The following is a 53,562-nucleotide window of genomic DNA, read 5'->3' as shown; positions in this document are numbered from 1 at the left end:
CCATCCGCGCGACGAGATCGGCGATGGTCGATCGGTCTACATCGAGTTCATCGCCTAACTGACGCTGGTTCACGCCCGGCGTGCGCTGAAGAATTTCGAGCGCCGCGTACTGCACGCTCGTGATCTCGGTCGATACCTCGCTCTGCCACACCGCCAGATGCCGCTGCTGCGCGCGGCGCACGAGACTGCCGGTGAATTTGGCGAGCGGGTCGGGTTGATCGTTTTTTGCGGCCACGGGTCAGTCTTCGGATCAGTCGTTGGATTGCGATTTCAAAATAGGCCGCAGGAACGCATTCAGTTCATCGAAGGCATCGAGCGGCAGCACATGCGCCACGTATTGATCGGGACGCACGACCACCAGCGCGCCCCGTTCGCGGTCGATACCGCGCGCATCGAAGATATCAGTCGATGCGTCGCTCGTAAATGCCTTCTCGTAGTCGATCAGACCGTAGCGTCCCTTGCGCGGCAACAGCGCGCGATGCAATTCCTCCAGCTTCACTTCGCGATGCGGCGTCTGCAAGACTGCACGCAGATCGATCACGCTGTCGGCATCGGCATATTGTGGCGTGACAGCGCGCGCAAGCGATTCGACATGTGTACACAGCGCGTCGAACGCTGTGCCGCTTGCGTCCGAGAACGCGTAGAGACGCCAGCGGCCATCAGCGCGTGCGGCGTGACCGAGATGCATCGGTTTGGCATCCGCGATACGCACGACGGGCGATGAATGAAAACGCGCGCCGATCGTGAAGCCGCTCGCAAGCGATTGATGCGTCGTCTCGCCCGTCAACGTCGTGCCGGGACGATAACGCGTCGCCACGCCTGCGGTGTATCGGCCGGCACGAACGAAGTACGCCTGAAGCTCGGCCGGATCGACACCGCCCGCTTCCGGATGCGCCGGATCTTTAGGTGGCGCAGCCATCATCGCGGACCATTCCTTGTCGAAGTCGATCAGCTCTTGCGCGACCGGCTGACGTTCATCGGAATACGTGCGCAAGAGGCTCGCATCGCTGCGGCCTTCGAGCACCGCGCCGAGTTTCCAGCCGAGATTGAAGCCGTCCTGCATCGATACGTTCATGCCCTGGCCCGCCTTCGCGCTGTGCGTATGACACGCATCGCCGGCGATAAACACACGCGGATCGCGCGACTCGCCATCGTCGAAACGCTCGGTCAGACGCTGGCCGACTTCATACACCGAGAACCACGCGACCTCTTTCACATCGAGCGTATAGGGGTGCAAAATCCGTTGCGCCGTTTCGATGATGCGCTCCACCTTGGTCTGCTTGATCGTGTCGCGATTCTCCGGCGTCACTTCGCCGAGATCGACGTAAAAGCGCACGAGATAACCGCCTTCGCGCGGAATCAGCAGCAGGTTGCCCTTGCTCGCCGATTGAATCGCGGCCTTGAGGCGAATGTCGGGAAAGTCGGTGACGGCGAGCGCATCCATCACGCCCCACGCGTGATTCGCGGCATCGCCCTTGAGCGTCTGTCCGATGGCCGTGCGCACCACGCTTCGCGCGCCATCGCAACCGACGACATAACGCGCGCGAACCTTCACATGCTCGCCGCTTTCACTTCGACGCAACGTGACATGAACTGGATAGTCATCCGAATCATTGCGCATGATCTCGACGACTTCCAGCCCATAATCCGGCTCCAACCGATTCGCAGAACGACGCATCAGATCGAGCAGATATTCCTGCACGCGCGCCTGATTGACGATCACATGCGGAAACTCCGACAAACCTTCTTCGGTATCCTGAACACGTCCGGTACGACGAATTGCGCCGCGATCATTTGCGTCCGGCCGCCAGAAGACGGTCTCGTTGACCCAATACGCTTCGCGCAGCAGACGCTCGCTCAGTCCGAACGCATTGAACATTTCAACCGTGCGGCACGCGACGCCATCCGCTTGTCCCATCAGCAACGGCCCCGCGCGACGTTCCACGATACGCGTGGTAATCGACGGAAACTGCGACAACTGCGCCGCGAGCACCAGCCCCGCTGGTCCGCTGCCAACGATCAGCACATCGACTTCTTCCGGCATCTCGATGCGCGGCGCGCCTTTAGCGGCGGGTTCGATCATCGGATCGTCCGTGCGGAAACCGTTGAGATGAAATTGCATGATGTCGTCCTCCATGTAGTCTCGAATCACCTTGGATCGAAATATACTCCGTACACCAACTATATCCAAGGAAAACTCGCTTTCCTGCGGTTTACCCCGATGACATACGCGTGTGATGGTCGCGGTTTATCATCGACACGACCCACGCTGGCGCACGCTTCGCACTGTCTTGATGCGTGCGCGGCAAGACCGCTTCCGAAACACGTCGTCTCGCGCGATGGTCCTGAAGTTGCTTGCATCGGCCCGCATTGACGATGAGACGAACGACAACCCAAGGGCTTTCCAACATGGCAAAGATCTCCGCAGGGGTAGGTCCGAAACTTCCTCAGGTCGTGATTCTGTTCGGCGCGACCGGCGACCTTTCACGTCGCAAGCTATTGCCCGGACTCTGTCATCTGTCCAATGCGGGATTTATTCCGGGGTGCAAAATCATCGCGGTCGCGCTGGACGATATCGATGTGGACGAGTTTCGTCGGCAAGCGAAAGCCTCGCTCGATGAGTTTTCGACTCGCAAGATTTCGCAGGAAGAATGGGACACGTTCGCGGGAAACTTGAGTTACGTTCCGCTGACGGCCGGCGCCGAAGCGCTCAAAGCCGAAGTGCGCCTTGCCGAGCAAAGTTTCGATGGTGAATGCCAGCGTCTGCATTATTTGAGCGTGCCGCCGAATGCTGCGCTCTCCGCCGTCGCCATGCTTAACGACGCCGATCTGGTCGAGCGTTCGCGCATTATTATGGAGAAGCCGTTCGGCACGAATCTGGCGACGGCCGTGTCGCTGAACAAGCGGCTGCATGAGGTGTTCGAGGAATCGCAGATTTTCCGTATCGATCACTTTCTGGGCAAGGAACCGGCGCAGAACATTCTCGCGTTCCGCTTTGCCAATGGCTTGTTCGAACCGATTTGGAATCGCAATTTCATCGATCATATTCAGATCGATGTGCCGGAGACGTTGGGTCTCGGCAAGCGCGCAGGCTTCTACGAGCAAACCGGCGCGTTCCGCGATATGGTCGTGACTCACCTTTTCCAAATCCTCGCGTTCGTGGCGATGGAACCGCCTACATCGCTCGAACCATCGCCGATCAGCGAGGAAAAGAACAAGGTCTTCCGCTGCATGCAGCCGATCGAACCATCGGATGTCGTGCGCGGGCAATACACGGGTTATCGGCAGGAAGAAGGCGTGAGTCCGGAGTCGGACGCGGAGACGTTTATCGCGCTGAAATGCTCGATCGACAACTGGCGATGGGCGGGCGTGCCCTTCTATCTGCGCACCGGAAAGCGCATGGCCGAAGGACAACGCATCATTTCGATCGCGTTTCGCGAGCCGCCGAAGAGCATGTTTCCGGCTGGATCGGGCGTTGGATCGCAAGGTCCGGATCATCTGACTTTCGATCTCGCCGATGCGTCGAAAATGTCGTTGTCGTTCTATGGCAAGCGTCCCGGTCCGGGCATGCGGCTCGACAAGCTCAGCCTGCAATTCGCCATGCGCGATACCGGTTTGATCGGTGACGTGCTCGAAGCCTACGAACGCCTGATTCTCGATGCAATGCGCGGTGACCGCACGCTGTTCACGACGGCGGAAGGCATCGAAAGATTGTGGGAAGTTTCGACGGCGCTGATCGAATCGCCGCCGCCGGTACGGCTGTACGCGCCCGGATCGTGGGGACCGAACGCGATTCATCAGCTCGTCGCGCCGCACGCGTGGCGCTTGCCGTTCGAGCGCACGTGGCGCGATCCGAACGCCTCAGGAAGTTAATCAGGCAGTTAGTTTTTACAAAAAAAGGCCGTTGTCGATAAGGACAACGGCCTTTCTTACAAGCAAGCTCAAGAAAAACTATTGCGCAGCAGGCGACTTCACGCTCGGCGTGGCCAGCGTATTGTTGCTCGTCGGAGGCGCCGCATTAAGCGTCGCATTGCTGTTCACGCCGCTCGGCAGGCCGGAATTCGGCGCGCGCGTGCCCATGTCCGAGTTCGTCGTGCCCGGCGTGCCATAGCCGCCCGACATGTTGCCGCCGTTGTTCACCTGATTTGCAGGGCTGGCCGTGCTGCCCGACGATCCACCGCCACCATTCGCGCCACCGGCCGATTGCGCATAGACGCCGCCCGACATCGCGAGTGCGGCGACGGCCGCGATCAACGTGCTGGTTGCCTTGTTCATGATGCGTGCCTCCTTGATCGGAATGAAAATAGGTCCACAGACTCCACCGTCTGCTGGTGTCAAGGAGCGCAATCATCGTGCCGCGTACGAAGTCTGTGCATAACGAAAAAAAGCCCTCTTACGAGGGCTTTTCTATGTACTACGGCTTTCCGACAATCGTTACGATGTCTTGAGCAATGAGCTTAAGCACCAAAATTCTTCGATGCAAAATCCCAGTTCACGATGTTCCAGTAAGCCTCGATAAACTTCGGACGCGCATTGCGATAGTCGATGTAATACGCGTGCTCCCACACGTCGATGGTGACGAGCGCCTTAGCATCCGTCGTCAGCGGCGTGGCGGCGTTGCTGGTCGAGACGATATCGACGCTGCCGTCGGTCTTCTTGACGAGCCACGTCCAGCCCGAGCCGAACGTGCCGGTTGCGACCTTCGCGAATTCTTCCTTGAACTTGTCGTACGAACCGTACTTGGCGTTGATGGCATCAGCCAGCGCGCCGGTCGGAGCGCCGCCGCCGTTCGGCGACAGGCTGTTCCAGAAGAACGTGTGATTCCAGACTTGCGCCGAGTTATTGAAGATGCCGCCCGACGACTTCTTGACGATTTCTTCCAGCGACGCGTTTTCGAATTCCGTGCCCGGAATCAGCTTGTTCAGATTCGTCACATAGGTCTGGTGATGCTTGCCATAGTGATACTCGAGCGTTTCTTCCGACATGTGCGGAGCGAGCGCGTTCTTGTCGAACGGCAGCGGCGGGAGCGTATGTTCCATGATGCGAGCTTCCTTTCTATGTGGTTTGTGGGGGATGTTCTGTGTGACGCTGGTTGCAGCAAGTAGAGCAATGGATTGTAGGTGAGTTGGGATAACCCCGCAAACCGCATGCCTTTTATGAGTAAGATCGCTTTCGAAGCGCCACGGACGGCGTAAATAGTGCTCGCGACGTGTGAATGTGGCGCGTCAAATCTACGTTCAGAAGTCTTCGGGCAGGCGCGGCTGGACATCGGCCAACAAGACATCCGCGGAGCCTTCTGCGAGATGGACGGTGAGCGGGCGCTTCGGTTTCAGCGCGCCCGGCGCACGCAATGCGCGGCCCGTTTGGGTATCGATCAATGCGGCATAGCCGCGTTCCAGCGTGCGCTGCGGACTGAGCACCTGCAAGCGTGCCGCCAGTTCCGATACGCACGCTTTCTCCCGCTCCGCGCGACGTTCACGCGCATTCGCCACGCGCTGCGACAAGCGCATCAAATGCTCGCGATGCGCTTCCAGATTCGGCCGCTTGCGTTCCCACCGATACTGCACCAACGCGAATTGCGCACGCGCATCGCGTACGGGACGCGCGCCCGCTGCCGCCAGCCGGCTCGCCAATTGACGCAGATGCACCCGCTGCCGCGCCAGACGCTCAGCGGGACTGACCAGCCGACGCGCAAGCCAGTCGAGTTGCTGCGCGCGTCGCTCCATCATGCGACCGAAACCGCGCGTCAGCGTCGCATGCCGATGATCCAGCTCGCGCAGCAGCAGCACGCGCTGCGGGCTGACGAGTTCGGCGGCGGCGGTCGGCGTCGGCGCGCGTACATCGGCGGCGGAATCGGCAATGGTGAAATCCGTCTCGTGACCGACGCCGCTGACAACGGGCAACTCACTCGCGGCAATCGCACGCGCGAGCACTTCTTCGTTGAACGCCCACAAATCTTCGATCGATCCACCGCCGCGACACACGATCAGCACATCGACTTCACGGCGCGCGTTGGCGGCTTCGACCATCGCCGCGAGCTTGGTGCTCACGCCCGCGCCCTGCACCGGCGCGGAATACACGACGACAGGCACATGCGGCGCGCGGCGCGCGAGCGTGGCCAGCACACCGCGCAAAGCGGCCGCCTGCAACGACGTCACAATCCCGATCCCACGCGGATGCGAAGGCAACGCACGCTTGCGCTCAGCCGCAAACAAGCCTTCGCTTTCGAGCTGCGCCTTTAGCCGCAGAAACGCTTCGTACAGACGCCCCTGCCCCGTGCGCCGCACCGCTTCAACATTGAGTTGAAGCTCGCCGCGCGGCTCGTACATCGTCACCAGCGCGCGTACTTCGATCTTGTCGCCTTCGCGCGGCGTGAACTCGGCGTACTGCGCGCGGCCTCGGAACATCACGCAGCGCATCTGCGCATTGGCATCCTTGATCGAGAAATACCAGTGGCCGCTCGCCGCCCGCGTAAAGTTCGACACCTCGCCCGATACCCACACGAGCGGAAACGAGCGCTCCAGCATCGTGTTGATCGCACGATTGAGGACGGAAACGGGAATGACGGCATCGCCGCCTTGCGACTGCAAGGAATCGGGAGTCATAGGCGAAATCGAATGAAAGATGCGGCGCACTATACGTCAAACCATCGTCAGACTGACGATATGACGTATGGACAAAATCCGCCGAACGAGGTACGCAAGTGTAGCAAGTGTCCACACAGAAAGACTTACCGAAAACGCTTCTCAACACGCCTGAAAGCCGCGACACACCGTAGCAAGCCATTGATTTAAATAGATTAAATTTGTCTGATTAGGATTTTCTGCGGAGTAACGCTTTCCTGACGCGGCATTGCGCTTTCCGGACGACAACTTGTTCACAGAGTTATCCACAGATTGCGGAATCAGGCGAACGGCCGATAAAGACGCTCGCAGCCCGACACGCCGACTGGCGCGCACGCCGCTCGCGCGATAGAGTGCCGGGTTCAACGCTCACCTGAATCGAAGGAGCTGCCGTTGCGCGCCATGCCGTTTCTACGAATTAAGACCGTCACGAAGGCGGTCCATGTCTGATCTCAAAGCGCCGATCGAAACCTTCTTCGCGCGCGAATGGCGTGCGCGCGGCCCGATTGCGTGGGCGCTCACGCCGCTCGCCTGCGTGTTCGCCGCGATCACCGCGACGCGCCGCTCGTTCTATCAACTGGGCTGGTTCAAACAGGTCGATGTCGGTGTGCCCGTCGTTGTGGTCGGCAATGTGACCGTCGGCGGGACCGGCAAGACGCCGACCGTGATCGCGCTGGTCGAAGCGCTGCGCGCAGCGGGCTTTCAGCCGGGCGTCGTGTCGCGCGGTTACGGCGCGAAAATCAAGCAGCCGACCAGCGTCACGCCGGCCAGCGCGGCATCGCAAGTCGGCGACGAGCCTTTGCTGATCGCGCGCCGCACGCATGCGCCGGTGTTCGTCTGCCCGAATCGCGTGGCGGCGGCGCAGGCGCTGTTGAAAGCCAATCCGAATGTCGATGTGCTCGTCTCCGACGACGGCCTTCAGCACTATCGGATGGCGCGCGCCTTCGAACTCGTCGTATTCGATGACCGTCTGGGCGGCAACGGCTTCCTGCTGCCCGCCGGTCCGCTGCGTGAACCGATGTCGCGCCACCGCGATGCCACGCTCATCAACAGCCCGTACGACAAAACGCTGCCGCCGTGGCCCGACACCTTCGCGCTCGAACTCGAATCCGGCGACGCCTGGCTGCTTGACGATCCTTCCGTGCGCCGTCCGCTCTCGCAATTTGCGAACGAAAAAGTGGTCGCGGCGGCGGGCATCGGATCGCCGGAGCGCTTCTTCGCGACGCTGCGCTCAGCGGGCATCACGCCCACGACGCGCGCGTTTCCGGACCACTATTCGTATCGCACGAATCCGTTCGAATCCGTGCAGGCCGACGCCATCCTTGTGACGGAAAAGGATGCAGTAAAATTCGAGGCCTGGCGCGACGCACGCATCTGGGTCGTTCCTGTGCAAGCCGTGCTTCGGCCCCGCCTTATCGCTTTGGTTGTGGAGAAACTTCGTGGACGCACGCCTGCTTGAAATCCTCGTCTGCCCGATCTGCAAGGGCCCGCTCACCTATGACCGCGCGGCGCAGGAACTCATCTGCAACGCGGACAAACTCGCGTATCCCATTCGCGACGGCATTCCCGTGATGCTCGTCGATGAAGCGCGTCAGACGGTGGAAGGCACGCCCGTCGAACCGCTCAAGCCCGTTGACGACAACTGATCTTCAGGCTTAGTTACAGGCTTATCGAGTCATGTCCGTACCGTTCATCGCCATCATTCCGGCGCGTCTCGCGTCTACGCGTCTGCCGAACAAACCGCTCGCGGATATCGGCGGCAAGCCGATGGTCGTGCGCGTCGCCGAACGTGCGCGCGAGTCGGGCGCATCGCAGGTGCTGATCGCGACCGACTCCGGCCTCGTGGTCGATGCCGCGCGCGATCACGGCATCGAAGTGATGTTGACGCGGCCCGATCATCCGACCGGCACGGATCGTCTCGCCGAAGTCGTCACGCGGCTCGGCTGCGCGGACGATGCGATCATCGTCAACGTTCAGGGCGACGAGCCTTTGATCGATCCGCAACTCGTACGCGATGTCGCCGCGCATCTCGCCGCGCATCCCGCATGCGCGATCGCGACCGCCGCGCATCCCATCCACGATCCCGCCGACGTGTTCAATCCGAACGTCGTGAAGGTCGTGCTCGATGCCAGGAGCGTCGCGCTGTATTTCTCGCGCGCGCCGATTCCGTGGACGCGCGATGCCTGGCAAGCGCATTGGCCTGACGTTTCCGCGCTGTCGAATCTGCCGGCCGTGCCGGAAAACGTGCTGCGACATATTGGCCTATACGCATATCGCGCCAAGTTTTTGCGAACGTTTCCAAGTCTCGCGCAGGCGCCGATCGAATCGGCCGAAGCGCTGGAGCAATTGCGCGCGCTGTGGCATGGCGAACGCATTGCGGTGCGCGTCACGCAAGACGCCCCGCCGCCCGGTGTCGATACACCGACCGACCTCGAACGCGTTCGCGCGCTGTTCCCTGCCTCGAACTGAAAGCTGCGCACAACCCGTGTAAACCCGCCAAAGCGTTGATTGGCGGGCTTCGCGACGTTTTCTATCCGCGTTATTACGGCTGAAACTGTCATTCTCCGTGGCATAATCAAGCGATTGCGCGAGCCGTCCGGTCAGCGCCACGCTCAATATTGCGCCGCTGTCCGTGGGTGTCGCGCCGTCTCCGTTACGGCCGCGTCTCTCCCCCGTTGACGCCGCCCGAGCCAGCTCACCGGATCACCCATCAGCCTCGCGGCACGATTTCTAGACGATTCGGAGAGTTCATCATGCGTTTGATCCTGTTGGGCGCACCCGGTGCGGGCAAGGGCACCCAGGCAAACTTCATCAAGGAAAAATTCGGCATTCCGCAGATTTCCACCGGCGACATGCTGCGCGCGGCGGTCAAGGCGGGTTCGCCGCTGGGCGTCGAAGCCAAGGGCTATATGGATGCCGGCGATCTCGTGCCGGATTCGCTCATCATCAATCTGGTGAAAGAGCGCCTGCTCGCGGACGACTGCAAGAACGGCTATCTGTTCGACGGTTTCCCGCGCACCATTCCGCAAGCTGAAGCCATGAAGAACGCCGGCGTGGCGATCGACTACGTGCTGGAGATCGACGTGCCGTTCGACGAGATCATCACGCGTATGAGCGGTCGTCGCGTGCACGCGGCATCGGGCCGGACGTATCACGTCAAGTTCAATCCGCCGAAAGTGGAAGGCAAGGACGATGTCACCGGCGAACCGCTGATCCAGCGCGACGACGACAAGGAAGAAACCGTCAAGAAGCGTCTGGACGTGTATGAATCGCAGACCAAGCCGCTGATCGCCTACTACAACGATTGGGCGAAGAGCGGTGCATCGAATGGATTGGAAGCGCCGCAGTATCGCAAGATTTCGGGCCTCGGCGCGGTCGATGAAATTCGCACGCGCGTGTTCGACGCGTTGAAGTAAGCGTCTTCGTTTGCGCTTCTCAGAAAACCCGCTCCATGTGAGCGGGTTTTTTTATGCCGCGTCGCTTCGATGCGCTTCGATACAATCGTTCGACTACATAAAAGGAGACACGCAGATGGATATGCAAGGCAATGTGTTCGTGATTACCGGCGGCGCGTCGGGACTCGGTGCATCGACGGCTAAGTTGATTGCGCAGCACGGCGGCAAAGTTGTGCTCGCGGATATGAACGAAGCGGCGGGCGTCGAACTCGCGCGCGAATTGTCCGGCGAGTTCGTCAAGTGCGACGTGAGTCAGGAAGCCGATGGACAACGCGTGATCGATACAGCGCTCAAGCTCGGCACGCTACGTGGACTCGTGAACTGCGCAGGCATCGCGCCCGCATCGAAAACCGTGGGACGCGATGGGCCGCATCCGCTCGATCTGTTTTCGAAAGTCGTTTCAGTGAACCTGATCGGCACGTTCAACATGATCCGGCTCGCGGCAAACGCGATGTCGAAGAACGAAGCGAATGCAGCGGGTGAACGTGGCGTGATCGTGAACACGGCGTCAGTTGCAGCGTTCGACGGACAAATCGGTCAGGCGGCGTACGCGGCATCGAAAAGCGGCGTCGCGGGTATGACCTTGCCGATTGCGCGTGATCTGAGCCGAAGCGGCATCCGCGTGATGACGATTGCACCGGGTCTGTTCGAAACGCCGATGCTGCTCGGCATGCCTAAAGACGTGCAAGACGCGCTCGGCGCGATGGTCCCCTTCCCTCCGCGCCTCGGCAAACCCGACGAGTACGCGATGCTCGTCAAACACATCTTCGAGAACACGATGCTGAATGGCGAAGTGATCCGCCTCGACGGCGCGATCCGCATGCAGCCCAAGTAGTTTTTAGTCGCCGTGCTGTGTGCGCTGACGCAGCTCATGCAGTTCGGTTTCGACGACCGTCGCGTCTTCCGCGTCGGGACGGTCTTCGAGATAGCGCGCGAGGTCTTCGAGCGCAGGCCGGAGATAATCGAGCCGCGCATAAGCAAAGCCACGATCCCGCACTTCTTCGATACTTCCCGGAAGCACGATCACGAGCCGCTGCTGCACGGCGAGCAAACGTTGCCAGCGCTCCGTCTGCAAATAGATGCCCTTCAGATTGCGCAGCATCCGCGCGATGATCTCGCGGCGCGTGGCAGGCTGAAGCAACACGCGCAACGCACTGCTGATCGATTCCCCGACGCGCTGCACATAAGGTTCGAGCATCTCGACCATCTGCGCTTCGGAGAGCGTCTGACCGTTGGTCGGATCGAGCATCAGGTCCTGACCGGGCACAGCGACGCGCAGCAGAAAATGCCCCGGAAACGACACGCCGCGCACCGGCAAGCCGAGTTGCTCCGCCATCTCCAGATAAACGACCGCAAGCGTGATCGGAATGCCGCGACGACGGCGCAGCACCACGTTCAGATGGCTGTTATCGGGATCGTAGTAATCGTTGAGATTGCTGGAGAAGCCCAGTTCGCGGAAGAAATAGCGATTGAGCGCATCGACTTTTTGCTTGATGTCGGCATCGTCGGGCATGCGGCGGCGCGCGCGGACGACGAGTTCGTCGATCTCCGCGAGCGTGGCCTGCAAGTCGAGATCCGGATACGCATCCTGCGCAATCGACAACGCCGCCTCCGTCAGCGGAAGACTTTCGTCATCGGCCATCAGCGAGGAGAAGTAATCGAGGATGCGCGTCGTTGTCATCAAAGCGTGCGTCTCTTGAAGTAGGCGTATTTGAAGCCCATGGCGGACAGCATACCGAAATACAGCGCAGCGAACACGACGAGGCTCGCGCCCATCAATGCGATACGCATGAGCGGCGTGGCGCGCATGCCGATCCAGTCGAAGTTGATCGCCACCCAATGCATCACGCCAGCAAGAACCAGGCACGCGCCGATCAACTGCACGAGAAAGCGCAGCCAGCCCGCAGACGGCGTGTAGATCTTGCGGCGGCGCAGGCCGATGTAGAGCAGCGTCGCGTTCGTAATTGCGCCGAAGCTGATCGAGAGCGTAAGACCGGCGTGAGCAAAAATCGGCACGAAGATGTAGTTGCTCAACTGTGTCATGAACAGCACGAAGATAGCGATCTTCACCGGCGTCTTGATGTCCTGCTTCGCATAGAAGCCCGGCGCGAGAATCTTGATCACGATCAAACCGACCAGTCCGATGCCATATGCGCCCAACGCGCGGCCGACCATCACGACCGAGTGACTATCGAACTTGCCGTAGTGGAACAGCGTGGCCGTGAGCGGTTCGGCGAAAAAGAACAGCGCGACGGCGCTCGGTGCGGCCAGAAGGAACGTGAGACGCAGGCCCCAATCGAGCAGTGACGCGTATTCGTCGTTGTTTGCATCGACGTGGGCTTTCGAGAGACTCGGAAGCAGGATGGTGCCGAGCGCCGCGCCGAGCAGCGCGGTCGGAAACTCCATCAGCCGATCGGCATAGTTGATCCACGATACCGCGCCCGGCCCGATATTCGACGCAATGTTCGTGTTGATGATCAGACTCAACTGCTGCACCGATACGGCAAACGTCGCAGGCAACATCTTCCACAACACGCGCTTGACGCCCGGATGCGCAAGCGCCTTCATGAAGCTCAGACCGATGCGCGGCACCATGTCGATCTTCTTCAGCCCCGGCAACTGCACCAGCAATTGCAGCACGCCGCCCGCGATTACCGCATAAGCGAGCGCGTACACCGGCACCTTCAGATGCGGCGCGACGAACACCGCCGCCGTGATGAACGCGACATTGAGCAGCACCGGCGCGAACGCGGGCAACGAGAACTGCTTGTACGTGTTGAGCACGCCGGACGCGAGCGTGGTCATCGAAATAAGCAGGATGTACGGGAACATGATCCGCGTCATCTCGACCGCGAGCGTATAGCCGATGCCCTCGTGCTTCAGCCCCGATGCCACCGCGAACACCACCCAGCTCGCTCCCGCCATGCCGACCAGCGACAGCACGACGAGCGCCCAGGTGAGCACGGTGGACATGGCATCGACGAGCGCCTTGGTCGGATCATGGCCTTGACTGTTCTTGAACTCGGCGAGGACCGGCACGAAGGCTTGCGCGAACGCGCCTTCCGCCGATAGCCGCCGCAGCATATTGGGGATACGGAACGCGACGTAGAACGCGTCGGTATAGAGACTGGCGCCGAAGGCTCGGGCGATCAGCGTTTCGCGGATCAGGCCGGTCACGCGCGACAGCAGCGTGAAGCCGCTGACCGTCAGGAGGGCTCGGAATAGATTCATGGGGCGCTTATTATACGGGCCGGGCGTGGCGCGCTCAGGTTACAGATCGTGTCGCTGGCGGCGTTTTGCGTACGTTTGACCGATTTCGTTTGTCTCGGCTCGGTGGCGTCTTGTTTCGCAAGCCGAATCCATCCTTGTCATATCTCGTATTTGATTGCTATAATCGCCGGTTCCGAAGCTCCGCTTTAGGCACTTCAAGGCTGCTTCGCGCCTTTTCCGGCTCGGACCCGCGTGTAATCTGGCGGTCCGGAACCCGATCGGCGTAGTTTTAAAGGTTCTCGGGCAATCGTTCCCGGGATTTCAGATTCAGGCAGTTCGTCCGAAAACGCCCCGCTCCGGGCTTTTCCACGGTCGCTTTTAGTGCGGCCAAGACGGCGAGCGCCGAACAAGTAACAGCAGAAACAGGACAAGGAACCGTCATGGCAAATACCGCACAAGCACGCAAGCGCGCCCGTCAGGCCGCTAAGGCAAACTCGCACAACTCGGCGCTGCGCTCGAAGTTCCGCACGGCCATCAAGGCAGTTCGCAAGGCTATCGAAGCCGGCGATCAAGCCAAGGCTGCCGAAGTGTACAAGGCGTCCGTCAAGACGATGGACATCATCTCGGACAAGAAGATCGTCCACAAGAACAAGGCAGCTCGTCATAAGAGCCGCCTGGCTGCAGCCATCAAGGGCCTGCAAGCCCCCGCTGCCCAGTAATTCCGGCTCGCTTCCGGCGAGCGCTTCCTCGTGAAGCGTGCGCCGGGGCAGCTTCCTGTTTCCGCTGCGCAGTAATGAAAAAGCCCGCTGTTTTTACATCAGCGGGCTTTTTTGCGTCCTGGCTTTTTGCTTACTCTTTCTCGGGAGCAGGTGCTTCTGCCGGAGCGGGTGCGGGTGCGGGTGCAGATGCAGGCGCGTGCGCCTGATCCGCGCCGTGATGCAGCGTCAGTTCGCACGCCTCGGTCACCAGCAGATCGTTGTCCTTGGCGAAGTTCAGCACGAAGTCGAAGGCCATCGGTTCAATGTCGCGCAGGCGCGAATCCAGAATGACGACCTTGATGTCACCGATCATCGTCGGGCGGACGTAGATGGAATATTGCAGGCGGGCGTTCGGCCCTCGCGCCTTCGGCCCGAACCCCGACATCACACCGCACAGGCGCTCCGACCAGTCGCTCGGCCGAAACTTTCTCCCGTTCTTGGTGATGCCTTGTATGAAGTACTCGGTTGGGGTTGTTTCAGCCATGTATAGCATTACCTTTTGACAGCCGATGATGCACACCGGCAAAAACGACGCTCGACGTTCGACATTCGGAGACGGCGTCCCGGCGACGCGGGCGCGTGCACGGAGCTACCTGACGACCGCTTGCGCGCCTTCGCCGAACGTACGCTTGAAACCGTGCTGAATGTTGCAGAGTTGTTGAAACGAGCGAGCAGGATTATACCGCAGCCCCCTCTTTTCCGCACTGCACACAAAACGCGGTAACGCCCGCGAAGGCTTGCTGCAAGCCTTACAGCGAGGTATCGGAGCTTTCTGCCAGCCCCGTGCCAGCCTCGTCAAAGATCGCGAAATACTTTATGCTCGAATGCGATACCACTCCTTACGGCGGCATCGCCCGGCTCGTTCGATGTGACGAATGCATCGAAGTATGCTGGTCGGAAGCCGCCGCTTGCGTTTCATGACCGCCAAAAAAATTCGCCACTATCTTCAGTTCAAGGATTTCTCCCTCGACGACTATGAGTACGTGCTCGAACGCGCGCGCATTCTGAAGCGCAAGTTCAAAAACTACGAGACCTATCACCCGCTGCACGACCGCACGCTCGCGATGATCTTCGAGAAGAACTCGACGCGTACGCGGCTTTCGTTCGAAGCCGGCATCTTCCAGTTGGGCGGCCACGCGGTGTTCATGAACACGCGCGATACGCAACTCGGGCGCGGCGAGCCGATCGAGGATTCGGCGCAGGTGATTTCGCGCATGGTCGATATCATCATGATCCGTACGTTCGGTCAGGACATCATCGAGCGATTCGCGGAAAGCTCGCGCGTGCCGGTGATCAACGGTCTGACGAACGAATATCACCCGTGTCAGGTGCTGGCGGATATTTTCACGTTCTACGAGCATCGCGGACCGATTTCGGGCAAGACCGTCGCGTGGGTCGGTGACGCGAACAATATGCTCTACACGTGGATCGAAGCGGCGCAGATTCTTGGGTTCAAGCTGCGTTTGTCTACGCCGGAAGGCTACAAGCTCGATCCCGCGCTGGTCGCGGAAGCCAGCAAGCCGTTCTTCGAGGAATTCGACGATCCGAACGAAGCCTGCGCCGGCGCGGATCTGGTCACCACGGACGTGTGGACCAGCATGGGCTACGAAGCGGAAAACGAAGTGCGCATGAAGGCGTTCGCCGACTATTGCGTCGATGCCGAGATGATGGCGCGCGCCAATGCCGACGCGCTATTCATGCACTGCCTGCCCGCGCATCGCGGAGAAGAAGTGAGTGCGGATGTGATCGACGGCCCGCAAAGCGTGGTGTGGGATGAGGCGGAAAACCGTCTGCATGTGCAGAAGGCGTTGATGGAATATCTGCTGCTGGGCAAGCTGAACCACTGAGTTTTACAGGCAGACGGGTTCCATTTCGAGGTCTACGCCGAAGCGTTCGAGCACATCGCGCTTGATGGCTTCGGCGAGTTCGAGCACTTGCGCGCCCGTCGCGCCGCCGCGATTCACCAGCACCAGCGCCTGACGCTCGTGCACCGCCGCGCCGCCGATGCCGCGCCCTTTCCAGCCGCATCGGTCGATCAGCCAGCCGGCGGCTAGCTTTACTTGGCCATCGGCCTGCGCATAAGAGACGATGTCCGGTTCGCGCTGCTTGAGCGCATCGAACGCGGCTGCGTCGATAACGGGATTCTTGAAGAAACTGCCCGCGTTGCCGAGCTTCGTCCAGTCGGGCAGCTTGGCGCGACGCACCGCGACGACGGCATCGAAAATGGCCTGGGCGTCGCGCTTCGTGGAGTTTTCGAGTGCGCGGGCCACGTCGGCGTAATCGGCGCGCGGGGTCCATTGCTTCGGCAGCCGGAACACGACCGACGTAATCATGAAGCGCCCGCGTCCATCGCGCTTGAAAAAGCTATCGCGATAGCCAAATGCGCAGGCCTCACGATCAAACTCCGCGCGCGTCCCCGTCGCCAGCTCCACCGCATGCAGCCGCTCGAAGCGCTCGCCCATCTCCAGTCCGTACGCGCCGATATTCTGGATCGGCGCAGCGCCGACGGTGCCCGGAATCAGCGCGAGGTTTTCGAGTCCCGGCATGCCTTGTGCGAGCGTCCAGGAAACGAACTCGTGCCAGTTTTCGCCCGCGCCGGCTTCGACGAGCCACGCATCGCCGTCTTCGCCGATCACGCGCTTGCCCGCGATATCGACGATCAGCGCCACGCCGTCGAAATCGCGCGTCAGCACGATATTGCTGCCGCCGCCGAGCACGAGTTGCAACATTCCGGCGATACGTTCGTCACGCGCCAGCGCACACGCCGCCTCCACGCTGTCGATGCGCATGGCATAACGCGCGCGGGCATCGAAACCGAAGGTGTTGTGGCGAAGCAGGGAATAATCCGCGAGAAGCATTAGATTGGGGAAATTCGAAGCGCGTCGGTAGAATGACGCAGGTCAATGATTATAGCGAGTGAGCGTGCAGGTTTAGACGCGCGCCGCCTCAACGAAAAGCTAAGGAGTGAAGCGATGCCATCGTTCGACGTCGTCAGCGAAGCAAATATGATCGAAGTGAAGAACGCCATCGAGCAATCCAATAAGGAAATCTCGACGCGCTTCGACTTCAAGGGTTCGGATTCACGCGTCGAGCAGAAGGAGCGCGAACTCACGCTCTACGCCGACGACGATTTCAAGCTCGGCCAGGTGAAAGACGTGCTGCTGAACAAACTGGCCAAGCGCGGCGTCGATGTGCGTTTTCTGGATTACGGCAAGCAGGAAAAGATCGGCGGCGACAAGATCAAGCAGGTCGTGACGGTCAAGAAAGGCGTGTCGGGTGATTTGGCGAAGAAGATCGTCAAGTTGGTGAAGGACAGCAAGATCAAGGTCCAGGCCAGCATTCAGGGCGATGCAGTCCGCGTGCAAGGCACCAAGCGCGACGATTTGCAAAGCACCATCGCGTTGCTGAAGAAGGATGTGACGGACACGCCGCTCGACTTCAACAATTTCCGCGACTGAGTTTGTTTGTCGAAAAAAAGCCGTTCCGACTCACATCGGAACGGCTTTTTTACTTACTCGGCAGCCGCCTTTTTCTTCTCGCCGATCCGGCTTTCCTTCCCCGCCAGCAACTTCGAAATATTCGCGCGATGCCGCCAGATCAGCAGCAGACTCATCGCCAGCACGGCGAGTGAGATGCGGCTCGGACCGAACAGAAACACATCGAAAAACGGCGCAAAGACGGCCGCAACCAGCGCCGCCAGCGACGAAAAGCGAAAGAAGAACGCGATGATGATCCACGTCAGCAGCGTCGCCAGCCCGAGCGCGGGATGGATCGCGAGCAGCACGCCCGCGGCGGTCGCCACGCCCTTGCCGCCCTGAAACTTGAAGAAGATCGGGAACAGATGGCCGAGGAATACGGCGATCGCCGAAAGCGCGACGGCTGTCGTGTAGGCCGTTCCGTCCAATCCGAAGCTCGCGCCATAGTTCACGACGATCCACACCGGCAGCCAGCCTTTGAACGCATCGCCAATCAGCGTAAGGATCGCGGCTTTCTTGTTGCCGGTGCGCAGCACGTTGGTCGCGCCGGGATTGCCGGAGCCGTACGAGCGCGGATCGGCGAGGCCCATTGCGTGGCTGACGACGACGGCGAATGAAATCGAGCCGATCAGATAAGACACGACCGCTATCAGGAAAATCATGATGTCTCTTGTTTGGACTAAAAGAATGCGGAGTGCATTCTAATCGACGCTCGCGCACTGAACGGGCTTCGCCTTCAGCAACTCCGTCAGAACCTTCGGCGCAATGCTGATGAGATAGCCGCGCTTGCCGCCGTTCAGATAGATCGTGTCGAGTTCGAGGATGCTCGATTCGACGAACACCGGCATCGCCTTTTTCGTGCCGAACGGCGACGTGCCGCCGACCAGAAAGCCCGAATGCCGGTTCGCCACTTCCGGCTTGCACGGCTCGATGCGTTTCGCGCCCGTCTGCCGCGCCAGATTTTTCGTCGATACCGTGCGGTCGCCGTGCATCAGCACGATCAGCGGTTTCGCGTGCTCGTCTTCCATCACCAGCGTCTTGACGACGCTATGCTCGTCCACGCCAAGCTGCCTCGCGGATTCTTCCGTGCCGCCATGTTCGACGTAATCGTAGGGATGTTCGCCGAAATCGACCTTATTGCGCCGCAGAAATTGCGTCGCGGGCGTCTCGGAGATGTGCTTGTTTTTGGACATGGCCGAATTCTATCCCCGCGGATGATGCTCCCGATGCAGCTTCTGCAATCGCTCACGCGCGACGTGCGTGTAGATCTGCGTCGTGGAAATATCCGAGTGGCCGAGCAGCATTTGCACGACGCGCAGGTCCGCGCCGTGATTGAGCAGATGCGTCGCGAACGCGTGGCGTAGGGTGTGCGGCGACAGCGGCACATGCACGCCACCATTGAACGCGTGGCGTTTGATGATGTTCCAAAACTGCTGACGCGTCATGCCATCGCCGCGCGCGGTGACGAACAGCGCATCGGCGGCGCGCTCGCCGAGCAAGGCGGGCCGCGCGTCTTTCAGATAGCGCATGAGCCAGTCGTGCGCCGCTTCGCCGAACGGCACGAGACGCTCTTTCGAGCCTTTGCCCATCACGCGCACGACGCCTTCGTTCAGACCGACTTCCACCGTTTTCAGCGTGACAAGCTCGGTCACGCGCAGGCCGCTCGCATACATCAGTTCGATCATCGTGCGGTCGCGCAGACCGAGCGGCGTGTCGATATCCGGCGCGTGCAAAATCGCTTCGACTTGCGATTCGTTGAGCGTCTTCGGAAAGCGCGGCGCTTGTTTCGCGGAACGCATCTTCAAAGTCGGATCGGACGATGTTCGATGCTCGCGCAACGCCCACGCGTAATAGCGCCGAAACACCGAAAGCCGCCGATTCGCCGACGTCGCCTTGTCGCTGCTGCGCGCGGCGGAATACGCGGTGAGATCGACTTCCGTGGCCGCATCGATGGACGTGCCGTTGCGCTTGCCGAGCCATTCCGCGAAGAGCTTCAAATCGCGCCGATACGCATCGAGCGAATTTTTGGCGAGACCGTGTTCAAGCCACAGCGAGTCGCAGAAAAGGTCGATCGAATCCGAGCTTGCGGTGAAGCCCGGCGTTGGCAATGCTTCAGTCGTTGCGCTCGTCATGCGATCGATACACCTTCATGCGCCAGCAGCCAGCGCTTCACGTCACGGAAAAAGCCATCGCCGGGATGATGCGCGAATCCGCCGATCCCGCCCGATGCCACTACCCGGTGGCACGGTATCACGATCGGCCACGGATTGGAGCCGCACGCCTGCCCGACCGCGCGCGGCACGCTGCCGATTTCGCGCGCAAGCTGGCCGTACGTCCAGACTTCGCCCTGCGCGATTCCGCTGATGCCGCGCCATACGCGGTTCTGATGCTCGGTGCCTTTGGCCGCGAGCGGCAGGTCGAAGCGCATCGACGGTGAGGCGAAGTAGCGGCGGATTTGCGCGGCGGCTTCTGCGGCCAGTTCGCTTTGCGGCTCAATCGAACGTGTGTCGCCGGGCAGATAGACGATCTCGCGCACCGAACGCGCGTCCACGCGAATGCCAACTTTGCCGAATGGCGCATCGATCACGGCGTCGAAGGGTGTGTCAGTTTTCATGCGTGTTTTCCTGCTGCTGCAGAGCCCAGCGAACATGCTCGCGCACGATCTCCGATGAATCGTTTTCGCGTGCTCTCAGGGCGTTCACGAACGGCGCGCGTGCTTCGTTGTTCAAAGCGCGCAACGCGTTGCCCATCGCCACGGCGATATTGCGCAGCCATCGCTCATGGCCGATACGACGGATCGCGCTGCCCTGCATGCGCGTATCGAACTCCTCCGCGCTCCACGCAAACAACTCGATCAGCGACGCGCGATCCAGCCCGTGACGGACATCGAAATCGGCGACGGGCGCGGCCTGCGCGAACTTGTTCCACGGACAGATCAGCTGGCAATCGTCGCATCCATACACGCGATTGCCGATCAGCGGACGCATCTCCTCGGGAATGCTGCCGTGCAATTCGATCGTCAGATACGAAATGCAGCGCCGCGCATCCACGCGATACGGCTCGACGATCGCGCCCGTCGGACAGGCGTCGATACACCGCGTACATTGCCCGCAATGCGCGCCTTCGGTCGATGGATCGGGATCGGCGGGAAGCGGGATATCGACGAAAATTTCGCCCAGGAAGAACAGCGAACCGGCATCGCGATCGAGCAGCAAGGTGTGCTTGCCGCGCCAGCCGGTGCCTCCTTTCTGCGCGAGCGCGACTTCGAGAACCGGCGCGGAATCCGTGAATACGCGATACCCAAACGCTCCGATTGCATCTTCGATTCGCTCGGCCAATTGCTGAAGCCGATTGCGCATGACCTTGTGATAATCGCGGCCACGCGCGTAGATGGAGACCACCGCTTCCGAAGGCATCGACTGCCGCGTCCACTCGATTGCGCGCCAGTCGTTCTTCTGACCATCCGCTGTCGCGACACTTTCATCGCCCTTCTTTTGCAGCGTTTCTGCGGGCAAATAGGCCATACGAACGGTAATCACGCGTAGCGTGCCGGCCACAAGCTCGGCGGGTCTTGCGCGTTTCGTCCCATGTTTGGCCATATAATCCATTTCGCCGTGATAGCCTGCATCAAGCCATTCGGCCAGGCCCTTCTCGGCATCCGACAAGTCGGTATCGCTGATCCCGACCGCGCCGAAACCCAACTCGCGCCCCCATGTCTTGATTCGCTGCGCGAGTTCCGTCAGCGCCTTTTCATCGTGATTCAAGGCGCGTTTTGCATCGACAGACTCAGCGGCGGCGTCGCTGGACGCAGTCGTGAATTCAACGGAGTGTTCCGGCAATCGGTTCATCACGACATTTTACGAGCAATGCCCGAAAGCCCCGAACGTACGACGCCTGACCTTCCGCCCGCGCGCCTCGAACGCCGCTTCGAATTGCGCGACGAAGCCGCCACGCTCGCCTTCGGAGAACGCTTCGCGCGCGCACTCGACGCCACGCGCATGGCTTCACAAGCGGCTTCGTCTGAACGATTCACCGGATTGCAGGTCCAGTTGATCGGCGACCTGGGCGCCGGCAAAACCACGCTGGTTCGTGCGACACTGCGCGCGCTCGGCCATGCGGGACGCGTGAAAAGCCCGACCTATACGCTCGTCGAGCCGTACTCGCTTGAGACGCAAAGCGGTCCGCTCGACGTCTATCACTTCGATCTCTATCGCTTCGCCGATCCGGCCGAATGGGCCGATGCCGGCTTTCGCGAATATTTCGATGCAGGCGCGTTATGCCTCGTCGAATGGCCGCAGCAGGCCGGTGGTCTGCTCGGCGTGCCGGACCTTGTGTTCGAACTCGCCCTGCCCGACGAGGCAGGCTCGAACGGTGAAGAAGGCCGCGTGCTCACCGCGCGGGCATTCAGCGAAACAGGAAAGACATGTCTCGAAAGATGTTGATCAAGCCATTTCATTCGATCGAATCGAGCGCCTGCGCGCCGCACAACTGGCGTCGTCGCCAGGTGCTGCGCGCAGGCGCTTCGACGCTCGTGCTCGCGCTCGTCGCACCGAAGCTCGCGCATGCGAGTTCGGTGCTCGGCGTGCGCGTGTGGCCCGCGCGCGACTACACGCGCGTGACGATCGAATCCGACCAGCCGCTGCAGAACGCCAATCAACTGCTTCAGGGACCGGACCGGCTGGTGGTCGATCTCTCGGGCATCGATCTGGATCAGGCGCTGCGCGACCTCGTCTCCAAGATCACGCCGAACGATCCGCAGATTCAGGCGGTGCGTATCGGGCAATATCAGCCGCATGTGGTGCGGATGGTGTTCGATCTGAAGGGATCGGTGAAGCCGCAGGTGTTCACGCTCGGGCCGATCGGCAGTTATAAATATCGGCTGGTGTTCGATCTTTATCCGGCCGTCGCGCCCGATCCGCTGATGGAACTGCTCGCACAGAGCGAGCGCAAGCAGGAAGCGCTGGATCGCTCGAATCCGAATCCGTCCGCGCCGCCGCCCGCAACCTTGTCCGGACCGACGCCCGCGCCGCATGCGGCATCGCCTGACAATCCGGACGATTTCTTCCAGAAGTATGCGCAGAACGATTCCACTGCGCCGAGTGCGTCTGTTCCGCCTGTGATCCCGAAGCCGACGGTCAAGCCGCGCGTGCCCGTTGCGCCGCCTGTCATCGCGCAGAAGGACGACGACGATCAATACACCTTCGCTCAACCCAAACAAGGCACCGGCACCACGCGTTTGCTTACGGTCGCGATCGATCCCGGTCATGGCGGCGAAGATCCCGGCGCGATTGGCGGTGCGGGGACGTATGAGAAGCACATCGCGCTGGATATCGCGAAGAAGCTGCGCGCGAAGATCGACGCCCAGCCCAATATGCGCGCGATGATGACGCGCGACGCCGACTTCTTCGTGCCGCTCAATGTGCGCGTGCAGAAGGCGCAGCGCGTCGGCGCGGACCTGTTCGTATCGATTCACGCGGATGCTTTCACCACGCCGGATGCGCGCGGATCGTCGGTTTTCGCGCTGTCGGAGCATGGCGCATCGAGCGCGGCGGCGCGATGGATGGCGGCGAAGGAAAACTCGTCGGATCAGGTCGGCGGCATCAACGTGAAGAGTCAGGACGCGAGCGTGAATCGCGCCCTGTTCGATATGTCCACAACCGCGCAAATTCGCGATTCGATGCGCTACGGCAGTTTCGTGCTGAACGAGATTGGCGGCATCAACAAGCTGCACAAGGGATCGGTCGAGCAGGCGGGATTTGCGGTGCTGAAAGCGCCGGATATTCCGTCGATTCTGGTGGAAACCGCGTTCATCAGCAATCCGGACGAAGAAACGCGTCTGAATGACGATGCGTATCGCGACAAGATGGCGAACGCGATTTTGAAGGGCATCAAGCGGTACTTTGCGGCGAATCCGCCATTGGCGAAGAGTCGGATGACTTGAGGGTCAGGTGTCTCAGCGGGCCAAGCTGAACTGCCCGCTGAGACAAACGATTCACCCGCGCGTTTTGTTGCGGCGCTTTAATGCATCGTCGATTTGCCTGAGTTGCTGCGGCACCGACACCAGCATGATGATCGCGAATACCGCGAGAATAGTCGCTACAACTTCAAGAAACACCGGACCAAACGCATCCAAAAAACTTGCGTCCATTTTTTTCACCATCAGTTAGAAGGATGACTAAAAGTCTTAGCGGAATGAGCGCCCCTAGCGCTACCTCGCCGGGTCGATTTTCGAACTCTGGCGGTTAGAAACCGTGTATACCAGCCCAAGATAGCCGAGTAGAAGAGACATCCGATACTTACCCAAGCACATACGGTAATACGCCGCGCGATCGGCTCCGTATCGAATTGGAAATGCAGTGCTGACACTCTGGCAAATAGGTAAGTGGCAAGGACGAATATTCCAGACAGGAATGAAAATGCCTTGCTCCTATTGAACATTTCTTCGCCAAGTTCCCACTCCGTCTTATCTAACTCGACGTAGCTGTTCATCAGAACAAGGGCTCCAATCCCTAAGAGATCTCCTGTAGAAAACACTTTCTCGAACAAATGGGGCTCATCCTGAAGCAACAAGCCACCGGGAAAATACACAAGCACTACCAACAAAAGCAGCAGCACCACCTCGTAAAAGAAATACTTCATCAACCGGTCCTTTCACAGTCACATCAACCCACGATCAAGCGTCGGTGACATGAGAGTTCCCGTTACCGCTTTTCAGAAGATGCTATAGCAGCACCAAGCGCCTGAACACTTGGCCAGCGCTGCGATTTTTCCTAAAAATGTCGATTACCGCGCGGCCAGTCCCAACCGCTGCGCAATCCGTCCACCGAACACATTCACCACCAGTCCCGCCATCACCAGCGCCGCGCCTGCGATCTGCACAGACGTCATTTCCTCGCCCAAAAACACCGCCGCCGATGCAATCCCGATCACCGGCACCAGCAGCGAAAACGGCGCGACCTGCGCCGCCGGATAGCGCGTCAGCAATCGGCCCCACAAGCTATAACCCACGATCGTCGCGACGAACGACAGATACGCAATCGCGAACACGGAAATCAGCGGGATATGCGCGAGACTCGACTCGATGCGCGCCGGGCCTTCGAAGATCAGCGACATTACGAAGAACGGAATCGGCGGAATCATGCTGCCCCAGACAACGAGCGACAGCAGATCGACCTTGCCCATGCGCTTGGAGACGACATTGCCGAGCGCCCACATCGACGAAGCGGCGAGCGTGAGGATAAAGCCGAGCGCAGTCATCGAATGGCCGCCCTGCATGCCGATCACAGCCAGCCCCGCCGCCGCGATCAGCAAACCCGCGACGTTCGCAGCACGAATACGCTCACCCAGAAACATCGCGGCGAAAATCAGCGTGAAGAATGCCTGCGCCTGCAACACGAGCGATGCGAGTCCGGCTGGCATGCCGACTGACATCGCATAGAAGAGAAAGGCGAATTGCCCGAAGGAAATCGTGATGCCGTACGCAAACAGCCAGCGCAGCGCGATTTGCGGGCGTTTGACGAAGACCGCAGGCAACGCGGCGAGCGCGAAACGCAACGCGCCGAGCAGCATCGGCGGAACTCCGTGCAGGCCCAGTTTGATGACCACGAAATTCACGCCCCACGCGAGGATCACTATCATCGCGACCAGCAAGTCTTTTGGCGACATCGCCGTTCCCCAGGTTTCAGTTTAGGGAACGAGTGTAGCGAACCGTCTATAGACGGTATTGTGAAAACCTGCGCTCGACGCGGATAAGACATGACAACGCCCGCGCCGTGATGAGCGGCGCGGGCGCAGTCAAAGCGCAAAAAACGCGCAAAAACTTACTTGCTCTGACCCGTCGATGCCGCCGCATTATTGCCTGTTTCTACAGCAGGCGTCTTCTTTGTGCCCGCCGATGCATGTCCGCTGTGCTTGCGCATCTTCTGCTTCTTGGCTGGCGCGGGCGCGGCGGTCGCGGTATCGGTTGCGGCGGAATCGTTGCCTGCACCGGTCGATGTCTGGGCGAACGCGCCGCTCGTCGCGGTGGCCGCGAAAACACCGGCCGTGAGGGCGATCAACAATTTGCTCTTGCTCATTTTTCCCACTCCTTTTAGTTAATCTCACGCCGCTCGTGCGGATACGTGATGTTCAGGAACCACCTCGAATTCGCGAAGTTGCCAGGCATGTGCCGAGCGCCTGTGCATGACGGCCGGTAGAATCGGCGGACCAGCGGCGCTGCTTTTGCGCCAGAACGCGACCTTAAGCCCTCAAGTTACGGTGACCGCCATGCCTTCGACGATCCGCGCCACGCTCAAGCCTCATGAACACGATGTCGGCGGGCTGATGGTGAGACGCGTGCTGCCCGCGCTCGCCGCCCGCACAGTCGGGCCCTTCATCTTTTTCGACCATATCGGTCCCGCAACCCTCATGCCTGGCAAGGGTCTGGACGTGCGGCCGCATCCGCATATCGGTCTGGCGACGGTCACGTATCTGTTCGATGGCGCGATCATGCATCGTGATAGCGTGGGTTCGGTGCAGAAGATCGTTCCCGGCGATGTCAACTGGATGACCGCAGGACGCGGCATCGTCCATTCGGAACGCACGCCCGATGAGGAACGCGCCAGCGGCCAGACCATGCACGGCATTCAGACGTGGGTGGCGCTGCCGGTGGCGAGCGAGGAAGTCGAACCATCGTTCGAGCATCATGCGGCCGCTGCGCTGCCACAGATCGAGCGCGATGGCGTGACCTTGCGCGTGATCGCGGGCACCGCGTTCGGCGAAACAGCGCCGACGCGCACGTTTTCACCGACGCTTTACGTCGCCGGATCGTTCAAAGCGGGCAGTACGTTGACGCTCGACACCGAGCACGAGGAACGCGGCGTGTATCTCGTGGACGGTGATCTCTCCATCGACGGTGAAGCCATGCCGCTTCATCAAATGGCCGTGCTGACGCCCGATTCGCCCGTCCAACTCGCCAGCACGAACGGCGCAACGGTGATGATTCTCGGCGGCGCGAAACTCGACGGCACGCGCTTTATCGAATGGAATTTCGTTTCCAGTTCGCGCGAAAAGATCGACGCCGCGAAACAGGCGTGGAGCGAGCAGCGCATGGGCCATGTGCCGGGCGAAACCGAGTTCATTCCACTGCCGCAACCGCGCCGCGAGGCATGAAGCGTGCGTTGCACTTGAGAGTCGCGCGGATCGTCCCTACCTATAACGAGATAGACCACACGCATTAGGAGAGAACGCATGGAAACGACCCTCGCCACCTTCGAGAACGACGTAATCAACGCGTCGATGCTCGCACCCGTTCTCGTCGATTTCTGGGCGCCGTGGTGCGGCCCGTGCAAGACGCTCGGCCCGATGCTGGAAAAGCTCGAAGCCGAAGGCGCGGGCAAGTGGAAGCTCGTCAAGGTGAACGTCGATGAGAACCAGGAACTGGCGGCGCATTTTCAGGTGCGCAGCATTCCGCACGTGATCGCGTTCGCGGAAGGCCGCCCGGTCGATCAATTCATCGGCGTGTTGCCGGAAGGGCAATTGCGCGAGTTTCTGGATCGGCTGGTGCCGCAGGGCGCGGATGCCGAGCGCCAGGCCGCGCATGACGCGTGGGCCGCGGGCAATCGCAAATTGGCCATCGATACCATCAAGGCCGCACTCGCCCTCGATCCCGGTTATGACGATGCGCGTCTCGATCTGATCGAATGGCTGATCGCGGAACGTCGTATCGACGAGGCGAAGGACGAAGACAAGCTGCTTTCGCCGAAGACGACGCAAGGTATCGACGCACGCTATAACGCGATCAAAACCGAACTCGATGCCGCCGATGCTGCCGCCGATCTCCCGCCCGCCGATGCGCTGATCGCCGCGGTCGAATCGAATCCGGACGATCTGGACGCGCGTTTCGCGCTGGCGAATCGGCTGATTGCGGGACGTGATTTTGCAGGCGCGCTGGAGAATCTACTGGCGATCGTCGTGCGCGACCGCGCGTTCATGGACGATGTCGGCCGCAAAACCATGCTGTCCGTTTTCGATCTGGCAGCCGGTCAGCCGGATCTCGTCGCGCAATGGCGTCGGAAGCTGAGTGCGGCGCTGAACTAGGCCTGCTTCGCCAATTCGCGCAACACGAACGCCGCCGCCGCGAATCCGAAACTCGCGGTCACGCAAACACTCGATCCAAAGCCCGCGCAATTAAGTCCGACCGGCCCGGCATAACCGGCGCCGGTTTCCAGATGCTCCGCGCCTTCGCTCAGATCGCACACGGGCGCATCCGGGTAAATCAGCGGCTCGTCCGAATACACCGCGCTCACCTTGAAACGCGATTTCGGCCCGCGCGGAAAACCGTGCATCTTGCGCAACTGCCCACGCACTTTCGATAGCAACGGGTCCTGAATCGTCAGCGCCAGATCGTCGATACGAATGCGCGTCGGGTCCAGTTGCCCGCCCGCGCCGCCAATCGTGATCAGCGGCTGCTTGCGCTCCACGCACAACGCGATCAGCGCGGTCTTCGTACGCACGCTGTCGATGGCATCGACGACATAATCGAAACGCGCGCCGAGCGTTGCATCGAAATTGCCGGGTTCGACGAAGTCTTCGATCTCCGTTACTTCGCACGCCGGATCGATCAGCTTGATGCGCTCGGCCATTGCGGTGACCTTGGCCTTGCCGTAATTGCCGTCGAGCGCGTGAATCTGCCGATTGGTGTTGCTCTCAGCCACATTGTCGAGATCGATCAGCGTGATCTTGCCGATTGCGCTGCGCGCGAGCGCCTCCGCCACCCACGACCCCACGCCGCCGATGCCGATCACAGCGACATGCGCACGTTCGAAAGCTGCGAGCGCAGGCGCGCCGTACAAGCGCGCAATGCCGCTAAAACGGCGTTCGCGATCAGCGGAAAGGTCGATGGAAGAAGCGGTCATATGGTCGGATCAGAAAGCAAAACTAAAGCCAAGAGGCGGGTCCCATCTTGCGCAAGGTCAACCGATGCTTACAGATAGCTATCGATTGTGCCGACTTGCATGGTCATTCATGCAAAATGTGGCCGAATTGCGTATTCTGCCTTATCGATTCCAACAACGTGATAGGCGAAGTCGAAACGATCGGCATCACCTACCGACTCGACCGGGGAATCAGGGCAAGAACGACTTACCTTGGCTATACTGACGCGACTGTAGCGTTTGCATAAAAATGACCACCCTCGCAGACCTTCGCAAAAATTATTCACGCGGCTCACTGGACGCCGCCGACGTCGATCCGAATCCGGTCCGTCAATTCGAGACCTGGTTCGCGCAGGCGCTCGACGCACAACTGCCCGAGCCAAATGCCATGACGCTCGCCACCGTTAGCGCTGACGGTCGGCCTTCCGCGCGCATCGTGCTGATCAAGGGCGTGGACGAACGCGGGTTCGTGTTCTTCACTAATTACGACAGCCGCAAGGGGCGCGAGATCGCTGCCAATCCGGCCGGCAGTCTGCTGTTCCACTGGGTCGAACTGGAGCGTCAGGTGCGTGTGGAAGGCCGCATCGAAAAGACCAGCGCGACGGATAGCGATACCTACTACGCGTCGCGTCCGCTCGGTTCGCGCATCGGCGCGTGGGCGTCGGATCAAAGTCAGCCGATCGACAGCCGCGAGTTACTCGAATCGCGCGAACGCGAAGTCATCGCGCAATACGGCGATGAGCCGCCGCGCCCGCCGCACTGGGGCGGATATCGTCTCGTGCCCGATGTAATCGAATTCTGGCAAGGCCGGCCGTCACGGCTGCATGACCGCATCGTCTATACGCGCGGCGGCACGGATGGCGCATGGAGCATCGCAAGGCTCGCACCGTAATCAAAACAAGCGCGGGCCTCACAACGACGCAGCAACACGCAATGAACATGAAGGCGCAGGCCTTCACCTTGATTTCCTTAGCGCGGAGAAACAAGCATGTTCTGGGAGAAGAAGCTGACGCAGTGGGTCGAGGACGTTCGCGACAGGGTCAACCTGCCCGCGCGCCTCGTGCTTTGGGACGGACAGCAACATGACTTCGGCCAGTTCGCCGCGCCGCAAGTCACGCTGCATGTGAAAAGCGCAACCGCGCTGCCCTATTTGCTCGAACCGAGTTTAGATAATCTCGGCGAAGCTTATGTGAAGGGCAAGATCGATATCGAAGGCAAGCTGAGCGATATCATCAACATCGGCTATTCGCTGGCCAAGAACACCGTGACCAGTGCGAGCAAGCTGGCGCGCGTGCGACGTTACTTCAATCATTCGAAGACGTCGGACAAGAAAGCCATTCAGTACCACTACGATGTATCGAACGAGTTCTACAAGCTCTGGCTCGACCAGAACATGGTGTACTCGTGCGCGTACTTCGAGAATGGCGATGAAGATATCGACACGGCGCAGCTCAAGAAGATCGATCACATTCTGACCAAGATTCAGGTGCAGCCGGGGCATCGGCTGCTGGATATTGGCTGCGGATGGGGCGCGCTGGTCATTCGCGCGGCGCAGAAGTTTGGCGCGCGGTGTGTCGGTGTGACGCTTTCCGAGAATCAGTTCAAGCTGGCGACGCAGCGGGTGAAAGACGCCGGGCTGGAAGACAAAGTCGAAATCCGCTTGCAGGATTATCGCGACGTGCCGGGTCAGTTCGATCGGATTACGAGCGTCGGCATGTTCGAGCACGTGGGCCGCAAGAATCTTCCGGAGTACTTCGCGAAGATTCGTGATCTGCTGGTGGATGACGGCATCGTGATGAATCACGGCATTACATCGTCCGATGCGGATAGCGGCGAGACCTCGCTCGGTGGCGGCGAGTTTATCGACAAATACGTGTTTCCGGATGGCGAGTTGCCGCACATCGGGCTGGCGCTGGAAAGCATGCAGCGCGGCGGGCTGGAAGCGCTGGACGTCGAAAGCCTGCGCCGTCATTACGCGCATACGCTGGATGTGTGGGCGGATCGGTTCGAGGCCAATGCGGAAGAAGCGAAGAAGCTAGTCGATGATGAACACTTCCGCATCTGGCGCGTGTATCTCGCGGGCTGCGCGTACGCGTTCGAGAACGACGATGTGTCGATCTATCAGGTGATTTGCCGTAAGGCCGGACGCAGCGCGCAGACCTTGCCGTGGTCGCGCCGGTATATTTACGATAAAGCGCTTTGAGGTCAGTGGATGCAACGGGAAGCAGGCGTAGCGCAGGAAGACGAACAGTCCGATCTATTCGGCGCGCCTGCTTTGACACCGGCATCTCCGCCTGCGCGCAAGGCGGCGAAGCCACGCGGCGTGCTCCCCGCGCCCTCACAACCCGAACTCGAATCGCTCGCGCGGCGCATTCCCGACGCAATTCACCTCGGCACATCGACATGGTCGTTTCCGGGCTGGCGCAGCATCGTTTATGGCGATGAGTATTCGAACACCAAGCTTTCGCGCGATGGTCTGAGCGCGTACGGCGCGCATCCGCTTCTGCGATGCGTTTCCATCGACCGCTCCTTCTACGCGCCGCTATCGCTTGCCGAATACGCGCGATACGCGTCGCAAGTGCCAGAGCATTTCCGCTTTATCGTCAAGGCGCCCGCCTCCGTCACCGATGCCTTCATCCGCGGCGAACGCGGCACGCCCGATGCCGATAACCCCGCGTTCCTCAACGCGCAGATCGCCATCGACGAATTCGTGACGCCGTGTACCGGCGGTCTCGGCGCGAAAGCGGGCGCGCTCGTGTTCCAGTTCTCGCCGCTGCCGGACGCGATGATCGTCGATCCGGCGCAGTTCATCGACCGCTTGTCGGCGTTCTTGAAAGCGCTGCCGACGCTCGATCACGACACCTGCTACGCCGTCGAAATCCGCGATGCGGTGATGTTGACGCCGCGCTTTATCCGCGCGTTGAAGGATGCGAACGTGCGCTATTGCATTGGCGTTCACGCGCGCATGCCGGACGTGCGACGTCAGGCCAAGGCGCTCGCGATGCTGGACGAAGACAAACCGGGACCGCTGATCGTGCGCTGGAGTTTGCACAGCGGCTTTCGCTATGAACAGGCGAAGGCGAAGTACGAACCGTTCGATCAGATCGTCGATGAAGACCTGGACACGCGCCAGGCGTTGGCCGAACTGGCCGCGCAATACGCGATTGCGGGCCAGCCGGTGGTGATTGCGGCGAACAACAAGGCGGAAGGCTCCGCGCCGCTCACGTGCTTCGAACTGGCGCGGGCCATTGCCCGATACATCGAGTAAGCATCGACTAAGCCGTTACGCCTTCAGGCGATGCGCGAACTTCTTGCGGAACTTGGCCACCTTTGGCCCGACGATCGCCGCGCAATAACCCTGATTCGGATGCTGCGCAAAGTAGTTCTGGTGATACGCCTCGGCGGGATAGTAATCGTCGTCGAGCGCCGTGACTTCGGTGACGATCTTGCCGCCGAACACATCCTCGCGCTGCAACTCGTCGATCACTTCGAGCGCGGTCGTGCGCTGCGCATCCGACAGCGCAAACACCGCTGATCGATACTGCGTGCCCACATCGTTGCCCTGCCGATTGAGCTGCGTCGGATCATGCGTGGCGAAGAAAATTTCGAGCACTTCGCGATAACTGATGATGGCCGGATCGAACACTACCTTTACGACTTCGGCGTGCCCGGTATCGCCTTCGCAGACTTGCTCGTACGATGGATCGACCACCTCGCCGCCCGCATAGCCCGATTCGACCGACTCGACGCCCTGCACCGCCAGAAACACCGCTTCGGTACACCAGAAGCAACCGCCGCCAAGGATCGCGGTTTCAAGTTTCGTCTGCTGGGTCATGCCTGCTCCTCAAGAAGTGCATGCGGCCACGCCGCGGACCACGAATATGGATGCGCATCCACGTTTATTCAACGCGATGCAATCGGTCCAGCTTACTGTGTTTCGCGAAGGTACGCCGAGACTCACACTGGCGCGCATTGACCGTTGTGTGGCGGGTGTTTGGCGGCTACTGACAGCCGATTCCGCTAGAATCGACACCAAACCTCAGCTTTTATATGAGTTCTGAAAAAGCCTTCCGCAGTCTGGCAGCAAAGAAGGAAGCACCCTGCTCAATAGTTAGATGACAAGCGCCAAGACCCCGAATTTCGATCCGAAAGAGTTCCGCGCCGCGCTCGGCCAATTCGCGACGGGCGTGACCGTCATTACCACGCGCACGGACTCCGGGCAGCTTATCGGCATTACGGCGAGTTCGTTCAATTCGGTTTCGCTCGATCCGCCGCTGGTGCTGTGGAGTCTCGCCACCCGGTCCGCGTCGATGCCGGTGTTCCGCGCCAATAGCCACTACGTCGTGAACGTGCTGGCCGCTTCGCAGATCGACTTGTGCAAACGCTTCGCCACGCTCAAAGGCGATCGCTTCGCGGGCGTCTCGCACGCAGCCGGCGACACCGGCATGCCCGTGCTCGACGGCGCCATCGCATGGTTCGAATGTCATAACCGCAGCCGATACGACGAAGGCGATCACGTGATCTTCGTCGGCGAAGTCGAGCGATGCGGCGTGCGCCCGAAGACGAGCGAAGCCGCGCCGCTGGTGTTTCACGCGGGCGACTTTCACACGCTCGGACCGCTCGGCAATTAGACCTTCGCGGTACCCAAACGCTCGGGCTGCTCGATCAACGCGACGGGCACGCCTGCATCGTCCTTCATGGTCTGAAGCACGATATTCGAGCGAATGTCGATGACACCCGGCGCTTTATAGAGCTTCGACAGCACGAACTCGGAGTAATGCTTGAGGTTGTGTGCGAGCACGCGCAGCACGTAATGCGTGTCGCCGGTCACGACGAACGCGCCGACCACCTCCGGCCACTCCTTCACCAGCGCCGCGAACTTCTCGTGCCAGTTTTCCTGGTCGTTGCGCATGGACACCTGCACGAACGCTTCCAGTTCAATCCCCAGACGCTCGCGGTCCAGACACGCGCGGTAGCTCGCAATCACCCCTTCTTCTTCGAGCAGTCGCATGCGGCGCAGACACGCCGACGGCGAGAGCGAGATGCGCTCCGCCAGGTCCAGGTTGCTGATCCGTCCATCTTCCTGCAGTACCGCCAGAATGCGGCAATCTGTTGCATCGAGCGTGAAGCCGGTCATTTTGTGTTCCCCTAGCCCGTTTCATCGAATTATGTTCTAACTCCGCCGTTTTTGGGTGGTTATTTTGCAATCACTTTTCGAGATAAGAAGACTATGATTTGACGCATCTCCACACTTTCTGCTAGCCGCGCCATGACGCTCCTCGATATTTCTCCGCCGATCGACCCATCGACGCCCGTTTGGCCCGGCGATACGACGGTCGGCATCGAGCGCATGTGGCGCATCGAGGCAGGCTCGCCGGTCAATGTCGCGCGCCTCACGCTTTCCCCGCACACCGGCGCACACGCCGATGCCCCGCTTCACTACGATCGCGACGGCGCGGCGATCGGCGCGGTCGCGCTGGATACGTATATCGGCGCTTGCCGGGTTTTGCACTGTACCGGTGCGGCGCCGCTGGTGATGCCCGAACACATCGCTCATTTGGGCGACGATGTTCCGCCGCGCGTGCTGCTGCGTACCTATACGAAAGCCCCGCTCGACGAATGGGACCACGCCTTCTGCGCCGTCGCGCCCGAAACCATCGACCTGTTGGCAAGCAAAGGTGTGAAGCTGATCGGCATCGATACGCCCTCGCTCGATCCGCAAGACTCCAAGACGATGGACGCGCATCACCGCATCCGCGCGCATCGCATGGCGATTCTCGAAGGCCTCGTGCTCGATGCCATCGCGCCCGGCGACTATGAACTGATCGCCCTGCCGCTCAAATTTTCCACACTCGATGCCAGTCCGGTTCGCGCCGTCCTGCGCCCGCTTTCCTGAATCCTCTACGAATATAGGGACTTTTCGATGAAATCTCGTGACGAAGCGATTGCGCTCGACCATGACGACGCGCTCGCGCCACTGCGCGCCCAATTCGCGCTCGCCGATGACGTGATCTATCTCGACGGCAATTCGCTCGGCGTGCCGCCGAAAGCCGCCGCCGCGCGCGCCGCCGCCGTCATCACCGGCGAATGGGGCGATGGCCTGATCCGAAGCTGGAACACGGCGGGCTGGTTCGCGTTGCCAAAACGTCTGGGTAATAAGCTGGGCAAGCTGATCGGCGCGGCGGAAGACGAAGTGGTTGTCACGGATACGATTTCGGCCAATCTTTTCAAGATTCTGTCGGCCGCGCTGAAAGTAGCCCACGAGCGCGATCCGAAGCGTCGCGTAATCGTCTCCGAACGTTCGAACTTTCCGAGCGATCTGTATATCGCGCAGGGTTTGATCGATCAGTTGGATCGCGGGTATGAGTTGCGTCTGGTCGATGATCCTTCCGAGCTTGAAAACGCGATCGATGAAAACACCGCCATCGCGATGATTACGCACGTGAATTACCGTACCGGCTATATGCACGACATGGCCGCGCTCACGCAGACGATTCATCGCGCGGGCGCGTTGGCCGTGTGGGATCTGGCGCATTCGGCGGGAGCGGTGCCGGTCGATCTGAACGGTGTCGATGCGGACTACGCGGTCGGCTGCACGTATAAGTATCTGAATGGCGGTCCGGGTTCGCCGGCGTTCGTGTGGGCCCACAAGCGCCATCAAAACAGCTTTTCGCAGCCGCTTTCCGGCTGGTGGAGCCACAAAAAGCCGTTCGAAATGGACCCGTCGTATCGTCCGGACGATGGCATCGGGCGCTATCTGTGCGGCACGCAGCCGATCGTGTCGATGTCGCTGGTCGAGTGCGGTCTCGACGTGTTTCTGCAAACCGATATGCAGACACTGCGCCGCAAGTCGCTGGCGCTGTGCGATCTATTCATCAAGTTGGTCGAAACGCGCTGCGGTGAATATCCACTGACGCTCGCGACGCCGCGCGAACACGATCGACGCGGCTCGCAAGTGAGCTTCGAGCATCCGAACGGCTATGAAGTGATGCAGGCGCTGATCGCGCGCGGGGTGATCGGTGATTATCGCGAGCCGCGCATTCTGCGATTCGGCTTCACGCCGCTGTACGTGCGCTTCGTCGATGTGTGGGATGCCGTCGAAACGCTCCGCGATGTGCTCGCGACCGAAAGCTGGCGCGCGCCGGAATTCGCCGAGCGCGGTTCGGTGACCTGAGGAATATCGCCATGAACGAAACCCAGGGTTGCCCGTTCGGCCACGGCGCGCAGGAAAAAGGCTGGCACGACGCCAAGCTCGATTTCTCCGAGTCCATGAGCTACGGCGATTATCTCGGCCTCGACGCGATCCTCGGCGCGCAGCATCCGCGCTCGCCGGATCACAACGAAATGCTGTTTATCGTGCAGCATCAGACCAGCGAACTGTGGATGAAGCTCGCGTTGTACGAGTTGCGCGCGGCGCTGGAAGCGGTGCATCGCGATGAGTTGCCGCCCGCGTTCAAGATGCTCGCGCGCGTCTCGCGCATCTTCGAGCAACTGGTGCAAGCGTGGAACGTGCTCGCCACCATGACGCCGTCCGAATATTCGGCGATGCGGCCGTATCTCGGCGCGTCGTCGGGGTTTCAGTCGCATCAGTATCGGCAGATCGAGTTCATGCTCGGCAACAAGAATGTGCAGATGCTGAAGCCGCATGAGCATCGGCCGGAAATTCTGGCGCAGGTGCGCGAGACGCTCGAAGCGCCGTCGTTCTATGACGAAGTGATTCGCCTGCTCGCGCGGCGTGGGTTCGAGATCGATCCGGCGCGTCTGAACCGCGACTGGACGCAGCCGATGACGCACGATCCATCCGTCGAGGCGGCGTGGCTCGCGGTGTATCGCAATCCGGCGCAGCACTGGGAGCTATACGAAATGGCCGAAGAACTCGTCGATCTGGAAGACGCGTTCCGGCAATGGCGCTTCCGGCATGTGACGACGGTGGAGCGCATCATCGGATTCAAGGGCGGCACGGGCGGCACGGCGGGCGCGTCGTATCTGCGAAAGATGCTCGATGTCGTGCTGTTTCCCGAGCTTTGGCACGTGCGTACCGTGCTTTGATTTTCAGGCGAGACGCGCGGCCAATGCCTTGAGCTTCGGCCCGATCGTCTCGCGGAAGTACGCCTCACTCATCGACGATGCCGGGCCGCTGCTGCTCAGCACGAGCCATCGTCCGTTGCGCACATCGCGGAACGGCGCGGCGATGGCGTTGACGTCGTCGTGCCAGTCGCGGAACGAGCAGCAGAAGCCATCGCGTTCGAAGTCGTCGATGGCGCGGCGGGCGGCTTCTATCTGTTCCTTGCTGGTCTCCGCCTTCAGCTCATCGAGCAAAGCCTCGCGCGCCGCCACGTCCTGCACGGCGAGATACGCGCGGCCCATCGAACTCGTCAGCATCGACAAACGCGATCCCGGCGCGAGGCCCAACGTCAGCGCCGTCTCGCTGCGAATCGTCTCCAGATAGATCATGTCCAGCCCGTCCCGGCATCCCAGCGATACCGCCGCGCCGATCTCCCGCGCCAGCGCCCGCAAATGCGGCCGCGCCAATTCCAGCGTGTCCGCGCCCGCCAGCAACGCAAAACCCAACGACAGCACGCCGGTGTCGAGCGCATATTTGCTGGTGGAATCGTCGAGACGGAGATAGCCGAGCGTGGTCAGCGTGTAGGCAAGACGATTGACCGTGGCCTTCGGCAAACCCGTCCGTTCGACAAAATCGCGATTGCCGAGCAGTGTTTCGCCGGGACGGAACGCGCGCAGCAGTTCCAAACCGCGCGCCAGGGCGACCACGAACTTGCGCTCGTCGATGGCGTCGGAAGCAATATCGGGCGTGGAATTGGTTGGCATCGAATGCTACACTCGGTTCTGATTTGCAAAACATTGTTTCGCTTAGCGGAACATCTTGTCAAGCGCCGTTCGATGGAATCAGGAGACTGCACATGGCCGCCGCCGCGTTCAACTGGGAAGACCCGCTGTTGCTCGATCAGCAACTCACCGAAGAAGAACGCATGGTGCTCGACGCCGCGCGCGCCTACGCGCGGGACAAGTTGCAGCCGCGCGTGACGCAGGCGTTCCGCGAAGAAAAAACCGATCCGTCGATCTTTCGCGAGATGGGCGAACTCGGCCTGCTCGGCCCGACCATTCCCGAGCAATACGGCGGTCCCGGTCTGAACTACGTCAGCTACGGCCTGATCGCGCGTGAAGTGGAGCGCGTGGATTCGGGGTATCGCTCGATGATGTCGGTGCAGTCGTCGCTAGTGATGGTGCCGATTTACACCTTCGGCAGCGAGGCGCAAAAGGAAAAGTACCTGCCGAAGCTGGCGCGCGGCGAGTGGATCGGCTGCTTCGGGCTGACTGAGCCGAACGCCGGCTCCGATCCCGCCAGCATGACGACGCGCGCGAAGAAGGTATCGAACGGTTATTCGCTCTCCGGCACGAAGATGTGGATCTCGAATTCGCCGATCGCGGATGTGTTCGTCGTGTGGGCAAAGCTCGAAGAAGACGGCAAGGACGATATTCGCGGCTTCATTCTGGAGAAAGGCTGGAAAGGACTGACCGCGCCCGCGATTCACGGCAAGGTCGGTCTGCGCGCATCGATCACCGGCGAAGTGGTGATGGATGAAGTCTTCGTGCCCGAAGAAAATCTGCTGCCGAACGTGCGCGGACTCAAAGGACCGTTCACCTGCCTCAATTCCGCGCGATACGGCATCTCCTGGGGCGCGCTCGGCGCGGCGGAATCGTGCTGGCACACGGCGCGTCAATACACGCTGGATCGCAAACAGTTCGGGCGTCCGCTTGCCGCCAATCAGTTGATCCAGAAGAAACTCGCCGATATGCAGACGGAAATCACGCTCGGTCTGCAAGGCGTGCTGCGTCTTGGCCGCATGAAGGACGAAGGCACGGCGGCGGTCGAAATCACATCGATCATGAAGCGCAATTCATGCGGCAAGGCGCTGGAGATCGCGCGGCTTGCGCGTGACATGCTCGGCGGCAATGGTATTTCGGATGAATTCGGCGTGGCGCGGCATCTGGTGAATCTGGAAGTGGTGAATACGTACGAAGGCACGCACGATATCCACGCGCTGATTCTGGGCCGCGCGCAAACGGGCATTCAGGCGTTCTTCTGATTCTCTTCGACGCATAGTAACGAAGGGCCGCTCCGCATCGCGGGCGGCCCTTCGTTTTTTCCGGTCGCGCTTGCACGCGTTTGTAACTTTCGATTCGCGGCTGAAACTTTTACGGGCCAGATCGTCTCCATCAACGTGGATTGTCGAGGCTTTGACGATGCCAGGCCTTGGACGGAGCGAATGGCGCCGACTGGAACGGAATGTGCAAGACTTCGTGCCGGGCCTGAAATGGCTCCTCGTCAGCGTCCGCATCTTTGGTTACGATTCGCGTAGCCTTACCGCTTGGAGCTTTACATGTCAGAAATCAATAAGGAGCGATTCATGTCGGACATCAAAACCGTTCTCGCTGACGCCGAAGATCTGCTGAAGCAAGCTGCCGCCGCCACGGGCGAGCGTGCCTCCGAATTGCGCGAGACCGCCATGACGCGCCTGAAACAGGCTCGCGAAAAAGCGGCCGATGCGCAGGTTGTCGTGATCGAGCGCGGCAAGAAAGCCGCACGCGCCACCGATGACTACGTGCACGAGCATCCGTGGGCATCGATCGGTATTGCGGCTGGTATCGGCGCGGTGGTCGGTCTGCTGATCAACCGCAAGTAATTCCCGTCACGCGCTCTTCTTTTTGCATTGGAATGGCCCGCTGATTGCTTGAGCGTAAGCAGACGCGGCCTCCATGCGAGGAACCTCGTAACGGACTGCGGACATCCTTCGGGATGTCCGGCTCCGCTCTCGCGCCGGTGCCCTCGTGGCAACCGGAACATGACCCAAGCGACACCACCGCGCATCTCGCGCCCAAGCCATGACGCCAGAACGGACACCGCGACAATCGTCACCCGGACCTTTGCGACGAATCCTGAGTTCCGCCTTCGCCATTTTCGAGACGCGCCTTGAACTGATCGGCATCGAATTGCAGGAGGAGAAGGAGCGGCTGATCGGCGTGCTGTTCCTGGGCCTCGCCGCGATGATGCTCGCCATGATGGCGCTGATCTCGCTGACCGTGCTGATTGCTATCGTGTTCTGGGACACGTATCGATATCAGGCGCTTGGCGGCATCACCTTGCTGTATGTGTTGATCGCGATCGGCTGCGGTCTGCGCGCTCGCAGCAACCTGCGCGATGCGCCGAATATGTTCGACGACACGCTCGCCGAATTCCGCAAGGACCGCGACACGTTCCGCTCGCACTGAGCCTAATCACTTCGAGCAGGACTCACCATGCCCCAACACGACGAAAGCTTTAAAGCGCCCAAGCGCGACAAGATGCAGAAGCTGCGAACGCCGCATATGCGCGCGTTGCGCAAGGAGTTGCTGATCGCCCGTGCGGATGTCGAGCGCATGGAAATGCGGCAGGCAACCGTGGATTTGCGCGAATCCGTCACTCACTTCAGTTTTCTGCGCTTTCTGATGCCGGGTGGCAAAAGCCGTCGGACCGGGCGACGCGGTGGGTCGGCGGGCGGTGGAATCGGCAATATTCTCGGGTCGCTGCTGGGCGGCGGTGGCGGCGGCGGGATTGGCACGTTGTTCAAGCAGTATCCGATCATCGGTTCCATTGCTTCGCTGGTGCTGACCAAGCCGGTTCGCACGACTGTGCTGCGTGGCGCGAAGCCGCTTCTCAAGTGGGGCGGCCTCGGCTTGGCTGCGTGCGAAGGCTGGCGTATCTATCAGCAGATCAAAGCGCCTGCCGCCTCGGAAACACCTGCGGACGCAGCGGACCCGACCGTTTTCTAACTTCGCGCGCCCCAACACGCGGACGACTGCACGGCATTCAGCGGCGCCGCCGATGTGCGATTCGATCGCGCGCCGGTGGCATCGATAACGAACGTGCCGCATGCGTCGTCCTGCATCGCGCCGGTCGATATGGGCGCGGCTTCGATCGAATAACCGCCGTTTGTCGAGGATTCGGGCTGAATCGTGAGCTTGTAGAGCGCGATTCCGCTCGATGGCGCTTGATCGATGCCTTGCGGCAGCGTGATATCGCTCGTCTGCGCAAGCCTCGCTGTCTCGACGAACTGCACCGCGCGCATCAGCGCCGCCGACGCGTCCACGCGATTCGCCTTCGCCACATGCAGGCGATACGCCGGCAGCGCGTACACGGTGATGATCGCCAATACGCCGAGCGCGATCATGAGTTCGAGCAGGCTGAAGCCTTTGGACCTTGTGTTCACCGTGCGTGATTCCTCAAAACGGGCGCGCCACGACGCGTCGCCAATGCTTGTTTCCGTTCGCGTCGATACGCAGTTGCAGCCACGCTTCCGAATCGGCCGTTGCGCCGAAACCGCGCGCGGTGATGAGATATGCGTTCTGCGCAGCGCTTTCGATCAGACATTGCGGCACGCGGCGCGCGTACGGCCACGCGATGAACGGCTGAATGGCCAGCGCGTCGAACGAAGCCTTGTTCCGCCACAGCTCCGTGCCCGGAATTGCCGATGAGAGCATTTGCGCGCATCGGATCAACGCGCTGTCGGCTGCATGAAATGCCTGCACACGTTCGCGCGCGGCGACCGTCGTGCGCGCCGCCACAAGCGATGTCTGGAGCCAGGCGCTCGCGGTAATCAGCATCATCGCGGCGAGCAGGAGAACGATCGGGAGCGCGGTGCCGCGCGCGTGCTTTCTCATGCGCCACCTCGCGCGGTCGAGTTGCGGATCGCGATTCGACGCCAGAACGCCTGTCGCGTACGGCCGTCTTCCGCTGAAGCCAACGCGCCGTTGCAATCGATATAACTCGCCTTGCGCTTCGCCTGATTCAAATATCCGCGCACGAGCACGCATATTTCGACGGCGTTGATATCCGCCCAGCGATCGCGCGCAATGGCGGACGCATCGACTGCACTGGTCGCGCCCGGCAGCCAATACACAACCCGCATCCGTTCGATGCCTTCGACCAAAGGCTGCGCCTGCTTGCCACTGCCCTCGCAATACAACTCCGGCTCGCCGCTCGACGTGCTCGCCTTCGCGTAATAGCGGTTGATGACATAGGTATCGGCGACGTTCTGGCCGAGGCAATCCGTCGGCGAATTCGCGGACGATGGCCATGTGGCGATCGTGTCGGCGGTATAGCGGACTTGCATGCCGTCCGAGTGACTCGCGAGCGTCTCGCACGACGACGATGTATCCGCGCCGACCACACGCCCTTGCGCGCAGCCGATCAACGCGGCATCGACATGATCGTTGCTGGTTGCGAAGCCCGCCATCTGAATCTGCTGTCCGAGCAAATCCAGCGCGACGACGCCTGCATCGTGGATGCGCGCGGTATCGGCGGCGCGTTCGAACGCCGCTCGCTGCGACCGATACAACGACAACGCGGCCAGCACGATCAACATGCCGAGCGCCATCGCGATCATGAGTTCGAGCAGCGTGTGACCTCGATGTTTTTTCATCGCGCAAACGCCACGGCAATGCACGCTTTCGTCGATCCGGCCTGCGGTTCCGGACACGACTCCGCGTGCTCATCCGCGCGCCAACTGACGACCGCGACGCGCACGTTATCGTCGCGATTCAGCACGGCGAGATCGCCGTCAGGCAGCATCGACGCCGCCCTCGCCTGCCATTGCGCGATGACCATCGTTCGATCAGCTTCGCTGCGAATGCTTTCCGCGACCGAATCCGCGATAAGCGTCGCGCGTTCGCGCAGCAGCGCCATCCGTTCGCCACGCGCCAATGCGCTTTGCACCGCGACAAGCCCAAGCGCCGTAACCGCCGTCAGCGACAACGCGATCATTACTTCGATCAGCGAATCACCGCGCATTCTCGATAAGCGCTTCATGCCGACGCCCCGCACGCGCCCTGCGTCATACGCGGGCGCCCGCCTGCCGCGAGCCGGACGCATCGCCGCGCGGAGGAATACGCGTTCGATTCCACACCGCGCGGACCGAAATCGAAGCTGCGAAATCCGCCGATCACCTGGCCAGAAGGCGGCGTGAACGACAAATCGGTGGCCGCGCCCGCAATCGAAACCGGCATCATCGCGGCCTGCATGCGCAACAGCACAGCCTTACCGTCCTGATCGACGAACACGCCCCAGCCGCACGACCAATCGGTGACGCCGTTATCGCACGCCTTTCCCGACGCCAGACAATGACGCGCCGAATCGATCCGGCAAAAGGTCACGCGCGCGCCACGGCGAATCGCTTCGGCGCGTGCAAGCGACAGCGTGGAAAAAAGCGCGCGCGCTCGCGCATCGATCTGATCGCGCAACTGCCACGCGAAGAACGACGGCATCGCGAACGTCGCGACGATCGCCATCACCGCGAGCACGACGCATAGTTCGGTCAGCGTAAAACCGCGTTTCATCTGCATCCCTTATCGATTGAATCGGACTAGGAATCTATCGATAAAAAACGCGCGCCGCCATTAGCCGAACGGCCTAGTGTTCACGCAGCCCAAGTCTGTGCAAACTGGAGGGAACCGGGAGAAAAGATGCGAAAAGAATCAGCGCTTGCGCGACGTCGTCTTCTTCGGCGCGGCGCGACGGAATTCGTCGAGCACGTCTTCGAATTCGGACACGTCTTCGAAACGCTTGTAGACAGATGCGAACCGCACGTAGGCGATGGTGTCGAGCGCACGCAACTCGTTCATGACGAGTCCGCCGAGTCGTTCGCTCTGAATTTCCCGCTCGCCCGTACCGAGCAATTGATATTCGATACGCGATGCCGCGGCATCGATGGCATCGGCTGCGACGGGACGTTTGCGCAACGCAAGCTGCATGCTCGCGACGATCTTGCGGCGGTCGAACTCGACGCGCGTGCCGTCTTTCTTCACGACCGACGGCAGCGCGAGTTCGACGCGTTCATACGTGGTAAAGCGCTTGTCGCACGCGGGACAGCGCCGCCGCCGCCGAATGGCTGCGCCATCCTCCGACACGCGAGAATCCACGACCTGGGTATCTTCGTGTCGGCAAAATGGGCAGCGCATAGGCGTATGGTTCGGAGATTAACGATAGACCGGGAAGCGCTTGGTCAGCTCGGACACTTGCGCGCGCACGCGTTCGAGGTTCGCCTGATCTTCCGGATTGTCGAGCACATCCGCGATCAGATTACCGACGATCTCCGCTTCCTTCGTGCCGAAACCGCGCGTGGTCATGGCCGGCGAGCCGAGACGCACGCCGCTGGTGACGAACGGCTTTTCCGGATCGTTCGGGATCGCGTTCTTGTTAACCGTGATATGCGCGTTACCGAGCGCGGCTTCCGCAGCCTTGCCGGTGATCTTCTTGGCGCGCAGATCGACCAGCATCACGTGGCTTTCCGTGCGACCCGAGACGATACGCAGACCGCGCTTGACCAGCGTTTCCGCCAGCACGCGCGCATTTTCGACCACGGCTTGCTGATACGTCTTGAACTCCGGCGACAGCGCTTCCTTGAACGCGACAGCCTTGGCCGCGATCACGTGCATGAGCGGACCGCCCTGAATGCCGGGGAAAATCGCCGAGTTGATCTGCTTCTCGAATTCAGCCTTCATCAGAATGACGCCGCCGCGCGGGCCGCGCAGGCTCTTGTGCGTGGTCGTGGTGACGAAGTCCGCGTGCGGCACCGGATTCGGATACACGCCCGCTGCAACCAAACCCGCGTAATGCGCCATATCGACCATAAAGTAAGCGCCGACGCTCTTCGCGATCTTCGACAAACGCTCGAAGTCGATCTTCAACGCAAACGCCGACGCGCCCGCAACGATCAGCTTCGGCTTGTGTTCCTTGGCCAGCGCTTCCGTCTTGTCGTAGTCGATATCTTCGGCTTCGTTCAGACCATAGCTCACCACGTTGAACCACTTGCCCGACATATTCACCGGCGAGCCGTGCGTGAGGTGACCGCCTTCGGCCAGGCTCATGCCCATAATCGTGTCGCCCGGCTTGAGCATGGCGAAGAACACGCCCTGATTCGCCTGCGAACCGGAATTCGGCTGCACGTTGGCCGCTTCCGCGCCGAACAGTTGCTTCACGCGGTCGATCGCCAGTTGCTCGACGATATCCACGTACTCGCAGCCGCCGTAATAGCGCTTGCCGGGATAGCCTTCGGCGTATTTGTTGGTGAGTTGCGAACCTTGCGCGGCCATCACAGCCGGCGACGTGTAGTTTTCCGACGCGATCAGTTCGATGTGATCTTCCTGACGGCCGTTTTCCTGTTCGATCGCCTTGAGCAATTCGGGATCGACTTTGGCGAGGGTGCTTTCAGCTCTGTCAAACATACGTTTTCCGTGGGTTCAAAACAGGTTGACTGGATCGCGCGCGCGCAAATGACGCTGGAAACCAATGGAGTCCAGACGCGACGGATGAGGGATGAATCCGGTTTCGCGGAACGGACAGCCACCAGCAGCGCAGCAATAACGGCGCATGCATCTCAGCTGCCCAGGCGAACGGCAAAACGACGCTCCGCGCTTCCTGGTGGGTCTCTCCACCTTGAATCCGAAGATTCTATCGCCAGTCACGCGGGGTTTGAGCATCGTAGTGTAATGGGCGACCGGGCTTTAGGCAACGGGCCGCGCGGCCCGCAGACGCCGCGCGGCGGGCCTTCGAAGCACGATCGTTCGAGCCGCGCGTTACTTGCCGCGACGCATCAATGGAAGTACCCTGTGCGCCGTTGCCGGTGGCGCTTTGCGCGCCGTTCGGCTCAGCCCCTTCGACTCTCCCCGGAGCCCGCTCATGATCGTTTTCGTCACCGGCGCTTCCGCCGGTTTTGGTGCAGCCATCGCCCGCAGTTTCGTCAAAGGCGGCCATCGTGTGATCGCGGCTGCGCGCCGCAAGGAACGGCTCGTCGCGCTGTCCAGCGAACTCGGTGACGCGCTGTTGCCGCTCGAACTGGATGTGCGCGATGAAAACGCAATCAACGCGGCCATCGCTTCGTTGCCGGAATCGTTCGCGCAGATCGACGTGCTGGTGAACAACGCCGGTCTCGCGCTCGGTCTGGAACCCGCGCACAAAGCGGATCTCGACGAGTGGAAGAACATGATCGACACGAACTGCACGGGCCTCGTGACCATGACGCGCGCGATCCTGCCCGGCATGGTCGAGCGCAATCGCGGTCACGTGTTCAATCTCGGCTCGGTGGCCGCGAACTATCCTTATCCGGGCGGCAACGTCTATGGCGCGACCAAGGCTTTCGTGCGCCAGTTCAGCCTAAATCTGCGCGCCGATCTCGCCGGCACCGCGCTGCGCGTGACGGACATCGAGCCGGGTCTGTGCGGCGGCACGGAGTTCTCCAACGTCCGCTTCCGTGGCGACGACGCGAAAGCCGCCACCGTATACAAGGACGTGCAGCCCCTCACGCCCGAAGATATCGCCGACTCGATTTACTGGATCGCGACGCGCCCCGCGCACGTCAATATCAATACGATCGAGCTGATGCCGGTCGCGCAAACCTTCGGACCGTTGCAAATTCACCGCGGCTGATTCGCAGAAGGACTGAGGATTTGGCGATGCCGCTTCGGGTTCCGGTAAAATGCCGCGGATGAATTTCTGTCAAAAAACGCTTCAGTTCGGCTCGGCGAGCCAACTCGGGCGCTGTTGCGCGAGCGGGAACACGCAAAGGTGAGCGATCCGTCGATTTTCGAGTGGCCGATTCGCGTCTATTACGAAGACACGGACGCAGGCGGCATCGTCTTCTATGCGAACTACCTGAAGTTCTTCGAGCGGGCGCGTACCGAATGGCTGCGCGCGTGCGGCATCGATCAGCAGCGCGTGGCCGAGTCGGATGGCATCGTGTTCGTCGTGAGGCGGACGGCGGTGGAATACGCTTCGCCCGCGCGTCTGGACGATGTCGTTCGCGTGGTGAGCCGTATCGACCGGCTCGGGCGCGCATCGGTGGATTTTCATCAGGAAGCATGGCGCGGCGATGTGCTGCTCGCGAGCGGCGATATTCGCGTCGCTTCGGTGGACCGCGCATCGATTCGTCCTGCGGGCATTCCGGAAGCCGTGATCGACGCGTTGAAGCGCGGACCGCACGCGGCGCGCACGACATGACGCAAGCCTTGAAACACCAATCATCGAAAAAGCCGGGCATGGCGCGCGGCTTTCGTTTCATTCACATCCACATCACGAACGTCTGACGCGCCTTTGATCGCGACGTATTAGCGGACCTTATGGAAAACACACAAGACCTGTCGATCATTTCTCTCGTCATCCACGCAAGCTTGCTCGCGCAGGCGGTGATGGCGCTGTTGCTGATCCTCTCGCTGCTGTCGTGGACGTTCATCTTCCGCAAGGCTTTCGCCATTCGCCGCGCACGCGTGCAGACCGAGCGCTTCGAACGCGATTTCTGGTCGGGCGGCGATTTGCAGGCGCTGTATCAGAGCGCGGCGAACAATCGGCACACCATCGGCGCGCTGGAGCGTATCTTCGAATCCGGCATGCGCGAGTTTCTGAAGGGCAAAGAGCGCCGCATCACCGATCCGGGCGCGATTCTCGATGGTTCGCGCCGCGCCATGCGTGCCGCGTTTCAGCGTGAAATGGACGTGCTGGAAGCGAATCTCGCGTTCCTCGCATCGGTGGGTTCGGTGAGTCCGTATATCGGTCTGTTCGGCACGGTGTGGGGGATCATGAACTCGTTCCGGGGGCTGGCCAACGTGCAGCAGGCGACGCTCGCGAACGTCGCACCCGGCATTGCGGAAGCGCTCGTCGCGACCGCAATCGGCCTGTTCGCCGCAATTCCGGCCGTGGTTGCCTACAACCGCTACGCACACGATATCGACCGTCTGGCGATCCGCTTCGAGACCTTCATCGAAGAGTTCTCGAACATCTTGCAGCGCCAGGCGCACTAACCGAAAAGGAGTCCGCGATGGCAGGCCCGATTCGTTCCAGCATGCGCGGCAGTTCGCGCCGCGCAATGGCCGACATCAATGTCGTGCCGTATATCGACGTGATGCTCGTGCTGCTCGTCATCTTCATGGTGACGGCGCCGCTGGTGTCGCCTTCGATCATCAATTTGCCGACGGTCGGCAACGCGCAGCCGCAGGAGCAGCAGCCGCCGGTCGTCATCAATATCAAGGCCGATGGCAGCATGACCGTGCGCTACAAAGACGATAGCGGCGCGTCGCAAGAGCAGAAAATGACCAAGGGCGATCTCAACACCTTCGTGCTGAACCGGCAGGAATCGCATCCGGATCAGCCGGTCGTGATCGCGGCGGACAAGACCGTGAAGTACGAGTCCGTCATGAACGTGATGTCGGATATGAAAGCGCGCGGCGTGAAGCGCGTCGGATTGCTCGTCAAATCGCAATGATCGGTTCGCAGAATAATCAGCCCCGGCAGGCGCGGGCATCGTCCGCGCGGCCCGTTCGTCCGCCGCGCGAGCGCGGGACGTGGAAGGCGTTCGGACTCGCCGCGCTGATGCATCTGCTGCTGCTCTGGCTGCTGTATCACGGCATCAATTGGCAGAACAACACGCCTGCGGGCGCGGAAGCCGAAATCTGGACCGAGATTCCGGATCAGCCCACGCCGACGCCCCGCCCCACTCCGACGCCGCCGACTCCGGTCGTGAAAGCGCCGCCTGCGCCGCCGCCCGCAAAGGACGAAGACGCGGACATCGCGTTGCAAGAAAAGAAGCGTAAGCAAGAAGCCGCACAGCGCGAGGCGCAGTTGGCGGAACAGCGTCGTCAGCAGGAGCAGGCGCAGCAGGAAGCGGAGGCGAAGCGTCAGCAACAAGCGGCCGCGCAAGCTGCCGCCGCGCAGCAAAAGGCGATGCAGGACAAGCAGAAGCAGATCGAACAACAGCGTCAGGCGGATCTGCAAAAGCAGCAGCAACAGCAGAAAGCGCAACAGGATAAGGCGCGTCAGCAGCAACAACAGCAGGCTGAAGCGCAGAAGCAAGAGCAGTTGAAGGAACAGAAAGAGCAGCAGGAAGCAAAGGCAAAGGCCGATGCACAAGCCAAGGCTACCGCAGACGCGAAGGCGAAGGCCGCGGCGGACGCGAAGGCCAAGGCAGCCGCCGAAGCCAAGGCCAAAGTCGATGCAGAACGCAAGGCGCGTCTGGCGCAACTGCAAGGCCAGTTGGGCGGCGGTACGGCGTCCAGCGGTGAAGGGCTTGCGAAGAGTGGCAGCGGTAAGGGCGCGGGCGGTAATGCTGCGTCGCCGGGTTATGCCGAGAAGGTTCAGCGACGTGTGCGTCCGAATATCGTGTGGGGCGGCGAGACGGCTGGCCTCGAAACGGTTGTCTCGGTGCGTTGCTCGCCATCGGGCACGTTGCTGTCGGCGAATATCACGCGATCGAGCGGCAACGAGCAGTGGGACGCAGCCGCTTTGCGTGCCGTGCAGCGCTCCGATCCGATGCCTGTCGATATCGACGGAAAGGCGCCCGGAACCTTTACCATCACGCTGCGTCCGGCGGGTGGCTAAGCATCGGCCCTTCGGGAACGAATTGTGCGAATGGGGGTCTGTTTGTGCAGTCTTCCGACACTTGAACATTGTTTTAATGGAACTTCTAACAGCATGAGTTTGATGACGAAGCTTGGCCTGAGAACGCTGGTCGCATCCTGTCTGATCGCAGCCGGCACCACCGCCCACGCCCAGTTGAACGTCCTCGTGACCGGCGTCGGCTCCACGCAATACCCGATCGCGACCGCTACTTTCGCCAACGAAGCCAGTTCGCCGCAGCAAGTGAGCGCGATCATTCGTCAGGATTTGCAGCGCAGCGGCAAGTTCACCAACATCGATGCGGGCAGCACGCCCGTTTCCGAAACGGATTCGGTGGATCTCGGCGCGTGGAAAGCCAAGGGCGCGAACGCGTTCGTGTCCGGCAGCGTGAACAAGCTGCCGAACGGCCAGTACGAAGTGCGTTTCCGCCTGTACGACACGGTCAATCAACAGAATCTCGGCGGCCTGTCGCTCGTGTCGGGCGAAGGCGGCCTGCGCATGAGCGCGCACAAGATCGCCGATTACATTTACGCCAAGCTGCTCGGCGGACGCGGCGCGTTTGCAACGCGTCTGTCGTACGTCATCCAGACGGGCGGCAAGTATCAGTTGCAGATTTCGGATTCGGATGGTCAGGACGCGAAAATCGCCCTTTCCAGCCCGGAACCGATCATTTCGCCGGCATGGTCGCCGGACGGCACGAAGGTGGCGTATGTGTCGTTCGAGAAGAAAAAGCCGGTGGTGTACATTCACGACCTGCCGACGGGACGGCGCGTGGTCGTGTCGAACCAGAAGGGCAACAACAGTGCTCCGGCCTGGTCGCCTGACGGCCGCAAGCTCGCGGTCGCGCTGTCGCGCACCGGCAATACGCAGATTTTCGAAGTCAACGCAGACGGCTCCGGCCTGCGCCGTCTGACACAAGGCAGTTCCATCGACACCGAGCCGTTCTTCTCTCCCGATGGCAACTGGATTTATTTCACGAGCGATCGCGGTGGCCAACCGCAGATCTACAAGATGCCGGCAGCGGGGGAAAGCGCCGGCGCGGCCCAGCGGGTCACGTTTGCAGGTTCGTACAACACGAGCCCGCGCGTGAGTCCGGACGGCAAGCAACTCGCGTACATTTCGCGCACTGGCGGCGGCTTCAAGCTGTATTTGCAGGACCTCGCGTCCGGCACGGCGACGGGGCTGACCGACACGACGCATGACGAATCGCCGAGCTTTGCGGCGAATGGTCAATACATCCTCTACGCCACCCAAGTGAACGGACGTGGCGTGTTGGCAGCCGTATCGACCGATGGTCGGACGCGGCAAGTCTTGTCAGTTCAGGGCGGTGTGGTGCGCGAGCCGTCCTGGGGTCCGTTCATGCAATAAGTCCAGCAATAACGTTTCACATACAACGTTCAGCTACAACACAAGGAGAGGTACCATGATGTCGAAACTTCGTATCGGCCTGGCAGTTGCGATGGTCGGCGCATTGGCGGCGTGTCACTCGGGCGTGAAGCTCGATGAAGGCGCGAACAAGGGTGCTGTCGGCACGCAGCCGAACCCGACGGACGTGAAGCAGGTCAATATCGACCCGCTCAACGACCCGAACAGCCCGCTCGCGAAGCGCAGCATTTTCTTCGACTTCGACAGCTACGCCGTGAAGGACGACTATCAGCCGCTGCTGCAACAACACTCGTCGTATCTGAAGAGCCATCCGGAACGTCACGTCCTGATCCAAGGCAACACCGACGAGCGCGGCACGAGCGAGTACAACCTGGCGCTGGGTCAAAAGCGTGCTGAAGCTGTGCGTCGTGCAATGTCCCTGATGGGCGTGGCCGATTCGCAGATGGAAGCTGTGTCGCTCGGTAAGGAAAAGCCGATGGCGACGGGCCATGACGAATCGTCGTACGCGCAAAACCGCCGCGCTGATCTCGCATACCAGCAGTAATTTAGCGGTAGTCATTAACGTAACCAGTTACGGGTGAGTCGCCCTATGTTGTATCGCTTTCCCTTGCTGCGCGCCGCCGCAGCCGCGTGTGTAGTCGGATCGACGATGTTGAGCGTGCCCGCGCACGCCGGTGTCTTCGACGACAACGAAGCGCGTAAAGCCGTGCTCGATCTGCGTACCAAGACTGATGGCCTGACCAATCAGTTGCAGGCTGCGCAACGCACGATCCTCGATCAGTCGAATCGTCTCGATCAGCTCAACCAGCAGGTCGCAACGCTTCGCGGACAGAACGAGGATCTCGCCAATCAGGTCGCGACGCTGCAAAAGCAGCAGAAGGACTACTATGCCGATCTCGATGCGCGCCTGAAGAAGTTCGAGCCGCAGCAAGAGACGGTGGATGGCGTGCAAGGCGCGGTGCAGCCCGGTGAGACGGATGCGTTCAACGCAGCGTCGACTCAGTTCCGTAACGGTGACTATAAAAACGCCGCGGCCTCGTTCAAGGCGTTTGTGGCGAAGTACCCGCAAAGCCCGTATCAGCCAACCGCGCAGTATTGGCTGGGCAATGCGTTGTACGCGCAGCGCGACTACAAAGGCTCCACCGCCATCTGGCAAAACCTCGTGAAGACGTATCCGACGCATCCGCGCGCACCCGAAGCGCTGCTCGCGATCGCGAACAATCAGATCGAGCAAGGTCAGAAGGCGGCTGCGAAACAAACGTTGCAGCAGATCATCTCGCAGTATGGTGGGACTGAAGTTGCGCAGAATGCGCAGAGCAAGCTGTCGCAGGTGAAGTAAGCGTCGTGCCTCTCGCGCGATTGGAGAATGCCCGCGGGCACACATGGTTGTAGGTGCTGCGGGCGTTTTTCTATCAGCATCGAAATGGCTTGTTCGGTTGACAGTGTGCTGAATCGCCGTTTATAATTTCGCCTCTTTTGGGTCGTTAGCTCAGCTGGTAGAGCAGCGGACTTTTAATCCGTTGGTCACAGGTTCGAATCCCGTACGGCCTACCAAAGAATCAAGTAGAAAGCCCGGTCACTGCGACCGGGCTTTTTGCTTTTGGTTATTCGATCACCTCACGATCCTTACCGGGATCGATTTCGCCGCCGGCACTTTGCTTTCCTTCGCGTGATGCCATAGCGGCAGCAGCGGATTGCATTCCGGGTAATAGCCTGCCACGCATCCACGCGGGATATCGTAGGCAACGAGTTTCAGCCCAGCGACGCGCCGCTGTACGCCATCCGTTGCGATGGTTTCCATCGTGATGCGCTCACCGGCGTGCACGTCGTGATCGCGCATATCGTCGGGGTTCATCAGAATCACCATGCGGTCATCTTCGATACCCCGAAACCGATCGCTCAAACTATAGATGGTCGTGTTGAACTGATCATCGCTACGCAGCGTGGTCAGACGCAATGCGTGCGGATCGCGCGTCGGCATATCCGGATCTTCTTCGAGCATCTCCGGTACGTAGAACTCTGCCCTTCCGCTCTCGGTTTTCCATGTGCGTTCACGCGCCGGTAACGCACGCGCGAAACCGCCAGGCGTCCAGAGCCGAGCGTTGAAATCGTGAAAATTGTCGGGCCAGGTTTTGGCGATCTCGTCCCGCACGATCGAGTAATCCGCGACCCAGCGATCCCAGTCCACCGTCGAGCGTTCCTTCAGCGTTGCCTTTGCGAGGCCCGCGATAATGAAAGGCTCCGAACGAAGCCCGGCAGCGGCCGGTGGCGTCGCGCCGCGCGAGCCGTGCATACAGCCCGTGCTGTCTTCCATCGATACAGCCTGTTCCCCGCTCGCCTGCCGATCCACTTCGATACGACTCAGACACGGCAGCAGATACGCCTTCGCGCCATGCACGAGATGACTGCGATTGAGCTTCGTCGCAACATTCACCGTGAGCTTGAGGCCGCGCCACGCCGGTTCGATCCGCGCGCGGTCCGGAACCGAGCGCACCAGATTTCCGCCGAGGTTGATCACGGCATTGACCTTGCCTTCGATCATCGCATCGAAGGCTTCGACGATATTCATGCCCTTCTCGCGCGGCGGATCGAAATCGAACTGCTTTGCAAGCACATCGAGCGGAGCCAGTTCCGGTTTCTCCGTGATGCCGACAGTCCGCTGTCCCTGCACGTTCGAATGCCCGCGTATCGGTGACGGACCCGCGCCGGGCTTGCCGATATTCCCGCGCAAGAACAGCAGATTGCACACCATCCGCACGTTCTGCACACCAAGCCGATGTTGCGTCAGCCCCATTCCATAATGAACGATAGTCGCGTTCGCCTTCATATACGCGTGCGCCGCAGCTTCGAGCGCGTCACGCGTCAGTCCGCTCACGCGCTCGATGTCATCCCAAGACGTTGCGCGCACGTACTGCGCAAATGCCTTGAAGCCAATCGTATGCGTGTCGATAAAGTCGATATCCAGAATCCTCGGCTTCGCTTCTGCGATTGCTTCGTCATCCGCATCAATTACGGTCTTGCAGATGCCGAGCAGCGCAGCCGTATCACCGCCTACTTTGACCTGATGGTACTGCGTGCTGATTTGCGTCTGCGCGGGCGTCAACATCTCGGTCGGCGACTGCGGATTGGCGAAGCGTAACAAGCCCGGTTCGCGCAGCGGATTGAACGTGATGATCGGCACGCCGCGCTTTCGCGCGTCCTGAAGCTGATGCAGCATGCGCGGACTATTTGTGCCGACATTGTGGCCGAAGAAGAACATGAGATCGGTGGCATCGAAATCTTCGAGCCGGATCGTGCCGAC

Annotated in this window: 62 protein-coding genes, 1 tRNA gene and 1 riboswitch (2 of these 64 only partly in view); of the genes, 33 read left to right on the top strand and 30 right to left on the bottom strand. The window is 60.8% G+C overall.

The window, feature by feature from the left end; genetic code table 11:
• Positions 1 to 235, bottom strand: partial view of a MarR family transcriptional regulator gene (locus P7F28_RS23315; RefSeq protein WP_277187129.1) — the 5' portion only. 200 nt of this gene lie to the left of the window's left edge; the window shows 235 of its 435 coding nt (coding positions 1–235); the start codon lies at positions 233 to 235; its stop codon lies beyond the left edge, outside the window.
• 15 nt (positions 236 to 250) lie between these two features.
• Positions 251 to 2,122, bottom strand: a complete 1,872-nt coding sequence (locus P7F28_RS23310; protein ID WP_277187128.1) for an FAD-binding monooxygenase — start codon at positions 2,120 to 2,122, stop codon at positions 251 to 253.
• 287 nt (positions 2,123 to 2,409) lie between these two features.
• Between P7F28_RS23310 and zwf the strand changes: the two genes are divergently transcribed.
• Complete coding sequence (zwf, locus tag P7F28_RS23305; protein WP_277187127.1) at positions 2,410 to 3,873, top strand: glucose-6-phosphate dehydrogenase; 1,464 nt, start codon at positions 2,410 to 2,412, stop codon at positions 3,871 to 3,873.
• A 78-nt stretch (positions 3,874 to 3,951) separates the two neighbouring features.
• On the opposite strand, the gene P7F28_RS23300 is transcribed toward zwf, so the two are convergent.
• The 3 genes from P7F28_RS23300 to xseA form a co-directional block, all read right to left on the bottom strand.
• The gene (locus P7F28_RS23300; RefSeq protein WP_277187126.1) at positions 3,952 to 4,275 is read right to left on the bottom strand and encodes a hypothetical protein; all 324 of its coding nucleotides are present in this window, start codon (positions 4,273 to 4,275) and stop codon (positions 3,952 to 3,954) included.
• Between the two features lie 182 nt (positions 4,276 to 4,457).
• Positions 4,458 to 5,039: a superoxide dismutase gene (locus tag P7F28_RS23295; protein WP_277187125.1), complete on the bottom strand. Its 582-nt coding sequence runs from the start codon at positions 5,037 to 5,039 to the stop codon at positions 4,458 to 4,460.
• Between the two features lie 198 nt (positions 5,040 to 5,237).
• Entirely contained in the window at positions 5,238 to 6,605 is a 1,368-nt protein-coding gene (gene xseA, locus P7F28_RS23290; RefSeq protein ID WP_277187124.1) for an exodeoxyribonuclease VII large subunit, read from the bottom strand.
• Positions 6,606 to 7,065: 460 nt separating this feature from the next.
• On the opposite strand from xseA, the gene lpxK reads away from it, so the two are divergent.
• The 5 genes from lpxK (at position 7,066) to P7F28_RS23265 (ending at position 10,913) form a co-directional block, all read left to right on the top strand.
• A complete protein-coding gene (lpxK, locus tag P7F28_RS23285; protein ID WP_277187123.1) occupies positions 7,066 to 8,082 on the top strand; it encodes a tetraacyldisaccharide 4'-kinase in 1,017 nt (338 codons plus the stop codon).
• Positions 8,063 to 8,269 carry a Trm112 family protein gene (locus tag P7F28_RS23280; RefSeq protein ID WP_277187122.1) on the top strand — a complete coding sequence of 69 codons (207 nt, stop codon included), beginning with the start codon at positions 8,063 to 8,065 and terminating at the stop codon, positions 8,267 to 8,269. Before lpxK ends, P7F28_RS23280 begins: the two co-directional genes overlap by 20 nt.
• 31 nt (positions 8,270 to 8,300) lie before the next feature.
• Entirely contained in the window at positions 8,301 to 9,092 is a 792-nt protein-coding gene (gene kdsB, locus P7F28_RS23275; RefSeq protein ID WP_277187121.1) for a 3-deoxy-manno-octulosonate cytidylyltransferase, read from the top strand.
• Positions 9,093 to 9,376: 284 nt separating this feature from the next.
• Positions 9,377 to 10,039, top strand: coding sequence for an adenylate kinase (adk, locus tag P7F28_RS23270; protein ID WP_277187120.1), 663 nt, complete (start codon positions 9,377 to 9,379; stop codon positions 10,037 to 10,039).
• 115 nt (positions 10,040 to 10,154) lie between these two features.
• Positions 10,155 to 10,913, top strand: a complete 759-nt coding sequence (locus P7F28_RS23265; RefSeq protein ID WP_277187119.1) for a 3-hydroxyacyl-CoA dehydrogenase — start codon at positions 10,155 to 10,157, stop codon at positions 10,911 to 10,913.
• 3 nt (positions 10,914 to 10,916) lie between these two features.
• On the opposite strand, the gene P7F28_RS23260 is transcribed toward P7F28_RS23265, so the two are convergent.
• Positions 10,917 to 11,759, bottom strand: a complete 843-nt coding sequence (locus P7F28_RS23260) for a SirB1 family protein (RefSeq protein WP_277187118.1) — start codon at positions 11,757 to 11,759, stop codon at positions 10,917 to 10,919.
• Complete coding sequence (gene murJ / locus P7F28_RS23255; RefSeq protein WP_277187117.1) at positions 11,759 to 13,309, bottom strand: murein biosynthesis integral membrane protein MurJ; 1,551 nt, start codon at positions 13,307 to 13,309, stop codon at positions 11,759 to 11,761. Before murJ ends, P7F28_RS23260 begins: the two co-directional genes overlap by 1 nt.
• 419 nt (positions 13,310 to 13,728) lie before the next feature.
• Between murJ and rpsT the strand changes: the two genes are divergently transcribed.
• Positions 13,729 to 14,007, top strand: coding sequence for a 30S ribosomal protein S20 (rpsT, locus tag P7F28_RS23250; RefSeq protein ID WP_277187116.1), 279 nt, complete (start codon positions 13,729 to 13,731; stop codon positions 14,005 to 14,007).
• 130 nt (positions 14,008 to 14,137) lie between these two features.
• Here the strand turns inward: rpsT and P7F28_RS23245 are convergent, their stop codons facing one another.
• A complete protein-coding gene (locus P7F28_RS23245) occupies positions 14,138 to 14,530 on the bottom strand; it encodes a DUF3579 domain-containing protein (RefSeq protein ID WP_277187115.1) in 393 nt (130 codons plus the stop codon).
• 433 nt (positions 14,531 to 14,963) lie between these two features.
• Between P7F28_RS23245 and argF the strand changes: the two genes are divergently transcribed.
• A complete protein-coding gene (argF, locus tag P7F28_RS23240; protein WP_277187114.1) occupies positions 14,964 to 15,893 on the top strand; it encodes an ornithine carbamoyltransferase in 930 nt (309 codons plus the stop codon).
• A gap of 3 nt (positions 15,894 to 15,896) precedes the next feature.
• On the opposite strand, the gene murB is transcribed toward argF, so the two are convergent.
• The gene (murB, locus tag P7F28_RS23235) at positions 15,897 to 16,904 is read right to left on the bottom strand and encodes a UDP-N-acetylmuramate dehydrogenase (RefSeq protein WP_277187113.1); all 1,008 of its coding nucleotides are present in this window, start codon (positions 16,902 to 16,904) and stop codon (positions 15,897 to 15,899) included.
• Between the two features lie 114 nt (positions 16,905 to 17,018).
• Between murB and P7F28_RS23230 the strand changes: the two genes are divergently transcribed.
• Complete coding sequence (locus P7F28_RS23230) at positions 17,019 to 17,504, top strand: YajQ family cyclic di-GMP-binding protein (RefSeq protein WP_277187112.1); 486 nt, start codon at positions 17,019 to 17,021, stop codon at positions 17,502 to 17,504.
• A 53-nt stretch (positions 17,505 to 17,557) separates the two neighbouring features.
• Here P7F28_RS23230 and plsY read toward each other — a convergent pair whose 3' ends face one another.
• From plsY to queG, 5 genes are read right to left on the bottom strand one after another with little or no spacing between them, the layout of a single operon-like run.
• Positions 17,558 to 18,184, bottom strand: a complete 627-nt coding sequence (gene plsY / locus P7F28_RS23225; protein ID WP_277187111.1) for a glycerol-3-phosphate 1-O-acyltransferase PlsY — start codon at positions 18,182 to 18,184, stop codon at positions 17,558 to 17,560.
• 39 nt (positions 18,185 to 18,223) lie between these two features.
• Positions 18,224 to 18,715 carry a Cys-tRNA(Pro) deacylase gene (gene ybaK, locus P7F28_RS23220; protein WP_277187110.1) on the bottom strand — a complete coding sequence of 164 codons (492 nt, stop codon included), beginning with the start codon at positions 18,713 to 18,715 and terminating at the stop codon, positions 18,224 to 18,226.
• Between the two features lie 9 nt (positions 18,716 to 18,724).
• Complete coding sequence (gene xerD, locus P7F28_RS23215; RefSeq protein ID WP_277187109.1) at positions 18,725 to 19,654, bottom strand: site-specific tyrosine recombinase XerD; 930 nt, start codon at positions 19,652 to 19,654, stop codon at positions 18,725 to 18,727.
• Positions 19,651 to 20,136, bottom strand: coding sequence for a methylated-DNA--[protein]-cysteine S-methyltransferase (locus P7F28_RS23210; RefSeq protein ID WP_277187108.1), 486 nt, complete (start codon positions 20,134 to 20,136; stop codon positions 19,651 to 19,653). Before P7F28_RS23210 ends, xerD begins: the two co-directional genes overlap by 4 nt.
• The gene (gene queG / locus P7F28_RS23205) at positions 20,126 to 21,370 is read right to left on the bottom strand and encodes a tRNA epoxyqueuosine(34) reductase QueG (protein WP_277187107.1); all 1,245 of its coding nucleotides are present in this window, start codon (positions 21,368 to 21,370) and stop codon (positions 20,126 to 20,128) included. Before queG ends, P7F28_RS23210 begins: the two co-directional genes overlap by 11 nt.
• A gap of 18 nt (positions 21,371 to 21,388) precedes the next feature.
• On the opposite strand from queG, the gene tsaE reads away from it, so the two are divergent.
• Positions 21,389 to 21,964, top strand: a complete 576-nt coding sequence (gene tsaE, locus P7F28_RS23200) for a tRNA (adenosine(37)-N6)-threonylcarbamoyltransferase complex ATPase subunit type 1 TsaE (protein WP_277187106.1) — start codon at positions 21,389 to 21,391, stop codon at positions 21,962 to 21,964.
• The gene (locus P7F28_RS23195; protein WP_277187105.1) at positions 21,946 to 23,463 is read left to right on the top strand and encodes an N-acetylmuramoyl-L-alanine amidase; all 1,518 of its coding nucleotides are present in this window, start codon (positions 21,946 to 21,948) and stop codon (positions 23,461 to 23,463) included. Before tsaE ends, P7F28_RS23195 begins: the two co-directional genes overlap by 19 nt.
• Before the next feature lie 51 nt (positions 23,464 to 23,514).
• On the opposite strand, the gene P7F28_RS23190 is transcribed toward P7F28_RS23195, so the two are convergent.
• The 4 genes from P7F28_RS23190 to P7F28_RS23175 all read right to left on the bottom strand — a co-directional run bounded on the left by P7F28_RS23190 (position 23,515) and on the right by P7F28_RS23175 (position 25,597).
• Positions 23,515 to 23,670 (bottom strand): hypothetical protein, encoded by a 156-nt coding sequence (locus tag P7F28_RS23190; RefSeq protein ID WP_277187104.1) that lies wholly within the window; start codon positions 23,668 to 23,670, stop codon positions 23,515 to 23,517.
• 11 nt (positions 23,671 to 23,681) lie between these two features.
• Complete coding sequence (locus P7F28_RS23185) at positions 23,682 to 24,161, bottom strand: hypothetical protein (protein WP_277187103.1); 480 nt, start codon at positions 24,159 to 24,161, stop codon at positions 23,682 to 23,684.
• A gap of 144 nt (positions 24,162 to 24,305) precedes the next feature.
• Positions 24,306 to 25,187 (bottom strand): EamA family transporter, encoded by an 882-nt coding sequence (locus P7F28_RS23180; RefSeq protein ID WP_277187102.1) that lies wholly within the window; start codon positions 25,185 to 25,187, stop codon positions 24,306 to 24,308.
• Between the two features lie 155 nt (positions 25,188 to 25,342).
• On the bottom strand, positions 25,343 to 25,597 hold the full coding sequence (locus P7F28_RS23175; protein ID WP_277187101.1) for a hypothetical protein: 255 nt from the start codon (positions 25,595 to 25,597) through the stop codon (positions 25,343 to 25,345).
• A gap of 190 nt (positions 25,598 to 25,787) precedes the next feature.
• Between P7F28_RS23175 and P7F28_RS23170 the strand changes: the two genes are divergently transcribed.
• The gene (locus P7F28_RS23170; protein ID WP_277187100.1) at positions 25,788 to 26,672 is read left to right on the top strand and encodes a pirin family protein; all 885 of its coding nucleotides are present in this window, start codon (positions 25,788 to 25,790) and stop codon (positions 26,670 to 26,672) included.
• A 78-nt stretch (positions 26,673 to 26,750) separates the two neighbouring features.
• A complete protein-coding gene (gene trxA / locus P7F28_RS23165) occupies positions 26,751 to 27,599 on the top strand; it encodes a thioredoxin (protein ID WP_277187099.1) in 849 nt (282 codons plus the stop codon).
• Here trxA and P7F28_RS23160 read toward each other — a convergent pair.
• The gene (locus P7F28_RS23160; RefSeq protein ID WP_277187098.1) at positions 27,596 to 28,417 is read right to left on the bottom strand and encodes a tRNA threonylcarbamoyladenosine dehydratase; all 822 of its coding nucleotides are present in this window, start codon (positions 28,415 to 28,417) and stop codon (positions 27,596 to 27,598) included. The two genes, trxA and P7F28_RS23160, sit on opposite strands and share 4 nt — an antisense overlap.
• Before the next feature lie 268 nt (positions 28,418 to 28,685).
• Between P7F28_RS23160 and pdxH the strand changes: the two genes are divergently transcribed.
• From pdxH to P7F28_RS23145, 3 genes are all read left to right on the top strand, one after another.
• Positions 28,686 to 29,327, top strand: a complete 642-nt coding sequence (gene pdxH, locus P7F28_RS23155; protein ID WP_277187097.1) for a pyridoxamine 5'-phosphate oxidase — start codon at positions 28,686 to 28,688, stop codon at positions 29,325 to 29,327.
• Between the two features lie 96 nt (positions 29,328 to 29,423).
• Positions 29,424 to 30,638, top strand: coding sequence for a cyclopropane-fatty-acyl-phospholipid synthase family protein (locus P7F28_RS23150; RefSeq protein WP_277187096.1), 1,215 nt, complete (start codon positions 29,424 to 29,426; stop codon positions 30,636 to 30,638).
• Positions 30,639 to 30,647: 9 nt separating this feature from the next.
• Entirely contained in the window at positions 30,648 to 31,703 is a 1,056-nt protein-coding gene (locus P7F28_RS23145) for a DUF72 domain-containing protein (RefSeq protein ID WP_277187095.1), read from the top strand.
• A 15-nt stretch (positions 31,704 to 31,718) separates the two neighbouring features.
• Here the strand turns inward: P7F28_RS23145 and msrA are convergent, their stop codons facing one another.
• Complete coding sequence (gene msrA, locus P7F28_RS23140; RefSeq protein ID WP_277187094.1) at positions 31,719 to 32,270, bottom strand: peptide-methionine (S)-S-oxide reductase MsrA; 552 nt, start codon at positions 32,268 to 32,270, stop codon at positions 31,719 to 31,721.
• Between the two features lie 280 nt (positions 32,271 to 32,550).
• On the opposite strand from msrA, the gene P7F28_RS23135 reads away from it, so the two are divergent.
• Positions 32,551 to 33,066, top strand: coding sequence for a flavin reductase family protein (locus P7F28_RS23135; RefSeq protein ID WP_277187093.1), 516 nt, complete (start codon positions 32,551 to 32,553; stop codon positions 33,064 to 33,066).
• Here the strand turns inward: P7F28_RS23135 and P7F28_RS23130 are convergent.
• Positions 33,063 to 33,572, bottom strand: a complete 510-nt coding sequence (locus P7F28_RS23130) for an Lrp/AsnC family transcriptional regulator (RefSeq protein WP_277187092.1) — start codon at positions 33,570 to 33,572, stop codon at positions 33,063 to 33,065. The genes P7F28_RS23135 and P7F28_RS23130 overlap by 4 nt on opposite strands.
• Before the next feature lie 132 nt (positions 33,573 to 33,704).
• Here P7F28_RS23130 and kynB point away from each other — a divergent pair, with 132 nt between their 5' ends.
• Genes kynB through kynA form a run of 3 tightly spaced genes read left to right on the top strand, consistent with a single transcriptional unit; the run spans position 33,705 to position 36,484 of the window.
• Entirely contained in the window at positions 33,705 to 34,331 is a 627-nt protein-coding gene (gene kynB, locus P7F28_RS23125; protein ID WP_277187091.1) for an arylformamidase, read from the top strand.
• 27 nt (positions 34,332 to 34,358) lie between these two features.
• Entirely contained in the window at positions 34,359 to 35,609 is a 1,251-nt protein-coding gene (gene kynU / locus P7F28_RS23120) for a kynureninase (RefSeq protein ID WP_277187090.1), read from the top strand.
• Positions 35,610 to 35,620: 11 nt separating this feature from the next.
• Positions 35,621 to 36,484, top strand: coding sequence for a tryptophan 2,3-dioxygenase (gene kynA, locus P7F28_RS23115; RefSeq protein ID WP_277187089.1), 864 nt, complete (start codon positions 35,621 to 35,623; stop codon positions 36,482 to 36,484).
• 3 nt (positions 36,485 to 36,487) lie between these two features.
• Here the strand turns inward: kynA and P7F28_RS23110 are convergent, their stop codons facing one another.
• Entirely contained in the window at positions 36,488 to 37,264 is a 777-nt protein-coding gene (locus P7F28_RS23110; protein ID WP_277187088.1) for an IclR family transcriptional regulator, read from the bottom strand.
• 92 nt (positions 37,265 to 37,356) lie between these two features.
• Here P7F28_RS23110 and P7F28_RS23105 point away from each other — a divergent pair, with 92 nt between their 5' ends.
• The 4 genes from P7F28_RS23105 to P7F28_RS23090 all read left to right on the top strand — a co-directional run bounded on the left by P7F28_RS23105 (position 37,357) and on the right by P7F28_RS23090 (position 40,267).
• Positions 37,357 to 38,544: an acyl-CoA dehydrogenase gene (locus tag P7F28_RS23105; protein ID WP_277187087.1), complete on the top strand. Its 1,188-nt coding sequence runs from the start codon at positions 37,357 to 37,359 to the stop codon at positions 38,542 to 38,544.
• Between the two features lie 294 nt (positions 38,545 to 38,838).
• Positions 38,839 to 39,141, top strand: coding sequence for a YqjD family protein (locus P7F28_RS23100; protein ID WP_277187086.1), 303 nt, complete (start codon positions 38,839 to 38,841; stop codon positions 39,139 to 39,141).
• Between the two features lie 199 nt (positions 39,142 to 39,340).
• A complete protein-coding gene (locus P7F28_RS23095) occupies positions 39,341 to 39,727 on the top strand; it encodes a phage holin family protein (protein WP_277187085.1) in 387 nt (128 codons plus the stop codon).
• Positions 39,728 to 39,754: 27 nt separating this feature from the next.
• Complete coding sequence (locus P7F28_RS23090) at positions 39,755 to 40,267, top strand: DUF3318 domain-containing protein (protein ID WP_277187084.1); 513 nt, start codon at positions 39,755 to 39,757, stop codon at positions 40,265 to 40,267.
• Here the strand turns inward: P7F28_RS23090 and P7F28_RS23085 are convergent.
• The 7 genes from P7F28_RS23085 to glyA form a co-directional block, all read right to left on the bottom strand.
• Entirely contained in the window at positions 40,264 to 40,704 is a 441-nt protein-coding gene (locus P7F28_RS23085; RefSeq protein WP_277187083.1) for a type IV pilin protein, read from the bottom strand. The two genes, P7F28_RS23090 and P7F28_RS23085, sit on opposite strands and share 4 nt — an antisense overlap.
• Positions 40,705 to 40,717: 13 nt before the next feature.
• Positions 40,718 to 41,155, bottom strand: a complete 438-nt coding sequence (locus P7F28_RS23080; protein ID WP_277187082.1) for a hypothetical protein — start codon at positions 41,153 to 41,155, stop codon at positions 40,718 to 40,720.
• Positions 41,152 to 41,916 (bottom strand): PilW family protein, encoded by a 765-nt coding sequence (locus P7F28_RS23075; RefSeq protein WP_277187081.1) that lies wholly within the window; start codon positions 41,914 to 41,916, stop codon positions 41,152 to 41,154. The genes P7F28_RS23080 and P7F28_RS23075 overlap by 4 nt, the downstream gene beginning before the upstream one ends.
• Positions 41,913 to 42,302, bottom strand: coding sequence for a prepilin-type cleavage/methylation domain-containing protein (locus P7F28_RS23070; protein WP_277187080.1), 390 nt, complete (start codon positions 42,300 to 42,302; stop codon positions 41,913 to 41,915). Before P7F28_RS23070 ends, P7F28_RS23075 begins: the two co-directional genes overlap by 4 nt.
• On the bottom strand, positions 42,299 to 42,835 hold the full coding sequence (locus tag P7F28_RS23065; RefSeq protein WP_277187079.1) for a GspH/FimT family pseudopilin: 537 nt from the start codon (positions 42,833 to 42,835) through the stop codon (positions 42,299 to 42,301). The genes P7F28_RS23070 and P7F28_RS23065 overlap by 4 nt, the downstream gene beginning before the upstream one ends.
• 132 nt (positions 42,836 to 42,967) lie before the next feature.
• Positions 42,968 to 43,450, bottom strand: a complete 483-nt coding sequence (gene nrdR / locus P7F28_RS23060) for a transcriptional regulator NrdR (RefSeq protein WP_277187078.1) — start codon at positions 43,448 to 43,450, stop codon at positions 42,968 to 42,970.
• Positions 43,451 to 43,468: 18 nt separating this feature from the next.
• Positions 43,469 to 44,716 carry a serine hydroxymethyltransferase gene (gene glyA / locus P7F28_RS23055; RefSeq protein WP_277187077.1) on the bottom strand — a complete coding sequence of 416 codons (1,248 nt, stop codon included), beginning with the start codon at positions 44,714 to 44,716 and terminating at the stop codon, positions 43,469 to 43,471.
• A gap of 151 nt (positions 44,717 to 44,867) precedes the next feature.
• Positions 44,868 to 44,966: riboswitch (ZMP/ZTP riboswitch) on the bottom strand.
• Between the two features lie 204 nt (positions 44,967 to 45,170).
• Here glyA and ydfG point away from each other — a divergent pair.
• The 9 genes from ydfG (at position 45,171) to P7F28_RS23010 (ending at position 51,815) form a co-directional block, all read left to right on the top strand.
• Positions 45,171 to 45,917, top strand: a complete 747-nt coding sequence (gene ydfG / locus P7F28_RS23050) for a bifunctional NADP-dependent 3-hydroxy acid dehydrogenase/3-hydroxypropionate dehydrogenase YdfG (protein ID WP_277187076.1) — start codon at positions 45,171 to 45,173, stop codon at positions 45,915 to 45,917.
• 138 nt (positions 45,918 to 46,055) lie between these two features.
• Positions 46,056 to 46,487: a tol-pal system-associated acyl-CoA thioesterase gene (gene ybgC / locus P7F28_RS23045; protein ID WP_277187075.1), complete on the top strand. Its 432-nt coding sequence runs from the start codon at positions 46,056 to 46,058 to the stop codon at positions 46,485 to 46,487.
• 119 nt (positions 46,488 to 46,606) lie between these two features.
• Positions 46,607 to 47,284: a protein TolQ gene (tolQ, locus tag P7F28_RS23040; RefSeq protein ID WP_277187074.1), complete on the top strand. Its 678-nt coding sequence runs from the start codon at positions 46,607 to 46,609 to the stop codon at positions 47,282 to 47,284.
• Between the two features lie 17 nt (positions 47,285 to 47,301).
• Positions 47,302 to 47,745, top strand: a complete 444-nt coding sequence (gene tolR / locus P7F28_RS23035; protein WP_277187073.1) for a protein TolR — start codon at positions 47,302 to 47,304, stop codon at positions 47,743 to 47,745.
• Entirely contained in the window at positions 47,742 to 48,857 is a 1,116-nt protein-coding gene (gene tolA / locus P7F28_RS23030) for a cell envelope integrity protein TolA (RefSeq protein ID WP_277187072.1), read from the top strand. The genes tolR and tolA overlap by 4 nt, the downstream gene beginning before the upstream one ends.
• A gap of 93 nt (positions 48,858 to 48,950) precedes the next feature.
• Complete coding sequence (gene tolB / locus P7F28_RS23025) at positions 48,951 to 50,243, top strand: Tol-Pal system beta propeller repeat protein TolB (protein WP_277187071.1); 1,293 nt, start codon at positions 48,951 to 48,953, stop codon at positions 50,241 to 50,243.
• A 55-nt stretch (positions 50,244 to 50,298) separates the two neighbouring features.
• A complete protein-coding gene (pal, locus tag P7F28_RS23020) occupies positions 50,299 to 50,805 on the top strand; it encodes a peptidoglycan-associated lipoprotein Pal (protein WP_277187070.1) in 507 nt (168 codons plus the stop codon).
• Positions 50,806 to 50,850: 45 nt separating this feature from the next.
• Positions 50,851 to 51,600, top strand: a complete 750-nt coding sequence (gene ybgF, locus P7F28_RS23015) for a tol-pal system protein YbgF (protein WP_277187188.1) — start codon at positions 50,851 to 50,853, stop codon at positions 51,598 to 51,600.
• 139 nt (positions 51,601 to 51,739) lie between these two features.
• A tRNA-Lys gene (locus tag P7F28_RS23010) sits at positions 51,740 to 51,815 on the top strand.
• 58 nt (positions 51,816 to 51,873) lie between these two features.
• On the opposite strand, the gene P7F28_RS23005 is transcribed toward P7F28_RS23010, so the two are convergent.
• Positions 51,874 to 53,562, bottom strand: partial view of an FdhF/YdeP family oxidoreductase gene (locus P7F28_RS23005; RefSeq protein WP_277187069.1) — the 3' portion only. Its footprint extends 600 nt past the window's final position; 1,689 of the gene's 2,289 nt are visible here — the last part of the coding sequence; its start codon lies beyond the right edge, outside the window; the stop codon is at positions 51,874 to 51,876.

It is taken from the genome of Caballeronia sp. BR00000012568055 (assembly GCF_029439455.1).
Taxonomy (GTDB): Bacteria; Pseudomonadota; Gammaproteobacteria; order Burkholderiales; family Burkholderiaceae; genus Caballeronia.
The sequence above is the reverse complement of the archived record's forward strand: the minus strand, read 5'-3'. Positions and strand labels throughout refer to the sequence as shown.

What these genes read in the sequence shown, in the direction of transcription:
- P7F28_RS23185 (WP_277187103.1), bottom strand. Translation starts at nt 24,161, where the DNA reads ATGAAGTATTTCTTTTACGAGGTGGTGCTGCTGCTTTTGTTGGTAGTG.
- P7F28_RS23180 (WP_277187102.1), bottom strand. Translation starts at nt 25,187, where the DNA reads ATGTCGCCAAAAGACTTGCTGGTCGCGATGATAGTGATCCTCGCGTGG.
- tolR (WP_277187073.1), top strand. Translation starts at nt 47,302, where the DNA reads ATGGCAGGCCCGATTCGTTCCAGCATGCGCGGCAGTTCGCGCCGCGCA.
- P7F28_RS23195 (WP_277187105.1), top strand. Translation starts at nt 21,946, where the DNA reads ATGTCTCGAAAGATGTTGATCAAGCCATTTCATTCGATCGAATCGAGC.
- glyA (WP_277187077.1), bottom strand. Translation starts at nt 44,716, where the DNA reads ATGTTTGACAGAGCTGAAAGCACCCTCGCCAAAGTCGATCCCGAATTG.
- P7F28_RS23265 (WP_277187119.1), top strand. Translation starts at nt 10,155, where the DNA reads ATGGATATGCAAGGCAATGTGTTCGTGATTACCGGCGGCGCGTCGGGA.
- trxA (WP_277187099.1), top strand. Translation starts at nt 26,751, where the DNA reads ATGGAAACGACCCTCGCCACCTTCGAGAACGACGTAATCAACGCGTCG.
- P7F28_RS23150 (WP_277187096.1), top strand. Translation starts at nt 29,424, where the DNA reads ATGTTCTGGGAGAAGAAGCTGACGCAGTGGGTCGAGGACGTTCGCGAC.
- nrdR (WP_277187078.1), bottom strand. Translation starts at nt 43,450, where the DNA reads ATGCGCTGCCCATTTTGCCGACACGAAGATACCCAGGTCGTGGATTCT.
- zwf (WP_277187127.1), top strand. Translation starts at nt 2,410, where the DNA reads ATGGCAAAGATCTCCGCAGGGGTAGGTCCGAAACTTCCTCAGGTCGTG.
- ybaK (WP_277187110.1), bottom strand. Translation starts at nt 18,715, where the DNA reads ATGTCCAAAAACAAGCACATCTCCGAGACGCCCGCGACGCAATTTCTG.
- plsY (WP_277187111.1), bottom strand. Translation starts at nt 18,184, where the DNA reads ATGATTTTCCTGATAGCGGTCGTGTCTTATCTGATCGGCTCGATTTCA.
- P7F28_RS23210 (WP_277187108.1), bottom strand. Translation starts at nt 20,136, where the DNA reads ATGAAAACTGACACACCCTTCGACGCCGTGATCGATGCGCCATTCGGC.
- P7F28_RS23105 (WP_277187087.1), top strand. Translation starts at nt 37,357, where the DNA reads ATGGCCGCCGCCGCGTTCAACTGGGAAGACCCGCTGTTGCTCGATCAG.
- xseA (WP_277187124.1), bottom strand. Translation starts at nt 6,605, where the DNA reads ATGACTCCCGATTCCTTGCAGTCGCAAGGCGGCGATGCCGTCATTCCC.
- P7F28_RS23295 (WP_277187125.1), bottom strand. Translation starts at nt 5,039, where the DNA reads ATGGAACATACGCTCCCGCCGCTGCCGTTCGACAAGAACGCGCTCGCT.
- P7F28_RS23070 (WP_277187080.1), bottom strand. Translation starts at nt 42,302, where the DNA reads ATGAAGCGCTTATCGAGAATGCGCGGTGATTCGCTGATCGAAGTAATG.
- P7F28_RS23190 (WP_277187104.1), bottom strand. Translation starts at nt 23,670, where the DNA reads ATGGACGCAAGTTTTTTGGATGCGTTTGGTCCGGTGTTTCTTGAAGTT.
- lpxK (WP_277187123.1), top strand. Translation starts at nt 7,066, where the DNA reads ATGTCTGATCTCAAAGCGCCGATCGAAACCTTCTTCGCGCGCGAATGG.
- P7F28_RS23075 (WP_277187081.1), bottom strand. Translation starts at nt 41,916, where the DNA reads ATGAAAAAACATCGAGGTCACACGCTGCTCGAACTCATGATCGCGATG.
- P7F28_RS23065 (WP_277187079.1), bottom strand. Translation starts at nt 42,835, where the DNA reads ATGCAGATGAAACGCGGTTTTACGCTGACCGAACTATGCGTCGTGCTC.
- P7F28_RS23080 (WP_277187082.1), bottom strand. Translation starts at nt 41,155, where the DNA reads ATGAGAAAGCACGCGCGCGGCACCGCGCTCCCGATCGTTCTCCTGCTC.
- P7F28_RS23245 (WP_277187115.1), bottom strand. Translation starts at nt 14,530, where the DNA reads ATGGCTGAAACAACCCCAACCGAGTACTTCATACAAGGCATCACCAAG.
- kynA (WP_277187089.1), top strand. Translation starts at nt 35,621, where the DNA reads ATGAACGAAACCCAGGGTTGCCCGTTCGGCCACGGCGCGCAGGAAAAA.
- argF (WP_277187114.1), top strand. Translation starts at nt 14,964, where the DNA reads ATGACCGCCAAAAAAATTCGCCACTATCTTCAGTTCAAGGATTTCTCC.
- P7F28_RS23300 (WP_277187126.1), bottom strand. Translation starts at nt 4,275, where the DNA reads ATGAACAAGGCAACCAGCACGTTGATCGCGGCCGTCGCCGCACTCGCG.
- kynU (WP_277187090.1), top strand. Translation starts at nt 34,359, where the DNA reads ATGAAATCTCGTGACGAAGCGATTGCGCTCGACCATGACGACGCGCTC.
- murJ (WP_277187117.1), bottom strand. Translation starts at nt 13,309, where the DNA reads ATGAATCTATTCCGAGCCCTCCTGACGGTCAGCGGCTTCACGCTGCTG.
- queG (WP_277187107.1), bottom strand. Translation starts at nt 21,370, where the DNA reads ATGAACCGATTGCCGGAACACTCCGTTGAATTCACGACTGCGTCCAGC.
- P7F28_RS23230 (WP_277187112.1), top strand. Translation starts at nt 17,019, where the DNA reads ATGCCATCGTTCGACGTCGTCAGCGAAGCAAATATGATCGAAGTGAAG.
- P7F28_RS23260 (WP_277187118.1), bottom strand. Translation starts at nt 11,759, where the DNA reads ATGACAACGACGCGCATCCTCGATTACTTCTCCTCGCTGATGGCCGAT.
- P7F28_RS23310 (WP_277187128.1), bottom strand. Translation starts at nt 2,122, where the DNA reads ATGCAATTTCATCTCAACGGTTTCCGCACGGACGATCCGATGATCGAA.
- xerD (WP_277187109.1), bottom strand. Translation starts at nt 19,654, where the DNA reads ATGACGAGCGCAACGACTGAAGCATTGCCAACGCCGGGCTTCACCGCA.
- rpsT (WP_277187116.1), top strand. Translation starts at nt 13,729, where the DNA reads ATGGCAAATACCGCACAAGCACGCAAGCGCGCCCGTCAGGCCGCTAAG.
- murB (WP_277187113.1), bottom strand. Translation starts at nt 16,904, where the DNA reads ATGCTTCTCGCGGATTATTCCCTGCTTCGCCACAACACCTTCGGTTTC.
- tolA (WP_277187072.1), top strand. Translation starts at nt 47,742, where the DNA reads ATGATCGGTTCGCAGAATAATCAGCCCCGGCAGGCGCGGGCATCGTCC.
- ybgF (WP_277187188.1), top strand. Translation starts at nt 50,851, where the DNA reads ATGTTGTATCGCTTTCCCTTGCTGCGCGCCGCCGCAGCCGCGTGTGTA.
- tolQ (WP_277187074.1), top strand. Translation starts at nt 46,607, where the DNA reads ATGGAAAACACACAAGACCTGTCGATCATTTCTCTCGTCATCCACGCA.
- P7F28_RS23145 (WP_277187095.1), top strand. Translation starts at nt 30,648, where the DNA reads ATGCAACGGGAAGCAGGCGTAGCGCAGGAAGACGAACAGTCCGATCTA.
- adk (WP_277187120.1), top strand. Translation starts at nt 9,377, where the DNA reads ATGCGTTTGATCCTGTTGGGCGCACCCGGTGCGGGCAAGGGCACCCAG.
- P7F28_RS23170 (WP_277187100.1), top strand. Translation starts at nt 25,788, where the DNA reads ATGCCTTCGACGATCCGCGCCACGCTCAAGCCTCATGAACACGATGTC.
- pal (WP_277187070.1), top strand. Translation starts at nt 50,299, where the DNA reads ATGATGTCGAAACTTCGTATCGGCCTGGCAGTTGCGATGGTCGGCGCA.
- ydfG (WP_277187076.1), top strand. Translation starts at nt 45,171, where the DNA reads ATGATCGTTTTCGTCACCGGCGCTTCCGCCGGTTTTGGTGCAGCCATC.
- tolB (WP_277187071.1), top strand. Translation starts at nt 48,951, where the DNA reads ATGAGTTTGATGACGAAGCTTGGCCTGAGAACGCTGGTCGCATCCTGT.
- P7F28_RS23135 (WP_277187093.1), top strand. Translation starts at nt 32,551, where the DNA reads ATGACAAGCGCCAAGACCCCGAATTTCGATCCGAAAGAGTTCCGCGCC.
- msrA (WP_277187094.1), bottom strand. Translation starts at nt 32,270, where the DNA reads ATGACCCAGCAGACGAAACTTGAAACCGCGATCCTTGGCGGCGGTTGC.
- kdsB (WP_277187121.1), top strand. Translation starts at nt 8,301, where the DNA reads ATGTCCGTACCGTTCATCGCCATCATTCCGGCGCGTCTCGCGTCTACG.
- P7F28_RS23095 (WP_277187085.1), top strand. Translation starts at nt 39,341, where the DNA reads ATGACGCCAGAACGGACACCGCGACAATCGTCACCCGGACCTTTGCGA.
- tsaE (WP_277187106.1), top strand. Translation starts at nt 21,389, where the DNA reads ATGCCCGAAAGCCCCGAACGTACGACGCCTGACCTTCCGCCCGCGCGC.
- pdxH (WP_277187097.1), top strand. Translation starts at nt 28,686, where the DNA reads ATGACCACCCTCGCAGACCTTCGCAAAAATTATTCACGCGGCTCACTG.
- P7F28_RS23175 (WP_277187101.1), bottom strand. Translation starts at nt 25,597, where the DNA reads ATGAGCAAGAGCAAATTGTTGATCGCCCTCACGGCCGGTGTTTTCGCG.
- P7F28_RS23130 (WP_277187092.1), bottom strand. Translation starts at nt 33,572, where the DNA reads ATGACCGGCTTCACGCTCGATGCAACAGATTGCCGCATTCTGGCGGTA.
- P7F28_RS23160 (WP_277187098.1), bottom strand. Translation starts at nt 28,417, where the DNA reads ATGACCGCTTCTTCCATCGACCTTTCCGCTGATCGCGAACGCCGTTTT.
- P7F28_RS23100 (WP_277187086.1), top strand. Translation starts at nt 38,839, where the DNA reads ATGTCAGAAATCAATAAGGAGCGATTCATGTCGGACATCAAAACCGTT.
- kynB (WP_277187091.1), top strand. Translation starts at nt 33,705, where the DNA reads ATGACGCTCCTCGATATTTCTCCGCCGATCGACCCATCGACGCCCGTT.
- P7F28_RS23090 (WP_277187084.1), top strand. Translation starts at nt 39,755, where the DNA reads ATGCCCCAACACGACGAAAGCTTTAAAGCGCCCAAGCGCGACAAGATG.
- P7F28_RS23110 (WP_277187088.1), bottom strand. Translation starts at nt 37,264, where the DNA reads ATGCCAACCAATTCCACGCCCGATATTGCTTCCGACGCCATCGACGAG.